Annotated in this window: 49 protein-coding genes and 2 tRNA genes (2 of these 51 only partly in view); 18 read left to right on the forward strand and 33 right to left on the reverse strand. The window is 46.9% G+C overall.

Annotation, left to right across the window (positions count from 1 at the left end):
• A protein-coding gene (locus B3850_RS04320; RefSeq protein ID WP_286911430.1) for an efflux RND transporter periplasmic adaptor subunit crosses the window boundary here: on the reverse strand, positions 1-422 show its beginning. It extends 799 nt beyond the left edge of the window; only the first 422 of its 1,221 coding nucleotides appear in the window; it begins with the start codon at positions 420-422; its stop codon lies beyond the left edge, outside the window.
• 140 nt (positions 423-562) lie between these two features.
• Positions 563-2,530 carry a monovalent cation:proton antiporter family protein gene (locus B3850_RS04325; RefSeq protein ID WP_273267636.1) on the reverse strand — a complete coding sequence of 656 codons (1,968 nt, stop codon included), beginning with the start codon at positions 2,528-2,530 and terminating at the stop codon, positions 563-565.
• A 158-nt stretch (positions 2,531-2,688) separates the two neighbouring features.
• Between B3850_RS04325 and B3850_RS04330 the strand changes: the two genes are divergently transcribed.
• Positions 2,689-3,588, forward strand: coding sequence for a GGDEF domain-containing protein (locus B3850_RS04330; protein ID WP_273267634.1), 900 nt, complete (start codon positions 2,689-2,691; stop codon positions 3,586-3,588).
• Here B3850_RS04330 and tilS read toward each other — a convergent pair.
• From tilS to dnaQ, 9 genes are all read right to left on the reverse strand, one after another.
• Entirely contained in the window at positions 3,585-4,922 is a 1,338-nt protein-coding gene (tilS, locus tag B3850_RS04335) for a tRNA lysidine(34) synthetase TilS (protein WP_339612197.1), read from the reverse strand. The two genes, B3850_RS04330 and tilS, sit on opposite strands and share 4 nt — an antisense overlap.
• A gap of 5 nt (positions 4,923-4,927) precedes the next feature.
• Entirely contained in the window at positions 4,928-5,884 is a 957-nt protein-coding gene (accA, locus tag B3850_RS04340) for an acetyl-CoA carboxylase carboxyl transferase subunit alpha (protein WP_286911431.1), read from the reverse strand.
• Positions 5,885-5,899: 15 nt separating this feature from the next.
• A complete protein-coding gene (gene dnaE / locus B3850_RS04345) occupies positions 5,900-9,376 on the reverse strand; it encodes a DNA polymerase III subunit alpha (RefSeq protein ID WP_286911433.1) in 3,477 nt (1,158 codons plus the stop codon).
• A gap of 76 nt (positions 9,377-9,452) precedes the next feature.
• Positions 9,453-10,748: an NAD(P)/FAD-dependent oxidoreductase gene (locus tag B3850_RS04350; RefSeq protein WP_286911434.1), complete on the reverse strand. Its 1,296-nt coding sequence runs from the start codon at positions 10,746-10,748 to the stop codon at positions 9,453-9,455.
• 92 nt (positions 10,749-10,840) lie between these two features.
• Positions 10,841-13,018 carry a M3 family metallopeptidase gene (locus B3850_RS04355; protein ID WP_286911435.1) on the reverse strand — a complete coding sequence of 726 codons (2,178 nt, stop codon included), beginning with the start codon at positions 13,016-13,018 and terminating at the stop codon, positions 10,841-10,843.
• Positions 13,019-13,249: 231 nt separating this feature from the next.
• Positions 13,250-13,326: transfer RNA gene (locus B3850_RS04360), tRNA-Asp, on the reverse strand.
• A gap of 25 nt (positions 13,327-13,351) precedes the next feature.
• Positions 13,352-13,428 (reverse strand) — tRNA-Asp (locus B3850_RS04365).
• A 134-nt stretch (positions 13,429-13,562) separates the two neighbouring features.
• Positions 13,563-14,867 (reverse strand): TIGR03503 family protein, encoded by a 1,305-nt coding sequence (locus B3850_RS04370; RefSeq protein WP_286875668.1) that lies wholly within the window; start codon positions 14,865-14,867, stop codon positions 13,563-13,565.
• Positions 14,852-15,559 (reverse strand): DNA polymerase III subunit epsilon, encoded by a 708-nt coding sequence (dnaQ, locus tag B3850_RS04375; RefSeq protein WP_286911436.1) that lies wholly within the window; start codon positions 15,557-15,559, stop codon positions 14,852-14,854. The genes B3850_RS04370 and dnaQ overlap by 16 nt, the downstream gene beginning before the upstream one ends.
• A gap of 51 nt (positions 15,560-15,610) precedes the next feature.
• Here dnaQ and rnhA point away from each other — a divergent pair, with 51 nt between their 5' ends.
• Positions 15,611-16,084, forward strand: a complete 474-nt coding sequence (gene rnhA / locus B3850_RS04380; RefSeq protein ID WP_286875664.1) for a ribonuclease HI — start codon at positions 15,611-15,613, stop codon at positions 16,082-16,084.
• A gap of 5 nt (positions 16,085-16,089) precedes the next feature.
• Here rnhA and B3850_RS04385 read toward each other — a convergent pair whose 3' ends face one another.
• Both B3850_RS04385 and B3850_RS04390 read right to left on the reverse strand, forming a co-directional pair.
• Positions 16,090-16,479: a rhodanese-like domain-containing protein gene (locus B3850_RS04385; protein WP_058578834.1), complete on the reverse strand. Its 390-nt coding sequence runs from the start codon at positions 16,477-16,479 to the stop codon at positions 16,090-16,092.
• A gap of 3 nt (positions 16,480-16,482) precedes the next feature.
• Positions 16,483-17,235: a class I SAM-dependent methyltransferase gene (locus B3850_RS04390; protein ID WP_286875662.1), complete on the reverse strand. Its 753-nt coding sequence runs from the start codon at positions 17,233-17,235 to the stop codon at positions 16,483-16,485.
• 74 nt (positions 17,236-17,309) lie between these two features.
• Between B3850_RS04390 and gloB the strand changes: the two genes are divergently transcribed.
• From gloB to B3850_RS04405, 3 genes are read left to right on the forward strand one after another with little or no spacing between them, the layout of a single operon-like run.
• On the forward strand, positions 17,310-18,071 hold the full coding sequence (gene gloB / locus B3850_RS04395) for a hydroxyacylglutathione hydrolase (RefSeq protein ID WP_286875660.1): 762 nt from the start codon (positions 17,310-17,312) through the stop codon (positions 18,069-18,071).
• 47 nt (positions 18,072-18,118) lie between these two features.
• Positions 18,119-19,753, forward strand: coding sequence for a lytic transglycosylase (locus B3850_RS04400; protein ID WP_058578831.1), 1,635 nt, complete (start codon positions 18,119-18,121; stop codon positions 19,751-19,753).
• A gap of 8 nt (positions 19,754-19,761) precedes the next feature.
• Positions 19,762-20,268: a hypothetical protein gene (locus B3850_RS04405; protein ID WP_058578830.1), complete on the forward strand. Its 507-nt coding sequence runs from the start codon at positions 19,762-19,764 to the stop codon at positions 20,266-20,268.
• Here B3850_RS04405 and ligA read toward each other — a convergent pair.
• Genes ligA through smc form a run of 3 tightly spaced genes read right to left on the reverse strand, consistent with a single transcriptional unit; the run spans position 20,265 to position 26,730 of the window.
• Complete coding sequence (gene ligA, locus B3850_RS04410; protein ID WP_286911437.1) at positions 20,265-22,277, reverse strand: NAD-dependent DNA ligase LigA; 2,013 nt, start codon at positions 22,275-22,277, stop codon at positions 20,265-20,267. The genes B3850_RS04405 and ligA overlap by 4 nt on opposite strands.
• An 11-nt stretch (positions 22,278-22,288) precedes the next feature.
• Positions 22,289-23,251: a cell division protein ZipA gene (gene zipA, locus B3850_RS04415; RefSeq protein ID WP_058578828.1), complete on the reverse strand. Its 963-nt coding sequence runs from the start codon at positions 23,249-23,251 to the stop codon at positions 22,289-22,291.
• 26 nt (positions 23,252-23,277) lie between these two features.
• Positions 23,278-26,730 carry a chromosome segregation protein SMC gene (gene smc, locus B3850_RS04420; RefSeq protein ID WP_286911438.1) on the reverse strand — a complete coding sequence of 1,151 codons (3,453 nt, stop codon included), beginning with the start codon at positions 26,728-26,730 and terminating at the stop codon, positions 23,278-23,280.
• Between the two features lie 142 nt (positions 26,731-26,872).
• Here smc and cysZ point away from each other — a divergent pair, with 142 nt between their 5' ends.
• Complete coding sequence (gene cysZ / locus B3850_RS04425; RefSeq protein ID WP_286872870.1) at positions 26,873-27,619, forward strand: sulfate transporter CysZ; 747 nt, start codon at positions 26,873-26,875, stop codon at positions 27,617-27,619.
• 29 nt (positions 27,620-27,648) lie between these two features.
• Here the strand turns inward: cysZ and rmuC are convergent, their stop codons facing one another.
• Together rmuC and B3850_RS04435 are read right to left on the reverse strand one after the other, a co-directional pair.
• Positions 27,649-28,956, reverse strand: coding sequence for a DNA recombination protein RmuC (gene rmuC / locus B3850_RS04430; protein WP_126751594.1), 1,308 nt, complete (start codon positions 28,954-28,956; stop codon positions 27,649-27,651).
• Positions 28,956-30,479, reverse strand: coding sequence for a fumarate hydratase (locus B3850_RS04435; protein ID WP_286872874.1), 1,524 nt, complete (start codon positions 30,477-30,479; stop codon positions 28,956-28,958). Before B3850_RS04435 ends, rmuC begins: the two co-directional genes overlap by 1 nt.
• Positions 30,480-30,657: 178 nt before the next feature.
• Here B3850_RS04435 and pabB point away from each other — a divergent pair, with 178 nt between their 5' ends.
• The 3 genes from pabB (at position 30,658) to B3850_RS04450 (ending at position 34,118) form a co-directional block, all read left to right on the forward strand.
• Positions 30,658-32,040 carry an aminodeoxychorismate synthase component I gene (gene pabB / locus B3850_RS04440; protein WP_286872876.1) on the forward strand — a complete coding sequence of 461 codons (1,383 nt, stop codon included), beginning with the start codon at positions 30,658-30,660 and terminating at the stop codon, positions 32,038-32,040.
• Positions 32,037-32,651 (forward strand): CoA pyrophosphatase, encoded by a 615-nt coding sequence (locus tag B3850_RS04445; protein ID WP_286872878.1) that lies wholly within the window; start codon positions 32,037-32,039, stop codon positions 32,649-32,651. The genes pabB and B3850_RS04445 overlap by 4 nt, the downstream gene beginning before the upstream one ends.
• Positions 32,652-32,744: 93 nt before the next feature.
• Entirely contained in the window at positions 32,745-34,118 is a 1,374-nt protein-coding gene (locus tag B3850_RS04450; RefSeq protein ID WP_053952485.1) for an L-serine ammonia-lyase, read from the forward strand.
• A 16-nt stretch (positions 34,119-34,134) separates the two neighbouring features.
• On the opposite strand, the gene cysB is transcribed toward B3850_RS04450, so the two are convergent.
• The gene (gene cysB / locus B3850_RS04455; RefSeq protein ID WP_286872887.1) at positions 34,135-35,109 is read right to left on the reverse strand and encodes an HTH-type transcriptional regulator CysB; all 975 of its coding nucleotides are present in this window, start codon (positions 35,107-35,109) and stop codon (positions 34,135-34,137) included.
• A gap of 117 nt (positions 35,110-35,226) precedes the next feature.
• Between cysB and B3850_RS04460 the strand changes: the two genes are divergently transcribed.
• Genes B3850_RS04460 through yciH form a run of 3 tightly spaced genes read left to right on the forward strand, consistent with a single transcriptional unit; the run spans position 35,227 to position 37,035 of the window.
• Positions 35,227-35,910, forward strand: a complete 684-nt coding sequence (locus B3850_RS04460) for a sensor histidine kinase (RefSeq protein WP_058578821.1) — start codon at positions 35,227-35,229, stop codon at positions 35,908-35,910.
• A 27-nt stretch (positions 35,911-35,937) separates the two neighbouring features.
• Complete coding sequence (locus tag B3850_RS04465; protein ID WP_273267589.1) at positions 35,938-36,696, forward strand: hypothetical protein; 759 nt, start codon at positions 35,938-35,940, stop codon at positions 36,694-36,696.
• A gap of 3 nt (positions 36,697-36,699) precedes the next feature.
• Positions 36,700-37,035, forward strand: coding sequence for a stress response translation initiation inhibitor YciH (yciH, locus tag B3850_RS04470; RefSeq protein WP_058578819.1), 336 nt, complete (start codon positions 36,700-36,702; stop codon positions 37,033-37,035).
• On the opposite strand, the gene B3850_RS04475 is transcribed toward yciH, so the two are convergent.
• Together B3850_RS04475 and B3850_RS04480 are read right to left on the reverse strand one after the other, a co-directional pair.
• A complete protein-coding gene (locus tag B3850_RS04475; RefSeq protein ID WP_286872893.1) occupies positions 37,016-38,686 on the reverse strand; it encodes a PP2C family protein-serine/threonine phosphatase in 1,671 nt (556 codons plus the stop codon). The two genes, yciH and B3850_RS04475, sit on opposite strands and share 20 nt — an antisense overlap.
• Positions 38,686-38,991 carry an STAS domain-containing protein gene (locus B3850_RS04480; protein ID WP_058578817.1) on the reverse strand — a complete coding sequence of 102 codons (306 nt, stop codon included), beginning with the start codon at positions 38,989-38,991 and terminating at the stop codon, positions 38,686-38,688. Before B3850_RS04480 ends, B3850_RS04475 begins: the two co-directional genes overlap by 1 nt.
• Before the next feature lie 101 nt (positions 38,992-39,092).
• On the opposite strand from B3850_RS04480, the gene B3850_RS04485 reads away from it, so the two are divergent.
• Positions 39,093-39,890: a response regulator gene (locus tag B3850_RS04485; RefSeq protein ID WP_273267582.1), complete on the forward strand. Its 798-nt coding sequence runs from the start codon at positions 39,093-39,095 to the stop codon at positions 39,888-39,890.
• Between the two features lie 69 nt (positions 39,891-39,959).
• Here B3850_RS04485 and B3850_RS04490 read toward each other — a convergent pair whose 3' ends face one another.
• Entirely contained in the window at positions 39,960-41,261 is a 1,302-nt protein-coding gene (locus tag B3850_RS04490; RefSeq protein WP_286872897.1) for an amidohydrolase family protein, read from the reverse strand.
• Positions 41,261-44,347 carry an amidohydrolase family protein gene (locus B3850_RS04495; protein WP_286911439.1) on the reverse strand — a complete coding sequence of 1,029 codons (3,087 nt, stop codon included), beginning with the start codon at positions 44,345-44,347 and terminating at the stop codon, positions 41,261-41,263. Before B3850_RS04495 ends, B3850_RS04490 begins: the two co-directional genes overlap by 1 nt.
• Before the next feature lie 139 nt (positions 44,348-44,486).
• On the opposite strand from B3850_RS04495, the gene B3850_RS04500 reads away from it, so the two are divergent.
• The gene (locus B3850_RS04500; protein WP_286872903.1) at positions 44,487-44,951 is read left to right on the forward strand and encodes a c-type cytochrome; all 465 of its coding nucleotides are present in this window, start codon (positions 44,487-44,489) and stop codon (positions 44,949-44,951) included.
• A 2-nt stretch (positions 44,952-44,953) separates the two neighbouring features.
• On the opposite strand, the gene B3850_RS04505 is transcribed toward B3850_RS04500, so the two are convergent.
• Positions 44,954-45,598, reverse strand: a complete 645-nt coding sequence (locus tag B3850_RS04505; protein WP_286872905.1) for a cytochrome b/b6 domain-containing protein — start codon at positions 45,596-45,598, stop codon at positions 44,954-44,956.
• 78 nt (positions 45,599-45,676) lie between these two features.
• Between B3850_RS04505 and B3850_RS04510 the strand changes: the two genes are divergently transcribed.
• The gene (locus B3850_RS04510) at positions 45,677-46,039 is read left to right on the forward strand and encodes a response regulator (protein ID WP_286872908.1); all 363 of its coding nucleotides are present in this window, start codon (positions 45,677-45,679) and stop codon (positions 46,037-46,039) included.
• On the opposite strand, the gene tyrA is transcribed toward B3850_RS04510, so the two are convergent.
• The 7 genes from tyrA to ffh form a co-directional block, all read right to left on the reverse strand.
• Entirely contained in the window at positions 46,036-47,178 is a 1,143-nt protein-coding gene (gene tyrA, locus B3850_RS04515; RefSeq protein WP_286872911.1) for a bifunctional chorismate mutase/prephenate dehydrogenase, read from the reverse strand. The genes B3850_RS04510 and tyrA overlap by 4 nt on opposite strands.
• A gap of 10 nt (positions 47,179-47,188) precedes the next feature.
• Entirely contained in the window at positions 47,189-47,782 is a 594-nt protein-coding gene (locus tag B3850_RS04520; RefSeq protein ID WP_058578809.1) for a DNA-J related domain-containing protein, read from the reverse strand.
• A gap of 72 nt (positions 47,783-47,854) precedes the next feature.
• Complete coding sequence (gene rplS, locus B3850_RS04525; protein WP_053952500.1) at positions 47,855-48,214, reverse strand: 50S ribosomal protein L19; 360 nt, start codon at positions 48,212-48,214, stop codon at positions 47,855-47,857.
• 37 nt (positions 48,215-48,251) lie between these two features.
• Complete coding sequence (gene trmD / locus B3850_RS04530) at positions 48,252-48,995, reverse strand: tRNA (guanosine(37)-N1)-methyltransferase TrmD (protein ID WP_286911441.1); 744 nt, start codon at positions 48,993-48,995, stop codon at positions 48,252-48,254.
• Between the two features lie 11 nt (positions 48,996-49,006).
• Entirely contained in the window at positions 49,007-49,531 is a 525-nt protein-coding gene (gene rimM, locus B3850_RS04535; RefSeq protein WP_053952641.1) for a ribosome maturation factor RimM, read from the reverse strand.
• Positions 49,532-49,557: 26 nt separating this feature from the next.
• On the reverse strand, positions 49,558-49,806 hold the full coding sequence (gene rpsP, locus B3850_RS04540) for a 30S ribosomal protein S16 (protein WP_053952501.1): 249 nt from the start codon (positions 49,804-49,806) through the stop codon (positions 49,558-49,560).
• A 119-nt stretch (positions 49,807-49,925) separates the two neighbouring features.
• Complete coding sequence (ffh, locus tag B3850_RS04545) at positions 49,926-51,290, reverse strand: signal recognition particle protein (RefSeq protein ID WP_058578808.1); 1,365 nt, start codon at positions 51,288-51,290, stop codon at positions 49,926-49,928.
• A gap of 161 nt (positions 51,291-51,451) precedes the next feature.
• Here ffh and B3850_RS04550 point away from each other — a divergent pair, with 161 nt between their 5' ends.
• Together B3850_RS04550 and B3850_RS04555 are read left to right on the forward strand one after the other, a co-directional pair.
• Positions 51,452-52,246: a cytochrome C assembly family protein gene (locus B3850_RS04550; RefSeq protein ID WP_286872935.1), complete on the forward strand. Its 795-nt coding sequence runs from the start codon at positions 51,452-51,454 to the stop codon at positions 52,244-52,246.
• Between the two features lie 68 nt (positions 52,247-52,314).
• A complete protein-coding gene (locus B3850_RS04555) occupies positions 52,315-53,613 on the forward strand; it encodes an HlyC/CorC family transporter (protein WP_058578807.1) in 1,299 nt (432 codons plus the stop codon).
• Here B3850_RS04555 and B3850_RS04560 read toward each other — a convergent pair.
• Both B3850_RS04560 and gshA read right to left on the reverse strand, forming a co-directional pair.
• Entirely contained in the window at positions 53,610-54,248 is a 639-nt protein-coding gene (locus B3850_RS04560) for a hypothetical protein (protein ID WP_053952505.1), read from the reverse strand. The genes B3850_RS04555 and B3850_RS04560 overlap by 4 nt on opposite strands.
• Before the next feature lie 133 nt (positions 54,249-54,381).
• A complete protein-coding gene (gshA, locus tag B3850_RS04565) occupies positions 54,382-55,983 on the reverse strand; it encodes a glutamate--cysteine ligase (protein WP_286872924.1) in 1,602 nt (533 codons plus the stop codon).
• 167 nt (positions 55,984-56,150) lie between these two features.
• Between gshA and B3850_RS04570 the strand changes: the two genes are divergently transcribed.
• A protein-coding gene (locus B3850_RS04570) for a response regulator (protein ID WP_286911442.1) crosses the window boundary here: on the forward strand, positions 56,151-57,671 show its 5' portion. It continues 1,086 nt past the right edge of the window; the window shows 1,521 of its 2,607 coding nt (coding positions 1-1,521); the start codon lies at positions 56,151-56,153; the stop codon falls past the right edge of the window.

A 57,671-nucleotide genomic window follows, 5' to 3' on the forward strand; every position in this document is an offset into this window, starting at 1 on the left:
AACTGAGACCATTCTTCTTCCGCCACCCGAGCCCGGGCTTTTTCTTCTTCCAACGCAGCTTGTGCTTGCAGCAACTGAGCGCGAGCTTGTTGAACGGCAACCTTGTAATCGGATGGGTCAATTTGCAGTAATGTCTCACCTTTTTTGAAAAAGCCACCGGCATTATATTTATCTGCAACATCAACAATTTGCCCACTGACTTCCGCCAGCAATGTCGTTGAGTATTTAGGGGTGGCGGAGCCTTGCGAGTCGACCAAGAAGGTCATGTCGCGGGCTTTTACTTCTTTAACTTCCACCATTACGGCAGGCTTTTGCTGCTGTTTCTTTTCAGGGGGCTTAGCAGCCATACTCGCTAACACAGCTAGCAGAATAGCCACAAGAATAATGAGAGGTGGTATAAAAGCGCGTTTTTTCAGTTTCATCACAGTTCGCTCAGCTTTAGTTAATTTTAAAATTTCTTATAGCGTTATTATCCGCCTAACAAATGTAAATTGTTAGACCTTAACTGTTGCGAACTGTGATTTTTCCCTAATAAGTTGTAACGGACTATTACAAAACCCGGTTATCCCTCCAATAACCAGCGTTCCGCCGCCTCTACATAGCGCGGCTTACCAACTAACAGGACCACATCTTGCGGTTCAAATTCGGTGGCATCATCAGGATTTGGATATTCTTCGTCTTCTCGGCGTATTGCTTTAAGCTGAACGTTATGTTGCTCCCAATCAAGCGAAGCCACGGTTTTTCCGTTCGCCCATGCGCCTTCCGGTAAAGTCACAGCACGCAAAAATTCCAGTTTATCGACCATTTCTGGGCCCATGTCAGTTTCTGAGCCCTGGAAAAACCCATGCATTTCACCATAGTGGTTACGACGCTCTTTATCCAGACGTGCCAAAATACGGCGAATAGGAATGCCGCTGTGGCTTAATACATGAGATATCAACATCAAACTCGCTTCAAGTGTGTCGGGTACCACCTGAGAAGCGCCGGCGTTTTGCAAAGCATTTAAGTTTTGGTCGTCTCTACTGCGCACAATGACATAGGCATTCGGGTTTAATAGCCGCAGCTCTTTTAAAACTTCCACCGCACGCGCATCGTCCGCAAAGCTGATAATAACCAAATCAACTTTTTCAGCACCAACCGCACGTAATATATCTTTTCGGGCGCTGTCACCAAAATAAACACGCGCACCGCCGGCCACCGCTTCCTGAACACGTAAAGGGTCGTTATCAACCGCAATGTGCGTAATCCCCTCAGCGTCCAGGAAGCGACTAATCGTCTGCCCGGTGCGCCCAAAGCCACAAATTAACACTTGGTTTTCAAGGCCATCGCCTTGCGGGGTGCGCTGGCTTTCAATTTGCTCAATGGGGTCGGGCGTGCGAATAATAGCGTCGACCAAAGGTTTCAATCGGTGAATAATGATAGGTGTTATCGCCATACTGAAAACACCAATACCTATCATGCTGGTGACAATTTCCGGAGACAGCAAATTATGGTTATTTGCCAAAGCTACAATAACAAAGCCGAACTCCCCCATTTGGAAGAGCGATATTGCACTGCCCCAAGCGTCAGTGTCGCGCTCGCCCATAAGCCTTGCGACAGAGCTGATAATGGCTATTTTAACAATCGACATGACCAACACTGCGAGTAAAATCCAGTGCAGATTGTTTACAAACCCCGTTAATTGCAGCTGCATACCTATGGTGGTGAAAAACAGCCCCATTAAAATGTCACGGAACGGACGAATATCAGCTTCCAACTGATGCTTATATTGGCTTTCACCCAGCATCATTCCGGCTAAAAACGCTCCAAGCGCCATAGACAGACCGAATAAATGCGTCATACCACCGGCAACCAGCGCAACCAGCAGCGTTGCCAACACAAAAAGCTCGTCGGTTCTTTGCTTGGCGATTTCTTTAAACAGATAAGGTAATACCCACTTACCAACAGCCATCAGTACAGCAATAACCGCGGTGCCTTTAGCCAACGCAATTAGTAAGGTGTATCCAATACTGCCGGAATCTGAAGCTAACAACGGAATAATAATCAGTAAGGGGACAACAGCAATATCCTGGAATAGTAGAATGGCTACTGTCATTTGGCCTCGACGGGTGGCCGTTTGCGCGCTTTCTTTCAACTGCTTAATAACCACGGCAGTTGACGACAACGCCAAAGCTCCGGCAATAGCCAGCGAAGCCGCCCACTCACCCAGCCACAAAAAACCGATGAGCATGAAGACAAGCAACGAACCAATAACTTGCGCAGCGCCTAGACCAAATACCCAACGCCGCATTGCCATCATTTTAGGTAACGAAAACTCCAGGCCAAGTGAGAACAGCAGGAAAACAATACCCAGCTCAGCAACCAAGTGGTAATCATCAGGATCTTTAATCCACTCCATAACCTCCGGTCCGGCAATAATACCGGCGACAAGGTAAGCCAGTATGGCTGGTAGCTTTATGCGCCGAAATAACCATACAAGCACGACCGCTATAGCAAGCAGCATCAGTAGACTGGAAAATGTTCCGTTCATTCGGTCCCTCGTTTTCTAAATATGGCTGTCAAAATATTAACACTCTTTTGTTTCAGAAAAATTGATTTTATAAATCATTGTTTTAAATAACTTTTAATTTTTTGGCTTGAATTTTGCTTACTTCAAAACAGACAAAATTCATTGGAATCGAAAAGCACATGTTAGGTAAAGCTGTAATTAGAGATCGCTTAAACTCTGCTATCAACAAAACTCAGGCGTTGGTCAGCCAACTCACCTCGAGTGAGGACATCAAAGCGAACTCGTCATCATTGACAGAAAAATTACAAACAACGCTGGATATTACGTCTTTACTGTCAATATACAGTCATGCCGTATTAGAGCGCCTGCCTGTAAAAGCCATGCAGTTTGTCTCCGATGACCAAGTCATTAACCTACACGGCCAATATGACGAAAGCCATTTTGAATATGCTGTCATGCTTTATGCCGATGACCAATACCTGGGTCAAATGCTTTATCAGTTCAAACAACCTGCATCTTACGCGGTTAAGCTTCGCCTGGAACAAATGCATAAGCAGCTAACCTTTCCTCTGCGTAATGCGATGACCTATTCAAAAGTGCGGCAAGCCGCAGTAAAAGATCATCTAACTGGTGTTGGTAACCGTTCTCTGCTCGATGAAACTTTGGCACACATAACCGCCAAGCTTAAGCGTGACCCTCAAAAAGATGTCAGTATCGTACTTATCGATATGGACAACTTTAAGCAGGTTAATGATAACTTCGGTCACCAACTTGGCGACGAAGTCTTACAACAATTTGCGCAGCTCATAAAACATCAGCTTCGAGACACTGACCGTGTGTTCCGTTACGGCGGTGATGAGTTTGTGTTGGTATTGGAAGATACGCCCAAAAGCCAGGTAAATGATATTGTTGAACGTTTGGAAAAAGCGATTAGTCACGACTCAAAGTTAATGTCTTTGAATGTTGCTTTTAGTTCAGGCTCTTTGCAGATGGAAAGCTTTCACACAGCCGATGATGTCCTTGATGAAGTCGATAAACGCTTATACGAGGCTAAATCGCTGCGCTCTATAGCTAACTAAGAGTTGCTAAGCCATTCTAAAGTGGTTTGCCAGCTTGGACTTACTGTGGGTACATTATGACTTTCGGGCGCTGGAGTTAACCAGCCGGTAACAGGGGTCCAAACGTCATGCTCGTTGACCTGCAAAACAGGTACGCGTTGTCTTAACCAAGGCGCTAAGCCGCATTCTTTAAACCAGTCTGTCAGTTTTTTTCGTCCTTCTCTGCCGGGTTGGCCGAATTTACCTTTTGGGTGAGTTAAGCTCACTGTAAGAATCTCTGATTTTGCTAATACACTATCCGGAACGTGCAGGATCCCCCACTGGCCGAAGTGCGTTATTGGCTCCGAGATCGCCACGTCAGAGAACAGCTCAGGAACACCGTCATCAACCCAGAGCGCGCTTTTAAAATAACGAACCGAATAGCCCTGGCAATTAATTGCCAGCTGCGTATCTAACCGAACATTCAAGCTTTGCCGGCGAATTTGTTCAAGCTGCCCGTAACTTGGCAAACTTTTGCCTAATTGCTGAAGCCAGGTACGCAATAGTGCTCGTTGCATTGCCGCCGATGTATTTTTAAGTAACGACAACGGGAAACAATCTGAACTTTGTGTCTGCTGTGCGGCATGCAACTTTTCCAAAAGGAGTTCATCCATGACGTCCTGTTGTTCCGCACAAAGTCTGGCAGAGCGTATAACACTCATACCAAAGTGTGGCCAGCGGCTTTCCAGAGTTGGAATAACCTCGTGTCGTAAGAAATTACGCTCTATTGTCGTATCGTAGTTGGTGTCGTCTTCTATCCAGGTAAGCTGGTGGTGCGCTGCGTACTCTAAAATTTCGTCCTTACTGGTTGTCAGTAACGGTCGACAGAGTGTGCGCTCGCCCTCCCAGGGCTGAATCTCGGCCATAGACGCCAAGCCTTTAGGACCACTGCCTCGCTTTAACTGCAACAAGAATGTTTCTATTTGATCATTCTTATGCTGACCTACCAGCAGCACGGCGTTTGGCTCTGTCAGCTCAGCCAGTCTTTTATAGCGAAGTTCGCGACCAATAGCTTCCTTGCTCACGCGAGTTTTCATCGGCACTTCAAGGGGCTCGAAAATGGTATCAATGCCATAAGCTTTTACCGCTTCATGAATAGTGTCAGACCACTGGCCTGAGTCGGGATGAAAGCTATGGTCCAGATGAATAGCTAAATATCGGTACTGTGGGTTGTCGCGCCGAAAGCGCATCAATAAGTCGAGGATAGTCTGTGAGTCAGCCCCGCCACCTAAAGCAGCAACAAGTTGCTGCCCTGGCTGCAGAGAGAGTTTATTAATAGCTGCTAAGAAACGCTCATAAAGCGCATCAGTCATCATTATACTTAGCAGTACCCAAACGACATCAGCTTTTTGTAACGCTGATCTAAGCGTTCAGACTTACTTAGCCCTTCCAGAGACTTAACGTCTGACAGAAGCTGTTTCTTCAAGCGAACCGCCATTTCTTCAGCATGACGGTGCGCTCCACCTAACGGCTCTGGAACAATAGCATCTATAAGTCCGAGCTCTTTACTGCGCTGCGCCGTAACGCCCATAGCTTCTGCCGCCAAAGGTGCTTTACTGGCACTTTTCCACAAAATGGATGCGCAACCTTCCGGTGAAATAACTGAGTAAGTGCTGTATTGCAACATATTTACTTTGTCGCCAACACCAATAGCTAAAGCGCCACCCGATCCACCTTCACCAATAACAGTGCAAATAATGGGAACATTCAGTCGCGACATAACTTTTAAGTTACGGGCAATAGCCTCGCTCTGGCCACGCTCTTCAGCACCAATACCTGGGTAGGCTCCTGGCGTATCAATAAAGGTAATAATCGGTAAATTGAAACGCTCAGCGGTTTCCATTAAACGCAGCGCTTTACGATAGCCTTCAGGTTTTGGCATACCAAAGTTACGACGGATTTTCTCTTTGGTTTCACGGCCCTTTTGCTGACCAATGACCATAACAGGTATGCCATCAAGACGAGCCATACCACCGACAATAGCTTCGTCATTTGCAAAAGTTCGGTCGCCCGCAAGCTCATCAAACTCGGTAAAAATCATCCGAATGTAGTCCAGTGTGTACGGACGCAGGGGATGGCGAGCAAGTTGCGCAACCTGCCAGGCACCTAAATCAGAAAAGATTTTCTCGGTGAGTTCCTGACTCTTCTTGGTTAAACGCTGAACTTCTTCTTCAATATTAATATCAAGCTCGCCGCGCTTGCCGACTGACTTTAACTCTTCAATCTGCGCTTCGAGCTCTGCTATTGGCTGTTCAAAATCCAGAAAATTAAGGCTCATTCGCTGTCATTTCCTTTAAAATTCGAGTGAAACCTGCTGATTTCCCAGCAAGTTCTGTAATTCGTCTATTAATTCATCCGATGGCGTGACATACCAATTCGCTTCCACTGACAATTCCGCTCTCGCGTAAGACGAGTTATAACGAAGCTTTATTGGACAGGTTCCTTTTGCGTAAGGCTCTAGCACTGTTTCCAGCTTACCTGCCACACCATTTTCAAGTGCATCTTCCGTCAGCGTAATCGACAAACTACGCAAATAACTCTCACGCGCTTGCTCGATAGCCATCACTTCTCTAGCGGTCATTGTATTGCTATTACTAAAGTTATCAAATCTGACCTCACCTTTTACCCACAAAATTCGGTCTTTTTCGAGCAATTCTTGATAACTTTCGTATTCATTGCTGAATAATCGTACATCCATGCGCGCCGTTTTGTCATCTAAGGTCACTATAGCAAAACGCTGACCTCGTTTGTTTGTCAGTACACGAATATCTATAACGAGTCCTGCAATGGCAACGCTTTGATCTTTCGGTGTCGGACCGACATTAGACAGAGTATTTGACACATAGTGTTTCAACTCACTTCTAAAGCGGTTAATTGGATGGCCTGTCAGGTAAAGTCCAAGGGTTTCCCGCTCGCCTTCCAGCCACACTGCTTCTGGCCATTGGCGTACCTGCACAAACTCCTGCTCGACCGCTTCAGGCTCGGTAGTCAGCACACCAAACATATCTGACTGACCAATTTGCTCTGCCTGCAAGTGCTGCTCTGCCTGGCGAATGGCTTTTTCCAGCGTCGCCATAAGCGCCGCTCGGTGAGGACCTAAATTGTCCATAGCGCCCGCCCGAATTAAGCGCTCCAGCACCCGTTTATTCATTTTCTTCAAGTTCACTCGACAACAGAAGTCGAACAAGTCTTTGAACGGACCGCCTTCATTTCTGGCCTGAATGATTGACTCAATGGGAGCTTCCCCAACGCCTTTAATAGCGCCAATGCCGTAAACCACCCGTTGCTGTTCGTCGACCGTGAACTTATATTCGCCCTTGTTGACGTCTGGCGGCAGTAACTCAAGCCCCATTCGCTCACATTCGTCAGCCAGCGTGACAATTTTGTCGGTATTGTCCATATCCGCTGACATAACCGCAGCCATAAACTCAGCCGGATAGTGCGTTTTCATCCACAACGTTTGGTAAGAGACTAACGCATAAGCAGCAGAGTGCGATTTGTTAAACCCGTAGCCTGCGAACTTCTCCACCAAGTCGAAGATTTTCATCGCCAACTCTGGGTCAATATTGTTCTTGGCCGCACCCTCACGGAATATCTCTCGCTGTTTCGCCATTTCCTCGGGCTTTTTCTTACCCATAGCTCGACGTAAAAGGTCAGCGCCGCCGAGTGTATACCCGGCTAAAACCTGAGCAATTTGCATGACCTGCTCTTGGTACAAAATGACACCGTACGTCGGCTCAAGAATAGGCTGAAGGCTGTCATGCTGATACTTAACATCGGGGTAAGAGATTTCTTCACGGCCATGCTTACGGTCAATGAAGTTATCGACCATGCCCGACTGCAAAGGGCCCGGTCGGAACAAAGCAACCAATGCGATAATATCTTCAAAAGAATCCGGCAGCAGCTTCTTAATCAGCTCTTTCATACCGCGAGATTCCAGCTGGAAAACGGCTGTTGTTTCGGCTTTTTTCAGTAGTTTGAAACACGCCGGGTCGGTCAAATCAATGGCCGTTATATCGATAAGCTCTTCACCCGCTTTTTCTTTGCGAACGTTCACCATATCGACAGCCCACTGAATAATGGTCAGTGTTCTTAAGCCTAGGAAGTCAAACTTAACCAAACCAGCCGACTCGACATCGTTTTTATCAAACTGAGTGACCGGGTTTTTGCCTTCATCATCGCAATACAACGGAGAAAAGTCAGTGATAGTCGTTGGCGAAATAACCACACCACCGGCGTGTTTACCGGCATTACGGGTAACACCCTCTAAAATCCGCGCCATATCAATAATGGCTTTAACCTCACCGTCCTGGTCGTACGCTTCACCAAGCTGAGGCTCTATCTCAAACGCTTTTTCCAGTGTCATTCCCGGATCGCCGGGCACTAACTTTGATATGCGATCGACAAAACCGTAAGGATGTCCCAGAACACGCCCTACGTCTCGAATTGCTGCCTTTGCGGCCATAGTACCGAAGGTAATAATTTGCGAAACCGCTTCGCGGCCGTACAAATCGGCAACGTGGTCAATAACCTCATCGCGGCGATCCATACAAAAATCGACGTCAAAGTCAGGCATGGAAACCCGTTCAGGGTTTAGGAATCGTTCGAAAAGCAGGTCAAATTCCAGCGGGTCCAGGTCGGTAATTTTCAATGCATAAGCAACTAATGAGCCAGCACCAGAGCCCCGTCCGGGACCAACGGGTATGCCGTTGTCTTTACTCCACTGAATAAATTCCATGACGATAAGGAAGTAGCCAGGAAAGCCCATACCATTAATGACGTTAAGCTCTTCTTTCAGACGCTCGTCATATTCAGGTCGTTTAGCGGCCCGTTCTTCCGGGTCGGGAAATAAAAACTCAAGTCGGTCTTCAAGCCCTTCTTCAGACACCTTAACCAGATAGTCTTCAGTGGTCATATCGCCTGTCGGGAATTTCGGCAGGAAGTATTCACCCAGGCGAACCGTCACATTACAACGCTTTGCAATTTCAACAGTGTTCTCAAGTGCCTCGGGAATGTCAGAGAATAGCTCTGCCATTTCTTCCGGCGTTCTTAAATATTGTTGCGGCGAATACTTTTTCGGACGACGGCGGTCTTCTAACTGATACCCGTCATGAATAGCGACTCGAATTTCGTGCGCGTCAAAGTTTTCTTCTTTTAAAAAGACCACTTCGTTTGTTGCCACCACCGGCAACTGCGTCTCGCCCGCAAGCTTCACCGCTTTATGGAGGTAGTCTTCCTCTTTTGGTCGGCCTGTTCTAATCAGCTCAAGGTAAAAACGGTCGGGGAAATATTCTTGATAGAAGTCCAGTGCGGCGTCGAGCTCTTTGTCGTTATTCTTAAGTAAAGCATGACCAATGTCGCCTTCCCGAGCGCCCGAGAGCAGAATAACGCCCTGGTTATGCTCTTTTAGCCAGTCTTTATCGATAACCGGTTTGTCTGCAATGTGTCCTCTGAGGTACGCTTTAGACATCAACTGCGTAATTTGTTGATACCCTTCGTTATCCATTGCCAGCGCCGTCAGACGAAAAATTTCACCCTCCGGATAACTGTGTTGCACCCACAGGTCACAACCTATAATAGGTTTTAACCCCAGCTTATGAGCCGTACCGTAGTAGCGAACCAAGCCACAAAAGTTCATTTGATCAGTCATAGCCAGTGCGGGCATTCCGGCGTCAGCTACGGCTTCACAAATAGGGCCGACTTTGGCTAAGCCATCGACCATGGAGAAGTCGCTATGAATGCGTAAATGGATAAAATTTGGTGCTGTCATTTCGCCGTTTCAGTTTACGTTTTTATTCTAATATCAGACGCCATATTGTGCCTGATGCGACTACTGAAGTATATCGTCAATGCAACTTCAAACGCGGTTTCACCGCATGATTTAACTTGTCTACCAGCAATATCAAAAACATTTTCCACCAGCCGTGCAGTGCGCGCTGGTGCATACGATAAAGACTCGCATAAGCCCAGCGCGCCAGCGTGCCTTCAATCGACATCGACACACTTTTACTCTGCATTAAATTACCAACAGCAGAAAAGCGGCTCAGTGAAACCAGTGATCCCCGGTCTTTATAGCGAAACGGCTTAGGCTCACGCCCACCGTACTCTCGTAAGATATTTTTGTATAAGCACTCAGCCATTTGGTGGGCTGATTGAGCGCGTGGCGGTACCCAGCGTTCGTCATCAATTTGGCAGGCAGCACAGTCGCCAATTGCGTATATGGCGCTATCCGATAGCGACTGAAGGTATTCGTTTACCTCAATTTGATTATTCTTTCTGGTGTTAAGGCTCCAAGACTGAGTAATATCCGGTGCTCGGACACCCGCTGCCCAAACCATCATATCGGCTCTTATTGGCTCACCTTCAGATAAGCAAAGCTCGTTTTTTGTTACTTCTTTTACCGGGTTGTTCAAAATGACCTCCACACCCAGCTTACGAAGTTTTTTCAGAACCGAATTTGATAATCGCTCTGGCAATGCGGGTAGCAGCCGTTCACCGGCTTCAATTAAACGAACTTTAAAATGGTTTTTATCCAGATGTTTAAGACCATAAATAGACAGGAGTGAGACCGAATGAATAAGCTCGGCGGCCAATTCAACGCCCGTTGCGCCGCCCCCCACAATCGCCAGAGACAGCTCTGCATCTTTTCCATCTTCTAAAGCCTGATTCACTCTCAAGAACTCATCTAATAATTCGCTGTGGAAGACATCAGCTTGTTTTAATGAGTCCAAAAAATAACAGTTATCTTTTACACCCGGCGTACCAAAGTCTGCAGTAACACTGCCAACGGCTAAAATTAAACGATCATAAGGTACATTCCTTGAGTTCAAAATTTCTTCGCCGTCACTATTGTTTATTGCCGCCAGAGTGACTGTTTTCGCTTGCTTATCAACGTGTTCCAGGGTTCCAATAAGAAACCTGAAACCTTCGCGCGCACTTTGCCCCCGATAATCAACTTCGGCAAGTCGCGAATCCAACGCCCCTGACGCGACTTCATGAAGTAATGGCTTCCAAAGATGCGTTGTGTTGCGGTCTATCAGAGTAATTTGAGCCTTGCCTTTACGACCCAATTTGCGACCTAACTGCGTTGCTAACTCAAGTCCCCCTGCACCACCTCCAACTATCACGATACGCTCTTTCATTGCTTGCCTCGCCTTGTAGATACAAAAAAGCCACTGACGATGATAACGCCAGTGGCTTTTTATAGCGACTATTCAATCGTAATTATGGCAGATTAATCAATGCTTGGATCTGTCAAACCGCGACGTTCCAACAGTGCTTCAACCGTTGGCTCTTGACCACGCCAGTCGATGTACTGCTGCATTGGGTCTTTGCTGTTCCCCTGAGACAAAATCTCTTTTCGGAATGCTTGACCATTTTCCAGCGTTAAACCACCGTTATTGTTCATGTGTTTGAACGCATCGGCTGCTAGTACTTCACTCCACATGTAAGCATAGTAGCCAGCAGAGTAACCGCCTGCGAAAACGTGTGCAAAGTAAGTTGAGCGATAACGAGGCGGAACCGCTTCTACTAATACACCATTACGCTCGAGAGCCTCTTTTTCAAACGCTTGCACGTCCTTAATTTCAGTACCTGGCTCAACCGTATGGTACTCGAGGTCAAGTAGCGCAGCCGCAACATATTCTAAGGTGTCAAAACCTTGGTTAAAGTTACGCGCCGCCAATACTTTATCCAGCAGTTCCTGTGGAATTTGCTCGCCGGTTTCATAGTGCTTCGCAAAGTTGTTAATCACTTTTTCATTCAACATCCAGTCTTCCTGGAAAGTTGATGGAAACTCTACGTAGTCACGAGAAACAGACGTACCTGCCAATGAAGGATATGTGACATCAGAGAACATCCCATGAAGTGCATGTCCCATTTCGTGGAACATAGTCGATACTTCATCAAAGCTCAGGAACGTAGGTTCGCCCTCAGGAGCTTTGGTAATGTTCATGTTGTTTAGAATAACAGGCTTTTGGTTCATCAGCTCAGACTGAGTACGGAATGAACTCATCCAGGCGCCACCGCGCTTGCTGTCACGAGCGAAGTAGTCGGCATAGAAAAGACCTAAGCTGCTACCGTCAACATCAAACACTTCATAAACTTTGACATCTTCCTGATACACAGGGATGTCGTTACGTTCTTCAAACGTAATACCAAATAGTTCACCCATCGCATAGAAAACACCGTCTTCTAATACACGATTAAACTCGAAGTATTTTTTCACTTCATCAGAATCGAGTGAATACTTCTCAGCACGCACTTTCTCAGCGTAGTAGAACCAGTCCCAAGGCTTCAGTTCGAAATCTTTACCGTCGGCTTCAATCGCAGCCTGAATTTCCGCCGCTTCACGCTCTACATTTGAAACTACCGCAGGCACTAAGTCGCGCAGCATTTTCTTCGCCGCATCAGGGTTACCTGCCATGTTCGTTTCCAGAACGTAATCGCCCCACGAGTTGTAACCCAACAGTTGAGCTTTATCTGCTCTTAACTTGACCAACTGCTTAACCAGAGGGTTTTGGTTTGTCTCGGTGTCACCTGTACCACGGTTCGCCGATGCTTCCCAAACTTGTTGACGAAGCTCGCGATTTTCCAGCTCAGCTAAAATGGATTGACGTGTTGTATTGGTCAAAACAATTGCGTACTGACCTTCTTTCCCACGGCTTTTAGCCGCATTCGCTAAACCTTCAATACGGCTGTCGCTAAGTCCTGCAAGCTTTTCTTTATCTTCAACAAACACAACGGTTTCTTGAGTAAGAGACATTAAGCCATCGCGGAATTCGTTAGTCAGGCTTGAAAGCTGCTCGTTGATTTCACGAATTTGCGCTTTTTCTTCATCGTTAAGCTGTGCGCCTGCGCGGATGAACTCTTTATAAGTTTCTTCCAGTAAACGCTTTGCTTCGCTGTCTAAATCCAAATCATTACGTTGTTCATACAATGTTTTAATGCGCGCGAACAAATCGGCATTTAAACGAATGTTGTCACTGTGAGCAGCCATTTTAGGCGCCAGCTCAGCCTGTAATTCACGAATTTGATCGTTTGAATGAGACGAAGACAGGTTATAGAAAACCGAGCTGACACGACCAAGAATTGCACCTGATTTTTCCATTGCAACAATGGTGTTTTCAAAGGTTGGTTCTTCAGCGTTAGTGGCAATGGCTTCAATTTCTTCCATGTGCTCTTTCATGCCGCGCTCAAAAGCAGGCTTGAAGTGTTTAAACTCAATTGCATCAAAGTCAGGCGCTTGATAAAGCAACGGGCTGGCTTCGAAGAATGGGTTCATTGCAGTCGCTTCCTGGCTGCTTTCAGCTTGTGCAGAACCGTTTTCAGTATTTGATGGCTTGCTCGCATCGCTGCAAGCGCCGAGTGATACCGCTGCACCAATTGCGACGGCTAATAATGTTTTACGCATGGATTTCTCCCACTGTTTTCTTGTCATTGTGATTTTAGTGCCATTACTCTAGCCCTGTATGAGCGCTTGCTCAAGGGGTAAGCGTCAAAAAGCCTATTCTAAGAGGTGGAAAGCGGATGGTAGAAAACGGAAACACAGAAAACTGCTACGACAAAACAGTTACCGGAAAACTAGAAGTATAGCTATGTAAGAAATTATGCTGACATTGCACAGGTTTGCACTTAAGAAAAATGGCGGAGTGGACGGGACTCGAACCCGCGACCTCCGGCGTGACAGGCCGGCATTCTAACCAACTGAACTACCACTCCGCAAATTTCTTGGGGATGTACTAAATGGCGGAGTGGACGGGACTCGAACCCGCGACCTCCGGCGTGACAGGCCGGCATTCTAACCAACTGAACTACCACTCCGCATCAGTACTGCGTTGAAGTATGTCCCTCAACGCGGCGTGCATATTACGAGTGAGGGACAAATGAGTCAACACTTTTTTTTAAGATTTTTTCTGTTTGTCTGATTTGTATTCAGTTTTGCGCTTTTTTGACCACTAAGCGTCATTTTTATCAGTTTTCTTCTTTCTGAACTTAAACCACCACAGCCCAAAAAGCGCGATAGCAATTATCACTACATTCACTATGACAATGATAAATAAGTTCATCATAGCCTGTTTTTCCTTCGCTTCACGCTCTTGCCGTTTAATTTCCCGCTGACGCTCTGCTTCAATACGTCTCTGCTCAGCTATTTCGGCCGCTGTTGGTTCGGGCGGTGGTGGCTCTGTGGCAATAAAACTAAAATCATCAAGCCTTGCTTCAAATTCACGCCCGTCCAACGTCGTCGCAAAAATATCAATATCAATTAAGTGTTTCCCGAAAGCCAAGTTCGCAATGGGCACCTGATAAGGAAATTCATCAACCTGGCTAAAGGTAAATTTGCGCACTTCGCCATTAGGAAATTGCGTTTCACCATTAACCACTAAGCTTTTTGGATCTATTTCTTCATCATTAACGGTGACTTTCAACTGGTGATCGTTTTCTACCGCTTCAGACTCAATCACCTCAAAATTTATCGGCAGTGGCTTTACCACCAAAGGGCCAAACTCAAAGACTCGCTCATAAAGCGGCGTAGTCATTTCATAGGTTGCCATCCACTCACCAGGTTCAACATCTAAGTTGAAAAAGCCAGTAAATACGCCGTCTCCAACATGCTCGTCATGACCTCGCCCATTATCCAGAAACTGCGCAACTCGTACCGGTGTTGCACCAAAGTTATCAAAATCAGCATTATTGGTGCTTATAAAAAGCACGTCGAGCGTCACTGTTTGCCGAAAGCGTGCCGTTTCTACAATTTCTTTACCGTTATATAGTCGCCCCTCGACCTTCAGCTCTTCATTTTGATAAAGCGGCTCCGGCAACGGCTCGGCCTCGAAACGAATATCGGAAACAACCAATGCTTTGTTTTCTTCGTCGATGCGCCCTGCCGCTTGCCAGGGACCAGGCTGCGGATTTTTAATGCGAATAATGTCGAAGTTTGGATCAGTATACCAAGTTACTTGGTCGGTAGGATAACGACTGTCATACCACTTGCTGCCGTCAGGCTTAATCAATATTAAGGGCTTACTGCCGGGCTCCCGGAAAAATAGCAGGGTAATTTCATCAACATTTTCATCAATTCGAAAGCGCTGACCGTCGATAGGAAGTTTATTGCTCATATCGCCTTCAATCAGCGACATCGCTTTTTTAAGAGCCTCCTCTTTGTCTGACGCGCCAGATGTTTGCTGAACCGCTGTCACCGAGCAGCTAAACAAAAACAGAACCAGTGCAGCCCAACCAAACTGAGTTACGAATCTAGCCACAAACAGCGTCCACCCTCTTCTTTAACTTTATCAAGCCGTTGTTGATGCAATACTTCTTCATCGGCTGATGCACGCAAAACCTTTAATGGAGGACGATTTTCAATAGCCCGATGCTGAATTTCACCGGCCACACCAGAAGCTGACTTTTTGTTTTCTGACAAATTAAGGGCTCTTTGCCCGCCAGTCATCATTAAGTAAACGTCAGCCAGTATTTCCGCATCGAGTAGAGCCCCGTGCAGCTCACGCGAGGAGTTGTCGACATCATAAGCACGACATAAAGCGTCCAGGTTGTTTTTCTGGCCCGGGCGCATTTCCCGGGCGAGCTGCAAAGTATCCAATACCGTACTGAAGTCGCTGGTCAGGCCCGGGAAAGGCTTAATTCTCGAAAACTCAGCGTCCATATGCCCGACGTCAAACGGTGCATTGTGAATAACCAGCTGAGCGCCTTTAATAAACTCAATAAAGTCGTCACAAACCTGAGCAAACACCGGTTTATCAATTAAGAAATCGTTGGTAATACCATGAATTTTTATGGCTTCTTCTTCCACCACTCGCTCAGGGTTAATGTATACATGGAAATGATTCCCCGTGAGCTTTCGGTCAATAAGCTCAACACAGCCTATTTCGATAATTCTGTGCCCTTTCTGAGGGTCTATACCCGTGGTTTCCGTATCTAAAACGACCTGACGCATTTAAAATTCCTGATATACTGGCTGAAATCATTCAATATAGTACCAATTAACATGCCCAACTCAAAAACTGTTCACATTTATACTGACGGCTCATGTCTTGGCAACCCGGGGCCCGGCGGTTACGGCATTGTTATGGAATATGGCTCCCATCATAAGGAAATGAGCCAGGGTTATAAGTTAACGACCAATAATCGCATGGAAATGATAGCCACTATTGTAGCCTTAAAAGCACTGAAACGCTCTTGCGATATTGTTTTGTCGACTGACAGCCAGTACGTCAAACAAGGCATTGAACAGTGGATGGCCAAGTGGCGCAAAAACGGTTGGAAAACAGCGGCAAAGAAACCGGTTAAAAACCAGGATCTCTGGGTTCAGTTAGACGAGCAAGTTCGAAACCATAAAATAAAATGGCAATGGGTAAAGGGCCATTCAGGGCACCCTCAAAACGAACGTTGTGATGAGCTGGCCCGCGACGCTGCCAGTCGCGAGCCCTTACTCGAAGATACAGGGTTTAAACCTGAATAGGTGAGTTACTCACCCGCCACGACTGGACGTTTCTCTTCTTGCCATGCGGTCATGCCGCCGTCAACGCTATAAACGTTATTAAAGCCCATGCGCTCAAGGCTCTCAGCAGCTAACGCTGAGCGCCCACCCGTTTTACAGATAAGATACAGGGGCTTTTCCGATATACGCTCTAATGCGTCATCATACCCAGCAACATCAGGGTGTTGGTTCAGTTGCATTTCCAAAACCCCACGTGGCATATTCACAGCTTCACGAATGTGTCCCTGACTGTATTCAGCAGGTTCGCGAACATCAATCACTCTGGCACCCTGTTCTATCGCTTTTTGAAGCTCTTCTGTATTCGCTTCCTTTACGTTGGCTTTCGCTTTCCCACATAATTCTTTTGCTGTAATCATATTTTACCTCTTTAGCTTATCTAATTTAAAACTGTCCGATGTCATGGCAGTAGCGGGCTGCTGCCCTGATAAACGCACTTTTCTGCGTGTCGATACCGTATTAATTCGACCAATCAATGTTTGTTTGGTTGCGACCAGTACATAAGCCGCATTAAACACCCTGACTTTTTCACACAGCGAGCTGGACCAATCCAACCCCTGGAACTCCGCTTTATGCAATAAATGAGGAACGAAGTATTCACTGTATTTTACGTCGAACCCCAAAAGCGCCAGCCAGTCTTTCATTCTTGCTATTGAAAAATAACGTCCACACCAGGGAAATGGTTTTGCATGACGCACAAAAAAGCCACTGGCTACCGCCGGACTGACCGGGTTAAAACCCATTAGAACCAATACCCCGTCATCGTCCAATACTCTCGTGTACTCTCTTAAAAGTTGGTGGGGATGTTGGTGAAATTCAAGGGTAAAGGGGCTAATTAACGTGTCGACACTGTCGGTTTTTATTGGCAGCTCGGTCAATATGCCTAACATGTCAGCCTGCCCTGATGGCGCCACTGAAACCCTGTCTATATGCTCTTGTTGCTGAAGTTCTGCCCCCAAATTGCCGACAATGACCTGACAACCTGGCTTCATCTTGCGCTCATAACGGTGCATAACCTCACGGGTTTGCGACTTAATGAACTCTCCGCAGGCCAGACTGCTCCACTGTGTAGGTGTCTTTAACGGAACCTTAGAATATGCCGGTTTAATAAACACTGCGTCATCCTGTATTATGGGAGCATTCTGTCACTATCGCTAACTCATCATAGCTTAGCGTTATCGAGGTTTCTATGCGAGTTCACCCTATTTGTGCGTTTGACGACAATTACATTTGGGCTATTGAGACAAACACAAGCGATGGCGTCATTATCGTCGACCCCGGCGAAGCCACTCCGGTTTTTGAATGGCTGAAAGAAAACAATAAAACCATTACCGCTATTTTCGTCACGCACCATCATTATGATCATACTGGCGGTATCGCTGACTTGACTAAAAAATACTCATGTCCGGTTATTGGTCCGCACAACCCAGAGATAAAAACAATTACCCAGGCGGTTCAAGAAGGTGAGCGTTTTTCAATGGCTGGCGTTGACTGGGAAGTGATAGAAACTCCGGGGCACACACTTGATCACATTAGTTTTTACACGCCCGGCTTTCTATTTTGTGGAGACACGCTATTTTCCGGCGGTTGTGGGCGTATGTTTGAGGGAACGCCTGAGCAATTTAGTCAGTCGTTACTTAAGCTTCGTCAGCTTCCGGGGGATACTCGGGTCTTTTGCGCACATGAATACACACAGGCTAACTTAGCTTTCGCCCAAAAAGTGGAACCTAGCAACCCGATACTGAAAAGTTATGCCGAAAAGGTCAAAATGCTACGCGAACAAAATGAAATTACTCTACCGAGTACGTTAAACCTTGAATTAGCGATAAACCCATTCTTACGGTTTGATCAGAAAAGTGTGATGAAAGCGGCTTCGGAACATGCCGGAAGTGTAAAAAATGCCCCTGAGGACGTTTTTTACACTATTAGACAGTGGAAAGATAACGGCTGATTCTTTAAACTTCACCAAGTTTTAACATATTCAGGGTTTTAAAATTCATGGTTATAACAAGAAGCCGCACAACTTGGCTAAAATTAAGTGTACTGACAAGCGCTATCGCTCTTTCAGGATGCCAAAGCACTGGCCTTTTCTTTGCTGAGAAAAAGCAAGAAACTAACCATGAAAAAACCTCTTTAGAGCTGATACCGGTTCCTGAAGAAACGATTGTTACTGCAGAAGCGACAACAAAAAAGGAGCCCGAGCCGGTTCAGTTGACACCGCAGGAACAAGACGACCTATGGCAGCGTATTCGTCAACAATTGGTGTTTGACGTGCCGAATGTGCAACGAGTCCAAAGTCAACGAAACTGGTACGCCAGTCATCCTGAATATTTAGACCGGGTTGCTAAACGTGCAGAGCCTTATTTACATCTTATCGTTGAAGAATTAGAGCGCCGTGAAATGCCTATTGATCTGGCGCTGTTGCCTATTGTCGAAAGTGCGTTTGACCCGTTCGCCTATTCTCATGGCAGTGCATCCGGTGTTTGGCAATTTATTCCGGGCACAGCCCGTCAATATGGTTTAGATATTAACTGGTGGTACGACGGTCGACGGGACGTATTTGCCGCGACCCATGCTGCGCTGGACTATTTAGAAGCCCTCTACCGTTATTTCGACGGCAACTGGATGCATGCTTTGGCTGCTTATAACTCAGGTGAGGGGCGCGTTGGCAATGCAATTCGAAGAAACAAGCGTGCCGGCAAGCCAACCGACTTCTGGAACCTGGACTTACCGCGTGAAACTCGCGCTTATGTTCCTAAATTATTAGCCTTGGCTGATATTTTGGCTAATAGCGAAAAATACGGTATTACCTGGTACCCTATTGAAAATCAGCCAATGCTGGAAGTAGTAGAAGCTCCAGCGCAAATCGACTTAGCCCTCGCGGCCGATATGGCTGATTTGTCATTGGAAGAACTGCACCAATTTAACTCGGGCTATAACCGCTGGGCCACAGCACCTGACGGCCCTCACCGCTTTTTGTTACCGGCTGAAAATGCAGAGCGGTTCAGCCTGGCATTGCAAGAGACCGAGCCTAAAGACTGGCTTTCCTGGACACGCCACAAGGTGAAGTCAGGAGAAAGCCTGCTAACGATATCAAAAAAATACAATACTTCTGTCGATGTCATTCAACAGCTTAACGACATTAGCAGCCATATTATTCGCGCCGGTGAGCACTTACTGGTTCCTGTTGCCACCTTAGGCCTTGAAAATTACACCTTGTCGCAAGATCAGCGCCGTGAAAACCGTCAAGATCAAAAACGCGACGGCAAACGTATTGATTATATTGTTCAGTCGGGTGACACTCTCTGGGATATCAGTCGTGCTTATGACGTCAACCTAAGAGATCTAGCTCGCTGGAATTCAATGGCGCCCGGAGACTACTTAAGACCTGGGCAAGAGCTTGTTGTTTGGACTGAAGCTGAGGCCTCTTCCGTCGTACGCAGTAGTGTTAACAGCATTATTCGAACGGTTAATTACCGCGTACGTTCAGGAGACTCTCTTGCAAGGATAGCTAATAAGTTTAACGTGACCATTCGCCAAATTGAGCAATGGAATAATATTCAACGCAACCGTTACCTGCAGCCTGGACAGATGCTGAGACTGAAAGTAGATGTAACCGAGGTGAGTAGTTGAGGCCCGTTATGAAGATTTTGAAATACGCTATTACTTGTATTGCTTTGTTATTCAGTACCCAGAGTTTGGCTGACTGGGAAGCCAAAGGCGAAGGTAAAGTTATTTACCCTTCAGGTAGGACTGAACCTCTTAACTTCGGGTTTGAGTATAAAAAAGTCTATGACACGGTGATATTCACCGCGGGCAAGTCGCAAATGCGCACTTCTGAAATGCCGCCTAATTACATTCTCAATATGTTTGTGAATGACAAAGGTCAGGTCTATGTTGCCGAGTTTGCAGAAGGCTTTTTTAAAGGCTTCGAACTGGCCATTGGTGAGCACAACATCGTTGTTGAGCATCGCCGGGAATTTGATGACGAAGAGCCGTTGAAGCACTTGCGCGTCAGAATTAACGACAGAAGCTATTTGTTAGATAGCACACACCCAACCATTAAGTTCGAGTTCGATGAAGAAAAAGGCATAGCTGATATTAGCGGCTCAGGCCTTTTAAAAGACCTGAGCACACGCGGCCGCTAAGCGCCCAAAAGCTCTTTTAATTCGTCTTCAGACAGTATCGAAAGCCCGAGGGATTGGGCTTTCGTCAGTTTTGAGCCAGCACTTTCTCCGGCAATTAACGCCGTCGTTTTCTTAGACACACTGCCACTGACTTTTGCTCCTAACGCTTCTAACGCCTGTTTGGCTTCGTCACGAGTCATTGTCGACAAAGTACCGGTAATCACGTAAGTATTTCCAGCTAAACGATCGCTTTGTATGTCGCCTGCCTCTTCGCCTTCCGGCCAATGGACAAACTCACGTAGCTCTTTCACCACGTTTTCGTTATGCGATTCACGGAAAAAACGCACAATGTGTTCAGCCACGACCGTGCCAACATCAGGAACTTCCTGCAATTGTTCACTGCTGGCGGACTGAACGGCGTCAAAGGTTTTAAAATGTCTGGCCAGGGCTTTTGCTGTGGCTTCTCCGACCTCTCTAATGCCTAACGCATAAAGAAAACGTGCAAGCGTGGTTTCCTGAGTTGCAGCTATTGCGCTTTTTAAGTTTTCAGCAGACTTAGCGGCCATTCTTGGCAGTGTGGCCAGCTCGGCTTTACTTAAACGATATAGGTCAGCAGGTGATTTTACCCAATCTTTTTCAACCAGAACATCAACCAACTTGTCGCCTAAACCATCAATATCCATGGCTTTACGCGAGGCAAAGTGTTTTATCGCCTCTTTACGCTGAGCTGCGCAGTAGAGTCCTCCGCTACAACGAGCCACGGCCTCCCCCTCAATGCGCTCAACGTCAGAGTCACAAACCGGGCAGCGTGTTGGAAAAGCTATTTCCTGTGTATTGTCAGGCCGTTTTTCTTTCAAAACGCTGACAACCTGAGGAATAACGTCCCCGGCGCGGCGAATGCTTACCGTATCACCAATGCGCACGCCCAAACGCTCAATTTCATCGGCGTTATGCAAAGTCGCGTTCGATACGGTTACTCCCCCAACGCTGACAGGCTTTAGCCGGGCAACCGGAGTAATAGCTCCGGTACGTCCTACCTGAAAGTCGACGCCAGTAATAGTCGTCAGTTGCTCTTGTGCCGGGAACTTACGGGCAATAGCCCAACGCGGCGCTCTGGCAACAAAGCCAAGTTCTTCCTGAAGAGCTATGGTATCAACCTTAAAGACAACACCATCAATGTCGTAATTCAGCGAGTCTCTGCGCTCAAGAATTTTTTCATAATAACTGTCACAACCTTCAACAGAGTCTACCCGTTCAATTTCACTATTAACGGGAAGCCCCCATTCGGCTAGCTGCTGCAGACGTTCATAATGGCTGTCGGGCAATACCGTATGCTCAGACACTAACCCCAGGCTATAAGCGTAAAAATGCAATGGACGCTTTGCCGTTATTCGGGAGTCCAGTTGACGCAAACTCCCGGCAGCGGCATTTCTTGGGTTAGCGAAAACCTTTTCGCCCTGTTGACGAGCCTTTTCATTAAAGCGGTCAAAGGCGCCGATTGGCATCACCACTTCGCCTCTCACTTCCAGTCGGTCAGGGACATCGCCTTTTAACTTGAGGGGAATGTTGCGTATGGTTTTGACGTTTTCAGTAATATCCTCACCACTTTCGCCGTCACCTCGAGTGGCACCGCGTACCAGCACTCCCGACTCATACAATAAACTGACGGCCGCACCATCAAGCTTGGGCTCACAGCAGAACGTGACCTGAGTCCCCTCATCCAGCTTTTGCCCAATACGCTTAGAAAACGCTGCGAATTCTTCCGCAGAAAACGCATTATCCAACGACAACATAGGTACTTCATGTTTTACCGTGTTGAATTTAGCTAACGGCTTACCACCCACTTTAGCCGTTGGTGAGGTTTTGCTTTTTAGGTCTGGATTTTGCTTTTCCAGCGTCTGCAATTCACGAAATAGTTTGTCGTACTCAGCATCAGGAACCGACGGCTCATCATTTTCGTAATATTCTTTGTTGTAGCGATTCAGTAATTGTTCCAGCTCTTGCATTCGCTGGGCAGTAGATTGACTCATAACACCTAATTCTATGCTGAATGTTGACGTTCAAACTCACGGATAGTTTGTCGTGCTTCGTGAATAGACTGACGGGTTAGTAATTGTCGCTGACCATCTAAAACCTGCCCTTGAGGTATTTCAGTCGCCAGCTTTTTGGCTGCATTAAGCATCATATTAAAGGCCTGCTGGCCGTCGAACTTCATCGGCAAGGCCATAAAAAACGCAACGCCTTCTGTTTCAAAGTTTTCCAGGTTGTCGAGATCAAAGGTTCCCGGATTAAACATATTGGCAACACTAAAAATTAACTCGCCGGTACCCGCCGTATTTTCATAACGGTGAAAGATACCTAAGTCGCCAAACTTACAGCCGAGTTCGGTCATCATTTGTAACAATAATGCGCCCTGCACTGAGCCTTTTACATGCAATGCAATAACTTCCTCTGGCTCGCCAATGTCTGTCTCCCCCTGTTCTTCGGGCTCTTCAGGTTGCTCAGTTGACGCTTCAGGCTGTTTCAGTGGTTTCTCGTCTGAAGGCTCTAACGCCAACTCAGATTGCTCTACTTCCTCATTTTTATCCACACGCATAGAAGGTAGCGGCGTATCGACTTCGTCGTCGACGTCCAGGTCCATAGCCATTTGCTCGGCCGCAGAAAGAGGCTGACTCGGTTTCTCCTGAGCTTTTTCTTGAAGCTTTTCTTCACGCATTGACGGCTTCGGCTCAGCACTAGGGTCTCTGGTACTCGTGTCTTCATCGTCAGTTGGCACCGAGTCCGTGGTATCCGGTGCTTCAGACGAAGCCTGACGAACCACCCTGACTTCCCCTATACCATCATCATCAAAGCCACTATTTTGTTTCTGGCGCTTTTCAGCAACACGCTGTTCTTGCTGCCGTTGCTGCTGGTTCCCTTTACGAATTTTCCATAATCCGTGCGCGATAATACCGGCAATGGCCAGTACCCCTAAAATTCCGAGCGTCAATTGTAAATTGCCCATGTGCTCTATCAACCTTTTTATTATTGTCAGGCTTCCGTCATAGCGACGGCTTGCTCTACATCAACGGCAACCAGGCGCGACACACCTGCTTCCTGCATTGTCACCCCGGCAAGGTGTGACGCCATTTCCATAGCCACTTTGTTGTGACTGATATAAATAAACTGTACCGATTCTGACATTTCACTCACTAAGCGGCAAAAGCGGCCTACGTTCGCATCATCGAGTGGCGCATCAACCTCATCTAACAAGCAAAATGGTGCTGGATTCAACCGGAAAATGGCAAACACCAATGATAATGCGGTCAATGCTTTTTCTCCACCACTTAGCAGGTGAATCGTACTATTCTTTTTACCCGGTGGCCTTGCCATAATAGTGACGCCTGTTTCCAGCAAGTCGTCGTCAGTGAGTTCTAAACTGGCACTACCGCCGCCAAACACTTTTGGAAACAATACCTGTAAGTCACTGTTCACCGCATCAAAAGTCGTTTTAAAACGATGCCGGGTTTCTTTATCTATTTTTCGTATGGCCGTTTCCAGCGTTTCTAAAGACGATGATAGGTCATCCACTTGCTGATCCAGATACTGTTTACGCTCTCTTTGCGCTTCAGCTTCTTCAATCGCCGCCAGGTTAATGGCTCCCAGGCGCTTAATTTTGTTCTGCACGTTCTCCAGGTTAGTCTGCCACGGCTGCTCCTCTGCTTCCTGTGGCAACTCCTGCAGTAAGGTCTTCAAGGTCATGCCGGTTTCTGCCAGTCCCTCAAGCACACCCTGGCTGCGCTCTTGCAACTTGGCCTTCTCAATCTCAGTGCTTTGCAGTGCTTCTTTGGCTTGCGCAATACGCATTTGAACAGCCGACTGACCTTGATTAAGCTCTGACAATTCATGTTCTAACTCAGACAGTTGCGCACGCTGCTCCTGCAAAATGGCTTCCTGCTCCTGACGCTGGTCAAGAAGCTCTGTCAGTCGCTCTTCCAATTCCTGCTTATTTTCTTCGCCGTCAGAGCTTTGTTGCGTGGTCTTTTCATCCACCAACTGCTGGTAACGCTGTTCACTGCGTTGTAAGACCGTGTCGAGCTGCTGTACCTGAACAGTAATGTTTTGTTGCTGCATAGACAGCTGCTGTTGTTTAGACTTTAGTGCCTGCAGCTGCTCTTTCTTGTCGCTGGCCAGCCGTTCTAACTCATCACCTGAGTCGTCATTCGCCCCGTCACTCTCCAATAACCGTTCGTTCAGCTCTTCTCTTTGTAATGCAGCTTCCTCAATACGCTCATTAAGCTCTTCTGCTTTTTGCTCAAGCTCTGATTGTTGCTCGCTAAGCCTCTCCAGTTGTTGCGTATACTGTTGTTGCTGTTGCTTAGCCCAGTTTAACTGCTGCTCCGCTTTATTTGTGTCATTCTGCGCGGCCTGTTGCTGCTCTTGCTCGCGCTCAAGTTCCTGCTCAATCTCTTTCTGAGAAGCGCGTGCATGTTCCAATTTTTCTGTCGCTGTTTCTAGCGAGTTTTCTAACTCTTCTTGCTCACGTTTCAGGCTGTCACACTGACTCTGCAACTGCAGTTGGCTGGTGTTGCTATCAATTCGCGATGACATAAACCCGTTAGGCCAGTGCCAGTTACCCTGTTTTGACACAGCAAACTCAGCCTCACCGCCTAATACCTGCTTTTGTGCTTGCTCATCACTGTCAGCCACAGCACAGAGTTGCAGCGGCGGCCAATATCTTAATGCGCCAGAGACTTTGCTCGCCAAAGTACCCGATTTAGGCTCTCCGGCGCTTGGCCATATCAGTTTCAGACCTGCTACCGACTCAGTTCGCTCAGGTGCGCTTTCAAGAACCGCGGCATCCAGCCACTCATACAAAAACTGCTCAACAGCCAATTCCCAGCCAGGCTCTGCTTTCAGAACGTCACGGACTCTTGGGGTATTTGGATAATGCGTTTCAAGCCATTCATCCGCGCTGTCATCGCCTGACTGATGCTTGATGAGTAACTGCTCAATGGCTTGCAGGTTCGCCTGTACTTTATTCTGTTCTAATTCAACACTGCGCTTCGCTTCCTGTGCCTGCTCAACCTGCTCGCGACTGTCCGCTAACCGTTGCTTTGTTGTTTGAAGTCGCTCAATAGCGCTGTTTAATCGCTCACTAGCCTCATCAAATTCGCGTTGCAGGCTGTCTGACGATACTTCACTAAGCTGCTTTTTAACGTCCTGTTGCTGGTCGTTAACTTGCTCTAACTGTTGCTCAGTGTAATCACGGCTTTGCTGAAGCTGTTGTTCTTTCAGCTGCGCCTGCTGATGCTGTTGTTCAATATCACGAACTTTTTGCTGCTGTGAGCGTTGTTGCTGTTGCCAGCTTCGGTAGTTTTCATCAGCCTGTTGCGCTTGCTCAGACACCTCTTCAACCTGTTCGGCTAGCTCTTCAAGCTGCGGTTCAAGCATCATTTCCTGCTCAGCCAACTGCTCTTTTTGCAGCTTATCTTCATCAAGTTGCGACTCAAGTTGTGTCAGTTCGCTTTGAATTCGCTGCAAACGCTCTTCACGCTGCGCTTTAATTTCATGCTGATGCTTTAGAGTTTGCTCAATACGAGTCACTTCATTACCCAAGGTGAACATTTTCTCTTGCGATTGTTCAACTTGAGAGCGTAACTCTTCAGCCCTTTCTTTCAGCTCTATAGCTCCACGTTCGTCGCCGCTTTGCTGCGCCTGCCACTTTTCAAGTTCGGCCTGCTGCTCAGAGTATTGGGCATCAAGTTGCTGCCGCTGGTTATCTAATTTTAACCAACGCAATGCCTGCAGTTCGCCTTTCAACTGGCGCTCTTGTTTTTTCAGTTCTTTATATCGAATTGCCGCAGCCGCCTGACGCTCTAGCTTATCCAGCTGCTGACCCAGTTCTTCACGCACATCACTCAGACGCTCTAAGTTTTCGCGCGTGTGATTCATCCGGTTTTCTGTTTCACGGCGACGCTCTTTGTATTTAGAAATACCCGCCGCTTCTTCAATAAACACCCGCAACTCTTGAGGTTTTGACTCAATTAAGCGGGAGATCATACCTTGTTCAATAATGGCGTAGCTTCGGGGGCCGAGGCCGGTCCCGAGGAATAAATCAGTAATATCGCGGCGTCGGCAACGACTGCCGTTCAGAAAATAGTTCGACTGGCCGTCCCGGGTAACTAAGCGTTTGACGGAGATTTCGTTAAACGCGGCATACTCACCCTGAATACGCCCTGCGCTATTATCAAATACCAGTTCAACACTGGCTTGAGACACAGGCTTACGGGCGTTAGAACCATTAAAAATCACGTCAGTCATGGCATCGCCGCGAAGGTTTTTCGCTGAGCTTTCACCCAGAACCCAGCGCACAGCGTCGATGACATTCGACTTGCCACAGCCGTTCGGACCCACTACGCAGGTCATTTGATCGGGAAAAGGAACTTTGGTCGGGTCAACAAATGATTTGAAGCCCACAAGTTTGATGTGTTTCAGTCGCATTCGGCTGTTTTTATAGTTATTACTGACGTTATTTATAATCCAAAGACTCTAGCAGATCCCGTAGTCATTTGTAACAATTTCAACCACACATAAGGGTGGTTTTGCCCTATTATGAGCAACAAAAGTGACAGCAGGAGTTCGCATGCACAAACCGATCTACAGTGAGTCGGGAATATCCTATATAGGAAGGGGTTTACAGCTCATCCGCACCAAAGGGCTACGCCGCTACGTTATTGTCCCTATTTTGGCCAACCTGATTCTCTTCACCATTGCCTTCAGCTGGCTGTACGGCGAAGCCGACTACTGGCTTAATAAATTCATGGCTTGGCTACCCGACTTTTTCCAATGGTTGGAATTTATCTTATGGCCACTGGTGGTCATTGTGATGGTCGCCTTTTTCTCCTTTATTTTTACCAGCATCATGAACTTTTTCGCCGCACCTTTTAATGGCTTACTGGCGGAAAAAGTCGAGCGTTATGAAAGTGGCGAAGCTTTAGGGGATGAGGGGTTTATGGGACTCCTTAAGGACATACCCCGAGCGGTTGGCCGCGAATTTCAAAAACTCATGTATTACCTGCCACGGGCCATTGGCTTTTTCTTGCTGTCTTTAATTATCCCGGTATTTGGGCAAATTCTCTGGTACGTTTTTGTTTGCTGGATGATGTCTATTCAGTATTTGGATTATCCGTTCGATAATCACAAAATTTCATTTAAGCGTATGCGCTCTGAGTTGGGGTTACAGCGGGGTCGGACTTTCTCGTTTGGCTTGGGAATCACTTTATTAACAATGATTCCTTTTGTGAACCTAATTATTATGCCGCTAGCTGTATCGGGTGCGACAGCATTGTGGGTCGACCATTACCGTCGCAGTGCATTAGAGCAGCCCTAAAGGACTTAGAAGACGACTGAGCGCATTGCTCAGTCGTCGCTTTCAGAGTCATTTTCTAAGTAGTCTGAACTTAACCGTTTATTCGTTTGTACACCCATCTGGCGGAACTTGTCGACTCGACCAATAAGGTTTCCGCGACCGGTACTCAGCTTTTTCATCGCCTCCTGATAACGGTTATCCAGCGTTTGTAAGCCGTTACCAATTTTCTCCAGATCTTCTACAAACCCGACAAACTTGTCGTACAAGCGCGCAGCGTCGGTGGCAATTTTCTCAGCGTTTTGATTCTGATATTCATACTGCCAGATATTGTGAACCGTACGTAGTGCAACCAGCAAGTTAGTTGGGCTCACCAGCATAATCTGATTGTCCAGCGCCAGCCGGATGAGCTCTGGGTCACGATCAACCGCCAATAGAAATGCCGGTTCAATTGGAATAAACATCAACACATAATCGAGCGTTCGCAAGCCTTCCAATTGGTGGTAGCTCTTTTTCCCAAGCTGTTTTATGTGTTGTTTAAGTGACTGAACGTGTTCATTTAATGCTCGTTCGCGCTCAAGGTCATCGTCGGAGTTAAAGTAACGCTCATAAGCGGACAAACTGACTTTCGAGTCGATAACCACGTCTTTTTTATTGGGCAAATGCACAATAACATCTGGTTTGAATGACTTACCGTCTTCATCGCGGTGGTGTGCCTGGGTTTGATACTCATGCCCTTCACGCAGCCCCGACTGTTCGAGAATACGTTCTAGTACAACCTCGCCCCAGTTACCCTGCTGCTTGGTATCGCCTTTCAATGCTTTAGTCAGCGCCTCAGCTTCAGAGGCCATACGACGGTTTAAGTCTTTCAGTGACAACAGCTCGTTTTTAAGCGCTGAACGCTCTTTTGTTTCGTCGGTATACTGCTGAGTAATTTGCTTTTTAAATGCATCGATTTGTTGCTTAAAGGGCTCTAATGTTGCCTGCAAAGACTGCTGATGATGTTGCTGCAACCCTTTCGACTTTTCTTCAAAAATGCGGTTAGCCAGGTTCTCAAATTGTTGCGTCAGGCGCTCCTCGCTGGCTTTTAACAAGTTCAGCTTTTCTTCTGCGGTTTTTTGCTCGTGATCAGCGCGGGCCAACGTCTCGCGCAGACGACTGTCTTTTTCATAGACTTCGTGCTGCAATTCATCGATACGCTCGCGAAGAATTTCTGCATCTTGCTCCAGTGCCGTATTTTGTTGCTCTGCCTGTAAACGCAAACGGCGCTGCTGTTGCCAAAGCAACAACAACGCCGTAATAACGGTCACAACCGGCACACCTATTATTGCCATCCATTGCCACAGTGCCAGCGACATCATTAAGCCCCCAGTTTTTCGTTCAAGTCAGCAATTTTCGCTTTCCAAATAGCAGGACCTTGAGTATGTGCATTTTGACCGTCGCTATCGACAGCGACAGTGACTGGCATGTCTTCCACTTCAAACTCATAAATGGCTTCCATACCCAAATCTTCAAACGCAACGACTCTGGCTTTCTTGATCGCTTTAGCAACCAGATACGCAGCACCGCCCACAGCCATCAGATAGACAGCTTTGTGTTTACGAATACTCTCGACGGCTTCTGGGCCGCGTTCGGCTTTACCCACCATGCCGATAATGCCGGCTTCTTCCAGCATCTGGTCGGTAAATTTGTCCATACGTGTCGAGGTTGTCGGGCCAGCAGGGCCTACCACTTCATCACCCACCGGGTCGACAGGTCCCACGTAATAAATAAAGCGGTTATTAAAGTCGACCGGAAGCTCTTCGCCGTTATCCAGCATGCCTTTAATGCGCTTGTGAGCCGCGTCTCGACCGGTTAACAACTTACCGGACAAGAGCACTGTTTCACCCATTTTCCAGTCTTGAATATCTTCTTTCGTCACTTCATCCAGGTTCACACGACGAGCGTCGTCACCCAGCTCAAAAGTGACATCGGGCCAATCTTCCAGCTTCGGTGGCGCTAAGTCTGCGGCACCACTGCCGTCTAACGTAAAGTGAACGTGACGAGTCGCCGCACAGTTTGGAATTAAGGTCACAGGTTTAGAAGCGGCGTGTGTCGGTAGTGATTTAATCTTCACATCCAGCACCGTTGTTAAACCACCTAAACCCTGCGCGCCAATACCTAATGCGTTAACACGGTTGAAAATTTCTAAGCGTAATTCTTCTTCCGCGTTTTGCGGGCCACGCTCAATCAGTTCATGGATGTCCACAGACTCCATCAACGACTCTTTCGCCAGTACGGCTGACTTCTCAGCGGTACCACCAACACCAATACCCAGCATACCCGGTGGACACCAACCAGCGCCCATCTTCGGCAGAGTTTCTACAACCCAGTCAGCAATCGAGTCACTAGGGTTTAGCATAGCCATTTTCGACTTGTTCTCAGAGCCACCGCCTTTTGCGGCAATCATGACTTCAATTTCGTCGCCCGGCACCATATCGATGTGAACAACAGCAGGAGTGTTATCACCCGTGTTTTTACGCGCACCTGCCGGGTCTGCGACAATTGAAGCTCGTAATGGATTATCCGGATTGTTGTAAGCTCGGCGAGTTCCTTCGTCTACCATTTGTTGAACTGTCAGGTCGGTCTTATCCCATTGCACACCCATACCAACCTTCACAAAGCAGGTGACAATACCGGTGTCCTGACAAATTGGACGGTGGCCTTGCGCCGACATACGCGAGTTCGTCAACACCTGAGCAATGGCATTCTTTGCTGCTTCGCTCTCTTCACGTTGATACGCCTCGTCCAGCGCTTTAATGAAGTCTAATGGGTGATAATACGAAATGTACTGCAGTGAATCAGCAATACTGTCAATAAAATCCGCCTGACGAATGGTGGTCATGGCTCTACCTCTTCATTTTTATATCGAACGATTCCGATATGGGTTCTGATAAACGTGGCGCTATAATAGCGTTTTCACCAACAACTGACCAGTGTAACTAACCGAGTCAGTGTCACTGTGATAGAATAAATCTTATCCTTAATTCGTTTCTGTTATTAAGTAAATCAAAGGGCTAAGTGTGAGCATTTTTCCTGACTTGTGTGCCGTAAAACTGGAAACCACCCTATCAGCGCTTGAGCTATTTGAGCGCTGCCAAAGCGAAGCTTATGCACTTTTTCTTGACTCAGCCGCGACAACTCACGAAGACGCTCATTATGACTTTATATTCAGAGCGCCTGAATGCGTCATCCGCAGTAAAAACGAGCAACTCACTGTCTCCGCCAATAGCATAGCCCAACTCCCGAAAGCCCCAACTCACGCTGCCCAGATGTTCGATTACGCTGAGCAATTAATGGCGCTGACAGGCCATTATAACGGCCCCGAACACTTGCCTTTCCAGGGCGGTTTTGCCGGCGCAGTGGGGTACGATTTCGGCCGTTGTCTGGAAGTCATTCCTGAGTTTAACCGTGACGAATACAACTCCAGTGATGCAGTACTTGCGTACTATTGCGAAGCGGTTATTTTTGATAAAAAGCGCAACGAAGTTTGGCTGGTCGCTCCTGAACAGGCACTTAAAACGCAGAAAGCTTATTGGGAGCAGTCTCCGCAGTCAGACTCAAACACTTCTTTCAAGCTGGCCAGCGCCTGGCGAAGCAATATGTCAGAGGCAGAGTACCATACTAAATTTAATGCGGTACAAGCCTACTTACTTAGCGGTGACGCCTATCAAATTAACTTAGCGCAACGTTATCAGGCGAGTTATCAGGGCTGTGAGTGGGCAGCTTATAAAAAGTTAAGGGCTTCTAATAACGCGCCGTTTTCAGCCTTCATGCGCACCCCTGAAAGCGCCATTCTCAGCGTTTCTCCTGAGCGCTTCCTAAGCACTACTGGTGCGGGAGAGGTGCAAACTAAGCCGATAAAAGGCACCCGGCCACGTTATGAAGACAGCAGCAGGGATTCCGCCAGTAAACAGGCCTTGCTGAATTCAGAGAAAGATCGTGCCGAAAACCTGATGATTGTCGATTTACTGCGTAATGACCTCAGTAAAAACTGCGAGCCCGGTTCGGTAAAAACGCCGAAGCTGTTTGCCATAGAGAGCTTTCCGGCTGTGCATCATTTAGTATCAACCATTACCGGGCAATTAAAAATGGGCGGCTCTGCTTTACGTCTGTTTAAAGGAGCTTTCCCCGGTGGCTCGATTACCGGTGCTCCTAAAATTCGGGCTATGCAAATTATTGAAGAGCTCGAGCCGAATCGCCGCGGCATTTATTGCGGCAGCATAGGCTACTTCTCACAGCACGGCCAAAGCGACTCTAGTATTACCATTCGCACGTTATTAGCAGAAAACGGTCAGCTTTATTGCTGGGCCGGGGGCGGCCTGGTTGCCGACTCTAAAGCCGATGAGGAATACCAGGAAACCAAGGACAAAGTGTCTCGTATTTTGCCGGTGTTAACCTCATGACCATCAAAAACCGCGCCGAGTTTGTTCGACGTTTCAGCCTCACCCCATCACCGTCAGTTGACCGAAAACTCGACGAGCCGTTGCGTAAGCGCCTGCGACCAGCAGCGGTGCTTATTCCTATCATTGAGCGCCCGCATGGGCTGTCATTGATACTGACACGTCGTTCCGCTTCATTAAGAAAACACGCCGGACAAATTAGCTTTCCCGGTGGTCGCTACGACAGAACCGACAGAGACTTGCTAGATACGGCATTAAGAGAAACCGAGGAAGAAATTGGTTTGCCTCGGTCTCAGGTTGAAGTGATTGGCCGTCTACATGACTATCCCGTGCTGTCTTACTTTATGATACGTCCTTATGTGGCCTTTGTGTCGCCTCAGCAGGAGCTTGTTGCCGAAGAGAGTGAAGTCGCCGAGATATTCGAAGTACCTCTGGCGGACATTCTTGATCCGAGCAATCATTACGTTTACCGCATTCGCAAGTTCATTTATGACCGGGTTTATTTTATCCCCTGGCAACACCGCAATATCTGGGGAGCAACCGCAGGAATTTTGCGAGAATTGGCTGAGCAACTTCAACCAGAGCGGAAAACTCACTTTAAGCCACTCAACTGACCAGTTATTTCGCTATAAAGCTTGCCAGCCCCCACACAATTCATGCGACAATACTATAATTAATAGTAACGAACGCGACAGGTAAGGATAAGTATGATCAGCGTTTTTGATATTTACAAAATTGGTATCGGTCCTTCGAGTTCCCACACAGTGGGTCCTATGAAAGCGGCCTTCGATTTCCTGAAAGCCGCTAAAGAAGCTGGCCACTTAACTCAGGCAGATGGTGTCAAAGTAGAGTTGTTTGGCTCTTTAGGGCAAACCGGCAAAGGTCACGGTACCGGCAAAGCGGTTATTTTAGGTTTGGCGGGCGAACTGCCGGAGACAGTAGACACCGACAACGTTGACAACTTCCTTGAACAGACTCGCAAAACCGAGAAACTGGCTTTATTAGGTGAGCACGAAGTCGCATTTCCGGCAGAAGGCGCTATTACGTTCCATCGTCGTAAAACCATGCCAAAGCATGCCAACGCTATGGAGCTTAAGCTCCTCAAAGGCGACGACATTATCTATAGCGACCTATACTACTCTATTGGCGGCGGCTTTATTGTTCGTGACGAAGACTTTGATGAAACCTTAGAAGAAGCCATTGAGCAATCATCTAAACCTATTCCCTATCCGTTCGACAGTGCCGCTGAATTATTAGGTCATTGCAAGGAGCACGGACTGCGCATTAGCTCATTAATGATGGCGAATGAAAAAGTGTTCCGTAGCGAAGATGAGATTCGCGAAGGCTTAATGAAAATTTGGCGCACCATGCAGCAAAGTATCACCAACGGTATTACCACCGAGGGTATTTTACCCGGTGGCTTAAAAGTGCGTCGCAGAGCGTCTTCGTTGTATCAGCGGCTGAAAAAAGAAAAGTCGAGCGATGCCATGCAAGTTATGGACTGGGTCGATTTATTCGCTTTGGCAGTAAACGAAGAAAACGCTGCAGGCGGTCGTATTGTCACCGCGCCAACTAACGGTGCAGCAGGTATCGTTCCGGCGGTCATGAGTTATGCCGATAAGTTCATTGAAACACTGGACGAAGACTCTGCGGTTCGCTTTCTACTAACGTCGGCCGCTATTGGCATCTTGTACAAGAAAAATGCCTCTATTTCCGGCGCTGAAGTCGGTTGTCAGGGTGAAGTGGGTGTTGCCTGCTCCATGGCCGCCGGCGCACTGGCTGAGTTCATGGGCGGAGGCCCTGAAACCGTTGAGAATGCTGCCGAAATTGGTATGGAGCACAACCTTGGCTTAACCTGTGACCCTGTCGGTGGCCTGGTTCAGGTTCCGTGTATTGAGCGTAATGCAATGGGCTCCGTCAAAGCCATTAACGCAGCCCGTCTGGCAATGCGTGGCAACGGCGACCATAAGGTGTCTCTGGATAAGGTCATTAAGACCATGTGGGATACCGGTAACGATATGAAGACTAAGTACAAAGAAACCGCCCGTGGCGGCTTAGCAGTTAATATTATCGAGTGCTAAAAACGAAGCCGGTGCGTCACAGCACCGGCAACTCACACCCTTCAAATAACGCATCAATTTCTTCTTGAGTTTTAAGCTGCGCCGCTTGCTGCACTCGTTCACGTGTCAAGTGTGGGGCAAAGCTCTCAATAAAGTCATACATATAAGTTCTTAAAAATGTTCCGCGACGGAAGCCAATTTTAGTGGTGCTGGCTTCGAATAAGTGACTGGCTGGAATAGCCACTAAGTCACTATCTTCTGTTTTGGTGTACGCCATTGAGGCCAGCACACCAATTCCTAGCTCCATACGCACATAGGTTTTAATAACGTCTGCGTCTGTCGCCGTAAAAACAATTTGCGGCTCTTTACCTGCCTGAGCGAAGGCTCTGTCGAGCTCAGAACGACCAGTAAATCCATGCACATAAGTGACAATTGGATACTGGGCAACATCTTCAATAGAGATATCTTTTAATTGTGCCAGCGGGTGTGACTTAGGCACCACAATTGAGCGATTCCAGTGGTAGCACGGCAGCATGATTAAATCCTGATAAAGATGCAATGCTTCAGTCGCTATCGCGAAGTCGGTACGTCCCTTTGCCGCCGCCTCACTAATTTGCTGCGGAGAGCCCTGATGCATGTGCAACGACACTCGCGGGTACTGACCAATAAACCGCTTAATCACACTGGGCAGCGCATAACGAGCCTGAGTGTGAGTGGTCGCTATCGTTAATTTGCCTTGATCCGGCTGTGTGTGCTCGGCCGCAACCGTTTTTATCGAGTGAACGTTATCGAGTACCTGCTTTGCCACCCTAATAATATCCTGCCCTGCAGGGGTGACATGTGTTAAGTGCTTACCTGTTCGCCCAAAAATCTGAACCCCTAACTCGTCCTCCAGCATTCGTATTTGCTTACTAATACCTGGTTGTGAAGTGAATAAACTCTCTGCTGTCGCAGAAACATTTAAATTATGGTTCATCACTTCAACAATATATTTTAATTGCTGTAATTTCATAGCAGGACATGCCACTCAGTTTGCGAATTGTGATATAAAAAAATAGTATAATAATCTTAATAACTATGACAAATAGAAAAGCTGGTAGGTATAAGCAGCTGGAACCGGAATTCAACTATGACACAGCCCACATTCGACTTTTCTGCGATACTCGCCTCCTCTGCTCACGACATGAAAAATTCGCTTTGCTTGCTTATTCAGCTAATTGAAGAGGTTTCCGAGCAAGTACCACAAGGCAGTGCAACAGAAAACATGGCAAAAGTCCATTACGAAGCGCAACGAATTAACTCAGGGCTTATACAACTGCTGACCTTATACCGAGACCAGCAGGGGGCGTTGCCGCTGAATGTTGACGAACATCATTGGGACGAGGTGCTTGAGGAACTGCTACTTAACAATGAAGTGTACCTTGAGCAACGTGGTATCAGCGTAACAACCGATATCGACGAGTCAGCGGCGGGCTATTTTGACAAAGACCTCATTAGCCACTTACTGAACGACGTTATTATTAATGCTATGCGCTATACCGCCGATAAACTCTTTATTACAGTGACAGTCGACGAGAATAAAGGGTGTCAGATTTCAGTGCACGATAATGGCGATGGTTTTCCAAAAGACATGCTAAAACAAGCGCAAATGCCCATGCAGCAACTGGATATGAAAAAAGGCCGTACCGGTTTAGGGCTTTATTTTGCCCACCTAATCGCTGAAGCCCACCAAAGAAACGATAAAAAAGGTTTTATCGAACTGAAAAATAATGGACACTTAGGTGGTGGTGTTTTTTCTCTGACATTACCTTAAAAATAATAACAACCTAATGAGCGTTATATGATTTACACCATTGTTATAGCACTGATTATACTTTTGATAATACTGGCGATTGTCGTCGGTTCAGTGCAACAACATAAGCAGCGTCAGGAGCTTGAGCGACGCAAAAAACTTGCCCGATACAGAAGCGCTCTGGAGCAGATTGAAGACCTTATTCACATGTCCAGCTTCTTCCCTATTGGTAAGTCGATGTTGGCTGTCCTGAATATGCGTGCCTATGAAGTTCTGCAAAACATGTATGCTGTATCACCGACAAAAGACTTTCAGGCTCGCATTGAAGACTATAAAGAAAGAATGGAAAGGGTTGACCCTAAAGACACTTCCCTAATTAGCGAAGAATTTGAAATTCCGCAAAACAACAAGCAAATTATTGCCATGATCAATGCGCTCAAACGCTTGAAAGCAACGCTAAGAAGCGAGCACGCTCGTGGCCGCGTTGACAGTAATGTGTTTAGTGTAGAAGACCAGCGTTTAAGCAAGTTACAGCTGAAAATTAGTATTGAAACGCTCATCCGTCGCGGTCGTCACGCCTATGAAAGCCATATGTTAGGGTCAGCGCGTCAATACTACGAGAAAGCGTTGCGCACTATCGAAGAGCAGAGCTTTTCTGACGATTACACAACGTCTCGTGAGGAGTCCATTAAAAAAGCTCTGGAACAAATTGCGCAAGAGCTGACCGACGCACATGCTCGTGATCAAGCAAAGAACAAAAAAGAAGACGACCTGGAAGAACTCTTTCAACCGAAAAAGAAATGGTAGTTTATGTCTGACTGGAAAAATCAACTCAGCCAAATGGTGTATTCGACGGATTCAGGCCGCATTGAACCCGAGAAAGAGCCTGAGCAGATACCAGAAAGCGACGGCATTGTACGCCTTAGAAGAGAAACCAAAGGCCGAAAAGGAAAAGGCGTTACTATTGTCACTGGTCTGGCGCTGCCAAAAGACGAACTGAAGGCATTTGCGAAAAAGCTAAAACAACAATGTGGTGTGGGCGGCTCTGTCAAAGACTACGATATTGAACTTCAGGGTGACCAGCGAGACAGTATTGAAAACTATTTAAAAGCGCAAGGCTATAAGGTTAAACGCTCGGGAGGTTAAGGTCATACTCTATATATAGGCACTGCCCTTCGTCCTTCCACTCATAATAACGAGAGAAATTTTTAATCAACTGCATTCCGCGCCCGTGCATTTTTTCTTCATCGAGCACTGGCGAAAATTCGTCTGCCGGATAGCCATTCTCTCCGTTAGAGCGAATACCGAAACAAATCACACTATCAACAGGCTGGTAGTTAACATCAATTGCTACTTCTATGTCTTCAAGACTTTCCAAGCGGCGCTCACGCTCAGAATAGTAACGCTCAAAGCCCTCGTCTTCTTCTTTTATGTCGGAGTTTAGACGCAATAGATTATGCTCTAAAATGTTATTGAACGCTTCAGCTAACAACAAATAAAGCGTCGTTTTATGAGCTTTTATCCCTTCGAGGTGCGACAAAGAGTCCACTAGCCGAGTGACCGGATCTTCCCCTTTGATATTGTGTTCGGTTAAGCTCACTTTTAGTTCAAATGGCAGGTGGATTATTGAGTGATCATCCTGCTTTACCGGTAAACCGGTTGGCACGCAGTTCACAACGACTAATGAAATATCATCGCTTTGTTCTGTTCCCTGCTGAAAGCTTTCAAGAGAACTCACCAAGTCATCGAACTGGTCTTGATGACCAAACTGCTTGAGCTTGTTTTCAAACCCACTTTCTTTCAGTCGGTTACCGTCAGTATTCGCCATTTCAATCACACCATCTGTGTATGCCACCAGCCGTTGTCCACGCTCGATAAAACAATGGCTCAGAGAGCTGTTAAACTCGTCGGGCGGTAAAATTCCCAGTGCGAGATGCTCAGACGGTAAGCGATTGGTTACTTCTCCGTTATTATCAATGAAAAGAGCGTCCGGAATGCCTCCGTTCCAATAGCTGAGGCGGTCGCCCCCTGCTGATAGCTCTGCGACAAATGCTGCACAAAACATGTCGTCAGGTAACAATTTTACCAGGCGCCGATTAAACTCTTTGACCATAGTCGCAACCGACAACCCTCTCTCAGCCAAATCGAAAAACGTCTGCGCAACCGGCAGTGCCCCCGTTGCCGGCGCCAAGCCATGACCGGTAAAGTCACCGACAAAAATATAGTAGTTTCCTAAGGGGCCCCCTTTTGACAGGACCAAGTCACCATTAAATTCGGTTGCCGGCGATAAATAGGTTTGCAGAAACTCGAACCTCAGTTCATTTTCTAACAGTGCGTTGCTTAGCATGTGGCTCACCACATTTTGCTCACGCTCCATGCGGTTCGAGTGATAAGCCAGTACTTCATTCTTTTCTTTCAGCTTAAAGCTCAATTCTCGCACACGTGCGTGAGCATTTAGCTTAGCCTGTAAAACAATAGGCTCTGGCGGCGTACTGATAAAGTCATCGCCGCCCGCATCCAGGCATTCTAAAAGAGTTTTCTGATCATCAAGTGCAGTAATAAACAGCACAGGAAGATGAATTTCACCACTTAACTGTTTTAAGTGTTTTGCGGTTGTAAGGCCGTCCATAACCGGCATCATGACATCAAGCAACACAATGTCAGCACCTTTGTGACTGAAAAGCTCCAGCGCTTGCATACCGTTTTCCGCGCTGCTCACATTGTGTCCAAAACGCTCAATAAGCCCCTTTAGCATAACCCTATTGGCGGCCTGATCATCAACGATGAGTATGTGCATCAGGCAATAGTAAACATCTTATCGAAACGGGAAATATCCAGAATACGACGAACATCCGGCTTGGCATTAATAAGTTGAATGCCTTTAACACTGCTGCCTAAAGACTTACGCATATTCAACAGCATACCCAGCGCTGAACTGTCCAGATACTCGGTCTCTCTCAAATCTATGATCACCGTTGGCTGAGAGTCACCAATATGGCTATAAGCCTGACGAAACTCTTGTACCAAACTGAAATCAAACTTCCCCTGGATGGCAATAATCAGTTGTTTGCCATCATTTGAAAACTCGCGACTGACGCTCATAGGTACCCCTCTTTTTTCATGAGCCTAACACAATTTTATGATTGAGTTTATTGCCTGAATACCCTAATCTTTGCTACATCATAAACTCATTTTGACCGATTATGGCGATAGCCTTCGACGAACTCCGAATTTTGCTCATCGAACCTTCCGATGTACAGCGTAAAGTCATTACTCAACATCTTAATCAGGCAGGTATCCAACATACCCGAGGTGCTTCTACTATAGCGGAAGCCAAAGAAGAAATCCTACGTTGGCAGCCTGATATTGTAACGAGCGCCATGTACTTCGAAGATGGTACGGCGCATGAGCTTATTCAGTTCATTAACCGAAACGATCTTCATGACACCTTGCATTTTATGCTGGTATCCTCTGAACACCGAGCCGACCAGCTCGAACAGTTTAAGCAGGCCGGTATTATCGCTATTTTACCGAAGCCTTTTACTCCAGAGCAATTACAGCGGGCTATCACCGCTACTATGGACTTAATGGAGCCGGAGCCCCTAACTCTGGAGCTCTACGACATAGAAGACCTGCGAGTGCTTATTGTCGATGATAGCTTAACTTCGCGTCATGTATTACGTCGCGTGTTTGAAAACCTGGGCGTTGAAATATTTGTTGAAGCCGAAAACGGTCAACAAGCCATCGATATATTGGAAGAGCATCAGTTCGATTTAATTGTCACCGACTTCAATATGCCGGAAATGAATGGTCGTGAATTAACACAATATATTCGCAACAGTTCAGCACATGCACACACTCCTGTACTGATGGTGACAGCGCGCGCCAATGAACCACAGCTGGCAAACGTAAAACAAAGCGGCGTCGATGCTCTGACCGACAAACCCTTTGAGCCGGCAGCCATACGCGGCTTAATCTCACGTTTACTTGACCAACAGTAACCCATAAAAAGAAGACCCCTGACGCTTTATCACGCCAGGGGCCTTTTTCTATTTAGCCGTTAACTCATTTTAATTAGCCGGTTTTTCCTGATACTTGTTGTAAAGCTCAGTGTGACGGCTTTCTAAGCTCACATTGCGACCATCAATAAACATGTGCGTTAGGCTCTGTCCAATAGGGTCCAGCAAGTCCCCTTCTGAAACTATCAAGGAAGCGCTCTTGCCAACATCAAGCGAACCGAGCTTGTCTGAAACGCCCATAAACTTGGCTGGCTGAAGCGTAATAGCTTCCAGTGCTTTTTGCTGATCCAAGCCAAAGGCAACCGAGTGTCCGGCCGCGAAAGGCAGGTTCCGAACATCCCAATAACCTGGGTAGGAGATAGCAAAGTTAACACCGGCATCCGCCAATTTAGCTGGCGTAGAAAAGTCTTGATCATAACCTTCGTCGTCACGGCCCGGTAACCCGAACGGTGAACCGAAAACAACCGGAACCTCAAGTTCAGCCAGTTTATCAGCAATGCGCCAGGCGTCTCTTGCCCCCATAAGTACCAACTTAAAGCCATACTCACGACTCACATCAATGGCTTGCTCCATTTGGCGTTTGTCGTTGGCGTGCACATACAGAGTTTTGCTACCGTCAAACAGCCCGAGCATTGCTTCCCAGCGCTGATCCATATCGATGTCTCTGTCTGCTTTTTTCGCATCAAAGTAGGCTTTCGCATCAGCAAACACCTTCATCAACTCTTTACGAGCCTCTTCGTTAGCCTTGCGTTGCTCTTCAGGAGAACGGCGCTCCCACCATGTGTTGATAACATAGGTTCGCGGCCAGCTCACATGCACACCCATTTCACCAGAAACCAGTGCGTCTTGATAATTCCAGCCATCAAGGTGCATGAGCGACGACTGCCCCATGATCAATGAGCCTTCCGGAACCACTTGCGCATGGGTAATGCCGTTATAGCGTACCGTAGGAATAACTTCTGAGTCCGCATTAAAAGCGATGTGCCCAGCCACTTCCGGGTGTACCGGACCCACTTCGCGTGCGTCTCGCGTCGCTCGCACCGCTTCAATTTCGTTCAAACCCAAAGTGGTGTCCATCGCGATAACACCCGGATAAACATGCTTACCGGACACGTCTATGACTTGCGCGTTACCAGGAACCTCAAGATCTTTTCCAATGGCTGTAATCTTGCCGTCTTCAAAAACCAAATCAGAGTCGGTTAAAACGCCGTTAGTCACCGTGTGCAAAGTACCACCCTGCAAAACTATAGGTTGTTGCTGTGCATCGCCAGGCATTTCGTCATGAGCAACGGCGGTCGATACGGTCACTGCACCAATCAGCGCAGCACTCAATGTGGATAGTAAAGTCTTCATTAGTGTTGTCCTCCATGCTGATGCGCTTGCGTAGTGAAGTGATCCAGCCAGAAGTCATGCTCGGTATCACAGTGCCAGGTCGGCTGTGCGTCTTTATAACCGTCGGTGTCGCCTTTCAGAGCTTCATCACCGGCTGCTAAGACTTTCTGAATGAGAGCATTCTTCTCTTGTTTTACCGCTTGCTGACGCTGTTTATCTTGTTCGCGGTCAAAGAACTTACGACCATTAATCCAGGTCTGCTCTGCTCGCGCGTAAGCGCTTAACGGATAGTGACTCCAAAGCACAAAGTCAGCATGTTTGCCCTCTTCAATTGACCCAACGTACTTATCAACTTTTAATTGTTTAGCAGGGTTAATAGTGACCATTTTGAACGCTTCATGTGGGTCCATACCACAATAGCGAACCGACTTAGCCGCTTCGGTATTCAGACGACGCTGCAAGTCATTACTGTCCGAGTTAATGCTGGTTAATACACCTCTGTCATGCATTAAGCACGCGTTTTGAGGGATTGCGTCATACACTTCGAATTTGTATGCCCACCAGTCAGCGAACGTTGACCCGCTGGCACCGTGCTCCGCCATTTCGTCTGCGACTTTGTAACCTTCCAGAATATGAGTGAAAGTATCCAGCGTGAAACCATAATCTTCAGCCACTTCCATCAGCATAAGAATTTCAGACGCGACATACGAGTGCGCATGAACAAAGCGCTCGCTGTTTAGAATTTCGATTAACGTCTCTAAACGATAGTCTGGTCTTGGTGGTGCAATCCGGTTCTTCTCAGAACGACTCATGCGGTCATACGCTTGTTTACGCTGCTGGTATTCCAACGCCGCCTGAAAGCCGTCACGAACAATGGTTTCAACGCCTAAGCGAGTCTGAGGGTAACGAACGGTCATGTTGTCGCCCCAGTTACTTTGCTTCACGTTTTCACCTAATGCGAACTTGATAGACTCAGGTGCCGCATCAAACTTCATAATATTAGCATCAGTCCCCCAGCGCAGTTTAATAACCTGCGCCTGGCCGCCAACCGGGTTAGCAGAGCCGTGCAGTAGCTGAGCCATTGTCGTACCACCCGCTAATGAGCGATAAATATGAATATCGTCCGGGTTTACAACGTCACCAATACGAACTTCTGAGGTGATGGCTTCAGAGCCTTCGTTCACACCACCATCAATTGCGATGTGTGAGTGTTCATCGATAATGCCCGGTGTTAAATGCATACCCGCTGCATCAATAACCGTTGCGCCTGACGGTGCGCTTAAGTTTTTACCGACTTCGGCAAATTCGCCATCTCTAACTAATACGTCGGTTTCTTCAAGAATACCGTCATCGCTGGCAGTCCAGACCGTCGCGTTACGAATTAGCACATCTTGTCGCTCCGGCAGGCCATCTAGACCATAGGCAACGTTCGGGAACGTAAGCTGGCTGACATAGTCAACCTGATTGTTGCTATCGCTCTGAGCTTCTTCACTCGTTTCATTAGCGTCGCTAACTTCAGCTGTCAGAGCTTGTGACTCACCTTCTGGAGAAACCGTTTCCAGTGTGAAGTTTTGTTGAGACGCAGGAGTCAGTTTAAAGCGCCATGTGCCCGCTGGCTGGACATCCATGTCGGCCACAAAAGACAGGGTATCTTCCGTGCGCTCTACATTACGAAGAGACTGAGTGTTATCACCAAGCGTCAGTTCGCCGCTTAACTTAGCGCCCGGCTTCAAAGTGAGCGCCACACTCTGACCATTCCAGTCAATGGTGTAGTTACCAGCAAAGTCCACCAATTCTCGAGAAACCAGCTCGTTCTCTTCACCTTGTAACCAAACTGACTGTATTTCACCGTCTTCAAAAATATCGCCTTTCACCATGACAAAGTCGGCCATATAGCCACTGGCTAAGCGTCCCACTTTGTCATCAACACCGGCAATTTTAGCGGCGGTTGTCGTTAATGCAGCAAGCGCTTTCTCTTTACTTAAACCGTGCTTTACGGCTTTACGCAGGTTTGGCCAGAAGTCGCCTGACTTCTCAAGCTCATTCAGGGTCAAGGCAAAATCAACGCCGGCATTCGCTAACATAGCCGGATTTGACGGAGCGCGCTCCCAATGGCGTAACTTAGCTAAATCAACATCAAGATGGGCATCAACACCACTTACATTAGGCGCTGCCGGGAAATTAAGAGGTAAAATTAAATCACTTCCCGTATTTTTTATTGAGTTCAGACGAGCGTACTCATAACCCGAGCCAACATACACACTGGGTACGTTAAACTGATCCAACACGTCATCGGCACGTAGCAAGGTTTTCTCATCAGAAACCTTGAACACGATGCCTTCAGATTCAATATTTTTAAGTGAATCCAACGCAGCATTAAACTCCGCCGGCTGATTATGTGACTGCTTACCGTAAGCATTTTCGTACCAGTTCGCGTCAGACAGGGTTTGTCTGACCAAAGCGATGCTACCCATCAAGGACGACGGGTACTGCTGCTGCGAGGTTCCTTTGTCAAAAGAGCCAAAGTGTTTGGACTCGCTGCGATAAATAACATCGTTGGTAATTTTATCAGCCAGCGAAACTGTCGCTGCCTGCCCCTGAAAAATACCGTCTAGCTTAGCCGTCTGAACGCTGGTAAAACCTTCAGAAACCCACTTTTTGGCATCGTCAGAGTTGGTTTTAAAGACACTGTACCAGTCTTTTTCAGCGTGAATGGCGTCATTTGCCGCGTTTCCACCTTCACGTTCATTGTTATAAATAGGCTTGTCGGTATCGGCTTTCTCGTAAGTCACGTCAATACCATAGCTGGCATAAGGGTCGATAAAGCCCGGGTAAATGGTGTAGCCGGTGCCATCAATAACGCGTGCCCCTGCTGGTGCGCGGTTACCGCTTTCAACGCTTTTTACTTTACCATTTTCAATAACCAGCGTTGCGTTGGTGACGACTTCGCCAGGCTCGGTCACAACCGTGGCATTTTGAATGGCGGTTAAGCTGGGCGTGTTGTCCCGCATACCATTCGTTCGAGAGGTTTGATCAGCGCTCGTCGGTAACGCTAGCACGGAGGTAACCGCTAACGCTGCCGCACTGAGCTTATGCATTGTCTTCATGAATGTGTTCCCCACTATAATGAGCTTTTCTTTTATTATTTCGTATACAAGTTAAAGCGTTTATCATGCTAGAAACAAGCACTAACCGATAAATCGTGTATTATTAACGGTAAGTGCACGATAAAAAGGAGAATATCCAATGAAAAAATCACTATCCGTACTTTTTACAGCGGTTGCTTTAGGCTTATCGACAAGTGCCGTAGCAGACGAGAATGCGTTTAACGACGGCGACAAAGCTGTTGAGTACCGTCAAAAGGCCCTGTCGGTGATGCAACAAAACTTTGCTGCTATGGCAGAAATGGTTAAAGGCGAAGTGGACTATGACGCGCAGGTTTTTACAAACCGTGCAAATGATTTTGAGAAACTAGCTGGCATCCCCTGGAGTGGTTTCGCTGTCGAAGGTGCTATGCCCGGCGATAACAGCGATGCATTAACCGCAATTTGGGACAACTGGGAAGACTTTCAAGAGCGTTCAAATGACTTACAACAATACGCTGCAAAGCTTGCCAGCGCCGCAGAGTCGGGTTCAATGGATAACATTAAACCCGTATTTATGGACACAGCGCAAACCTGCAAAGGTTGCCACGACGAATACAAAGACTAATTTTAAAGCAGTAACATAAACAGCAGCCACACAGCTACCGCCAGCAGCAAACCTTGCCACCCGGGCTTTAATTGCGGGGCCGGTTGTGTGGTCTTTTTGTATCCATGAACCATCGCACCTATTAGCTTCACCCCTTTCAGACGATACATAAGCACAGCAACTATGTGCAGCCCAATAACAATTAAAATCGCATCAAACTGAGTTTTGTGCCAGTCAGTCAGGAGCTCTTGTGCGTCAGAAGAAACCCAGCTTGCCAATGGTCCCGAAAATAAAATTCCATCACTTGAAAACAAGCCTGTCACCGCCTGAGCAACTAACAAACCCAGCATGATAATTACTGCCCATCCGCCGGCTGCGCTGTGCGTTGTTTCCGACTGATACTGGCCGCTAAAAAGCTTTTTCAAATGAGAAGGAATTTGCAAAGGAGAGCGAACGAATGTTTTAAAACGTGCGTTGTCACTGCCGAAGATGCCCCAGGCAACACGCATGACTAAAAGCGATAAAATGGCGATACCAAAGTCTTTGTGCAAATCCATACGGCCGTTATCGGCTGTCCACCACAAGCCCGCAACTAACAGAATAATCAGTAAATGGAAAAGACGTACAAAACTGTCCCAGACTTTTACAGAATTTTCTTTCTGAATCATCGTGTTAACTCCAAAACACTAGGAAAAACCGGTACCAGGTGCTAGGGTATAGTTAATTCAATGAAAAAGGTAGTAGGCATGACGAAAGTTTTAATTGCTGACGATGACTTTATCAGTCTGGAAGTTTTAAAAGCGATGTTCGGCCAATACGACGTCGAGATTCTTACCGCAACAACCGGCCAGGAAGCGCTGGCTCAAGCCAAAGAAATGCCTAACCTAATTTTCCTCGATTACGAAATGCCTGATATGTCTGGTGCTGAGGTTTGTAAAACACTGCGCGGCAACCCAGAATTTGAAAATACGCCGATTATTGCGATTACTAGCCACCAAAGCGCCAGTGAAATGACGGCCTGCAGAGAGGCCGGCATGGATGCCACGCTACATAAGCCGGTATCACCTGAGGCTTTAGAAGAGCTTTTTAAAAAGTACGTGAAGTCTTAACGCTCCTTAAAGCGTTGGTCGTCAGCCAGCTGGACTAAGGCTTCACTTTCCTTCATAAACTGTTGGGAAAAGTCCCCAAAATAGCTCTGAGCTTCTGCATATAACGCAATAAGCTCTTGCTTGTTGCCTTTCTTAAGGGTTTCCAGCAACTCGGAAAATAGATCAAGATAACGACTGATAGACTCGGTGCGTTCACCATGAGACAGCATAATGTCAGCGTAGAGCTCCGGATTCTGCGCAAATAGACGACCTACCATCATCAACTCCATACGGTAAATAGGCGAGCTGACATTCAGTAGGTTATCAATATCGACATTTTCTCTCGCCATATGCAGGCCATACACAAAGGTGCTTAAATGCCTGAAGGCCTGAACCCAGCCCATTGCTTCATCGTGTGAGTCAGCGTCGGTTTGATAAAGGTGTGCTCCCCAGTTCGAGAGTTGATCTATCAACCACTCGTATTTGTCCGGATCTCGACCGGGCGTCACCACAATAAGCTGCTTGGCAAATGTTTTAATCGTAGGGCCAAACATTGGGTGTAACCCCACCACCGGACCTTTATGGGAGCTCATCATTGCGCGAAGAGGACCCGATTTAGTGCTTGTCACGTCGGCTAAAACGCAGTCGCTTGAAAGTTCCGGCAATGCCTTTATCACTGCCTCTGTATTGTTAATAGGAACGCTAATAAGAACTAACTGTAAGCTTTTAAGGGTTTCGGCACTTGGCCAGGCATCGCCTTTATCGATAATAATGGTGTCATAACCGGTTTGTTGAAAAAACTCCGCAAATTTAGCCCCTAATGCGCCTCTGCCACCAACAATCATGACCGGCCTTTGCGGTGCACTCGATGTCTGGCTGGCCTGCCCTGTTTGAGTTTGGTAAGAGTTGCGAATAACCCGGCGTAAGATATCTTCTACAAAGTCTTCTGAAACCCCAAGCTCTCTCGCTTTTTGCTTGCGTGACTGTATCATTTTATTTTCGCGCTCAGGCACATAGAGCGGCTGCCGCAATGCTTTTTTGACGTCTCCGACTTCGGCGGTTAATGCCTCACGCTTCGCCAGTAAGCGGATGAGTTCTTCGTCGGTGCTGTCTATCGACTGTCGTAGCTCGTCTAATTTTTCTTGCGGTGTTTTATTCATGGGCTTCGCTTTAATTAAGGCTGACTAGAATAGCGCGGTACGCTTTTTGGACATTTTGCATCTTGGCAACACTTCCCCCTTTATCGGGGTGGTATTTATGTACCAGGCGACGATACTGTTTTTTCACTTGTTTTTCGGTCAACGGCGGTGTTAATTCCATCACTTCACAAGCTTCGTCGGTCGGCATAAGTTGCTTAGTCGAAAAATCTTGCCCCATTCTTTCCCAAAAGTCATTAAGCATCGACTCGACATCGGTTTCCGAAGTACTGCTTAATTGACTCAAATCTAAATAATACTCCGCCAGAGAGTCATTTTCGGCTAGCATTTCTTCACCCTGGCGCCAGGGCTGACATTCTATATTCAGCGTATGAATGAATAACTCATACTTCTTTTGCAAACGCCAACGCTCTCGTAGTTTGTATAAACTATGGAATAAAATGAAGTGGGTTTGAAATAAGTTCAGTGGGTCGCGCAGCGCCGCCTTATCAAAGAATTGATATGGCTCGGCTTGCAAGGCCTCAATGAGTTGATGCTCTGTCCAGTGATGCTGGGAGTCCAAACATTCAGCCAAAATTTGGATAAGTATTTCAATGTCTTCTTCCATAGCAATTAGGCTAACAAAAAACCCAGCACAAGGCTGGGTTTTTCTTTGCTATTTCGGTTTTTAATCGCGTTCTTAAGAAAGCTTCTCGCGAATACGTGCAGACTTACCTGAACGCTCACGCAAGTAGTAAAGTTTCGCACGACGAACTGCACCGCGACGCTTAACTTTAATGCTATCTACCAATGGGCTGTGCGTTTGGAAAGTACGCTCAACACCTTCACCATTCGATACTTTACGTACCGTAAATGCAGAGTGAAGACCACGGTTACGAATACGGATAACAACGCCTTCGAACGCCTGCAGACGTTCACGGTTGCCTTCCTTAACTTTTACATTTACAACAACAGTGTCACCTGGTGCAAACTCAGGTAAATCTTTTTTCATTTGCTCTTCTTCAAGAGCCTTGATGATATTTTGGCTAACTTTTGCCATTTTTATATCTCCTATCCTAGATAAACTGTCCGCTTTTTTAGCTGGATGACCGTTGTTCGATAAATTCGCTCAACAAGGCTTCCTGCTCGTCAGTCAGAGCTAGGTCTTTAATTAACTCCGGACGTTGCAGCCATGTTCGCCCTAAGGACTGCTGCAACCGCCAGCGACGTATTTTTTCATGGTTACCGCTCAGTAGTACTGAGGGAACCTGCTGCTCGTTATAAACTTCCGGTCTCGTATAATGCGGGCAATCCAGTAATCCGTTCGCAAAAGAGTCTTCTTCTGCTGAGTCCTGGTGACCCAATACGCCAGGTACTAACCGTGAAACTGCATCAATAAGTACCATTGCTGGTAACTCACCACCGCTTAACACGTAGTCCCCAATTGACCATTGTGCATCGACATATTTTTCAATAACGCGCTCGTCAATGCCTTCATAACGGCCAGCAATTAGTATCATCCGATCATTACCAGAGAGCAACTGCACTCCTTTATGATCCAACTTTTGCCCTTGAGGTGACAGATAAATTACTGGGGTGTCCTGACCAAGGTCGCTTTTAGCTGCTTCAATAGCATCAACCAGTGGTTGTACCATCATCAGCATGCCAGGTCCTCCACCGTATGGTCTGTCGTCGACCGTGCGATGGCGATCGTGAGTGAAATCGCGAGGATTCCAGACACTGACCTCAAGCAAACCTTCCTTTATAGCCCTGCCGGTAACACCGAAACCGGTAACCGCAGAAAACATTTCAGGAAATAAGCTAATAACACCAATTTTCAATGGGACTTCCATTAGAAGTCAGATGGCCAGTCAACCTGAATACGCTTCTCTTTCCGGTTTATCTCAGTGATATATTCACTTTGAATAAACGGAATGAGACGCTCAGACTTTCCAAACGCATCGTTGCTATTCGCTTTCACCACCAACACATCATTCGATGCGGTTGGCATTATCTGTTCAACCACCCCCATGTCATAACCTTGAAGGTTCACTACTTGCAGACCAATTAAGTCATGCCAGTAGAACTCGTCGTCGGCTAATTCAGGCAGCTCATCTGCAGTAATGCAGATATCCGCTCCGGTCAGGCGCGCAGCTTGATCACGGTCGGACACACCTTCCAGTCGAGCAATCAGTCCCTTATTGTGGCGACGCCACTCAGCGACTTCGATAGTTTGCTCACCTTTTTGTTTGAGCAGCCAAGGGCTGTATTCAAATATTGATTCAGGATCTTCCGTGAATGATTGCACTTTCAGCCAACCCTTGACGCCATATACCGCACCTAAGCGACCTATAACGATATGTTCTGACTGAGACATCATTAACTATCCTGAACAATTAATGCTTACGCCGCAGCGCTTGCATCTTTAACTAATTTAGCAACGCGCTCAGATAATTGTGCGCCTTTGCCTACCCAGTGCTCAATGCGGTCAACATCAACACGAAGTTTCTCTTCCTGACCACGAGCCTGTGGGTTAAAAAATCCTACTTTCTCGATGAAACGACCGTCGCGTGAACGGCGACTGTCAGCAACTACCATTTGGTAGAAGGGGCGCTTTTTCGCACCGCCACGTTGTAAACGAATGGTTACCATTGCGTTCCTCAATATAACTGTTGTTTAAATGTAAAAAATAGCAAAGCCCTCCGACTGAGTCGGAAGGCTCGGCAATTCTACTGATTTTTCGTTGAAATGCAAGCTTGACGCGCTTTTTCCTAACGGCCTGGAAACATTCCCGGAGGGAGTTTGCCGCCCATACCACGCATCATTTTTTGAAGGCCGCCGCCTTTCATTTTTTTCATCATTTTTTGCATCTGCATAAACTGCTTCAGCAACTTATTCACGTCCTGCACTTGTGTGCCTGAACCCGTTGCTATACGGCGTTTACGAGAACCTTTAATGACGTCTGGGTGGCGTCGTTCCTGAGGGGTCATTGAATTAATAATAGCTTCCATACGGACGGTCATCTTATCATCCATCTGACCTTTAATTTGGTCGGTCATCTTTCCCATGCCGGGCATTTTATCCATCAGCCCCATCATCCCGCCCATTTCACGCATTTGCACAAGTTGGTCACGGAAGTCCTCCAATGAGAACTGGCCTTTTTTCATGACTTTCTTGGCAACTTTCTCGGCTTTTTCTTTGTCGACTTTTTGTTCGACTTCTTCTATCAGTGACAGTACGTCACCCATACCAAGAATACGTGACGCGACACGGTCTGGGTGGAAGGCTTCCAGGGCATCGGTTTTCTCGCCAACCCCGAGGAACTTAATAGGCTTACCGGTAATGTGACGAATTGACAACGCAGCACCACCGCGTGCATCACCGTCGGTTTTCGTCAAAATAACACCGGTTAACGGCAGAGCGTCACTGAATGCTTTAGCTGTGTTTGCCGCATCCTGACCGGTCATGGCATCAACAACAAACAGCGTTTCAATAGGGTTAATGCTTGAATGCAGCTGCTGAATTTCGGCCATCATATCTTCGTCGACGGCAAGACGACCGGCAGTATCCACTAGGACGACATCAACAAATTGCTTACGCGCTGCAGCTATGGCTGCATTTGCAATATCCACCGGTTTTTGTTCAGTAGATGATGGGAAAAACTCGACACCAACCTGCTCAGCAATAGTTTCCAACTGCTTAATGGCCGCCGGACGATAAACGTCGGCACTGACCACCATCACTTTCTTTTTCTGGCGCTCTGTCAGGAACTTAGCAAGTTTACCGACACTGGTGGTTTTACCCGCACCTTGCAAACCCGCCATTAAGATAACAGCTGGTGGCTGTGTATTTAACTGCAAAGGCGCATTGGCTTCGCCCATTGCCGCTTCCAGCTCTGACTGGACAATTTTCACGAACACCTGACCCGGTGTCAGGCTTTTATTGACCTCCGTACCAACTGCTCGCTCTTTGACCTTAGCAATAAAGTCTTTAACCACGGGCAACGCAACATCGGCCTCAAGTAACGCCATACGCACTTCGCGTAACGTTTCCTTTATATTATCTTCTGTTAGCCGACCCCGGCCACCGATAGAACGCATGGTCTGCGATAAGCGTTCTGATAGATTCTCAAACATATCGGTCGTCTCTTCTAATTCTGGAATTCTGGCGTAGAAAGTTAATGGGGGCAGTATATCTGAATTGCAAGAAAGTTTCGCCCCCGAAGTATTGGGTTTACCCGTTTGACAACGTATACTCAACATCAAGAACAACAAACATCAGGGAACGTGAGCGCGTGATGCTCTTTATATTGCTGCTAATTAGTGTCGTAGGTTATACGGCAAGTGCTTTCATTATTTTACAGACGGTATTTAATGGCAAAGCGCATAAACCAGCGTTACAGATTATTCCCGCAGGCATTGCCATTATTGCGCATGGCTGGCTTATCGTTCAACAGCTCGCCCTCGATGACTTCGACCACATTAATTTATCGTCAAGCTTGAGTATTGTTGCCCTGTTTGTAACTATTACTTCATTTGTTCGATTCCAGCGTTTTAATAATCTTTTTCTGAAACCGGTCATTTATCTGTTTTCAGCATTAACCTGCATTTTGCTAGTCTTCACTCCGGTTCACCTGGGAGCCGACATTAGCTCGAAACACGCGCTGTTTATTCATATTGCTCTGTCATTAATTGCGTACGGCATTCTGGCTTTAGCAACTTTATATGCAATACAAACCAGTTATCTAAGCCGCATTTTAAAGCAGCGCAAAAATCATTCTCTACTCAGCAAACTGCCACCACTAATGACCATTGAAACAAACTTCTTTAACTTGTTGGCGTTAGGAACCATTGCTCTATTTGTCGCTTTAGGCAGTGGCTTTTTGTTTCTGGAAGATATGTTTGCTCAGAACCAGGCGCATAAAACAATTTTAACCAGCCTGGCGGCAGTTATTTATCTGATAGCACTTATTCTGCACCGGATTTCCGGCTTGCGCGGACGCATTATCGTATTGCTGACGCTTATAGCCAGCACACTTCTGACACTCGGGTATTTTGGCAGCCGTTTTGTTAAAGACTTCCTTTTGGGCTAATCAACCCTTGACTTCATGGCTCAGCACTCTAAATTGTCACATTCTAAGTTAACGTAAGGAAATAACCGTTGGACGAGATATCGACGAGCTTGTTGCTCGTTATTTTAGCCGTACTGATATTTTTATCCGCTTACTTTTCAGGCTCTGAAACCGGGATGATGTCGATTAACCGATATCGCCTAAGACATCTGGTGCAAAGCAATCACCGTGGAGCTAAGCGTGTCCAGCATTTATTAGACCGCCCTGACAGGCTTATCGGCCTTATTCTCATTGGCAACAATCTGGTCAACATTGGCGCGTCAGCCATAGCCACCATCATTTGCTTACGTTGGTTCGGTGACGCCGGTATTGTCATAGCAACCTTCGGGTTAACCTTAATCATTTTGATCTTTTCGGAAGTCACCCCGAAAACCATCGCGGCTTTGCATCCAGAGCGGGTTTCCTTTCCAAGCTCATTGATTCTCTTGCCTTTGCTTAAAGTCATGTACCCTGTTGTTATTGGCGTCAATGCAATTACTAACACTTTTATGCGCATTCTGGGCGTCAACCCCAAACAGTCGCAAATGGCCGATGCGTTGAGTTCGGAAGAGTTACGAACAGTGGTTAACGAAGCCGGCAATTTAATTCCGTCGTCTCACCAGGAAATGCTGGTCAGCATACTCGACTTAGAAAAAGTGACGGTCGAAGATGTCATGATTCCGCGAAATGAAATTATCGGTATTGATATTAACGACGAGTGGAAGTCCATAGTTAAGCAGCTGTCTAACGGTCAGCACACTCGAGTTTTGTTGTACCGCAACGAAATTGATGACGTTGTCGGTTTCCTGCATGCTCGCGATGTCATGCGGTTAATGACAAAGAATCAGTTTAATGCCGATAAGTCCATTTTGGTCAGGGCGGCGCGAGATATTTATTTTATTCCAGAAGGCACACCACTGAATGTTCAGCTATTAAAGTTTCAGCGCAGTAAAGAACGTATAGGGCTGGTGGTCGATGAGTACGGTGACATCCAGGGGCTAGTAACACTGGAAGACATACTGGAAGAAATTGTTGGAGACTTCACGACAACCATGGCACCAGCACCGAGCGAATCGGTTACTCAGGAAAGTGACGGAGTCTATGTCGTTGACGGCTCTGCCAACCTACGCGAGTTGAATAAAGAAATGGACTGGGACTTCCCAATTGACGGTCCTAAGACACTTAGTGGTCTTATTATAGAACAGTTTGGTGATATTCCTGACTCACGCTTATGCTTACGCCTTGGTGGTTACCCGGTTGAGCTGGTAGAAGTCGGAGATACGATGATAAAACAAGCTCGGGTTCTGCCGGCACTTTATAAAGCACCGACAGAAACCAATAACGACTAACCAAAGAAGAGGCGCCACAACCACCCTTTTTGTAAGTCCTCTTCACAGGTTTTCAATTGCGTCGCGTAAGTTAACGAGCGACGCTTAACGATTCTAGACACACGCACCAACCACGGTTTTTTCAGGTAGGTTTTACGTTGGTAGCCTCCCCACCCTTCGTGATAATTCAGATACTGTCCGTAAGCATCCCATTTAGATACGCCGTTAACTTGATAGGTTTTATAAATAAACCAACCCATAAAATCGATAGCATCTTCGAATGAGGAGCGACTCGCCCAGCTATTTCCGGTCTCACGCTGGTAGTCTTCCCAAGTCATGGTTTTGGCTTGCGAATAGCCATACGCAGAACTAACTCTTCCCCAGGGGATAAAACCTAATAAATAATCTCTTGGCGGCAGTGCATCGTGTTTAAAGGAGCTTTCCTGATACATCATTGCCATGGGGACATGAATCGGCACGCCCCAGCGTTCACGAGCGTCTTCCGCCGCATCGTACCAGTCACGGTGCTCTTCAAAAATCGCACAAATATTTTCAGGGTTCTCAGGTGGAGGTGTGGCACAGCCACTTAACAGAATAGCGAAAGCCGCTGCTGATAAGGTTGTTCGGTGTATAGGTTTAAAAAAAATCGTTTTCATTGAACTTTCTTCAAATAGGCCACTCTGAGTATATGAACACATTGAGAGTTAACGTATTTGTTCATCCCCTGAACGTTTTATTTGACGCAGCCAACATTGGCTGCGTTTTTTTATGCATTCGAGCCTAGCGTAGTTATCCAGGCTGTTTTGCGTTTTCAAAATAATTGGCTAAAAACGTATCGAAATCGACGGTATTGTCTTGCTCGTAACGATCACTAAACGCTTTTTCAGACGCTTGCGCCCACTCGCTAAAGTCACTTTTATCGTAAAACTCTAACGCAGAGTCTGTCATTTCCTGTCTGTACTTTTTAGCCAACAGCATACCGATACGGCTGTTGTCCCAATTCTCCGACTGCAACTGATGCATAATTTGCCCGGACAATGTGCGCTCTGGATTCAGCACCCATTCATACAAGTCCGCCAAATCATTTTGATAATCCTTTGTATCGGCTGAATTGTCCAGCGTCTTCGCTAGTACAGAAAGGTCGGCAAACAACTCTTCCAGCCAGTCGGCCATAAGCCGATCAATACCGTTTTGCGCTAAGCTTAAGCGCGGGTTACGCCCTTCCATAACAACTTTGGTAAAGTTTTTATCCGCTTGCTGCTGCTGTTCCCAAGTCATTTCTTCACTCGGCTGCAACAGACAGTACAACAATAACAAATCGAGAAAGCGCATTTGCTGAGCGGTAATACCAACATCACTGTATGGGTTAACATCGAGTGCGCGTATTTCAATATACTCAACCCCACCACGCTCGAGTGCCTGGCTAGGAGTTTCACCATCCTGAGCAATCTGCTTAGGGCGAATCGGTGAGTAAAATTCGTTCTCAATCTGCAGAATATTATCGTTTAGTTGACGGTAGTCGTCGTCGACTTTTACACCAATTTTCGAAAATTGCTGAGACTGCGTAGTTATTGCCTTGCGCAAACCCGCTACATACTCTTCCAGAGAGTTATAAGTAATTTGTAATGTGGCTTGCTCTTTATTGGTATAACCCAAGTCGCTCATACGCAACGACGTACCGTACGGCAAAAACACCGTCCCTTTTCCTACGGTGTCAAAGTCCCACTTTTTCAGCAGCTCTTCGTTGTTTGTTTGTGTAAAAAACGACTTGCAAAGTGCCGGCGAGGCACCAAAAAGATAAGGAATAACCCAGGCAATACGTTTAAAGTTTCGAATTAACCCGAAGTACCTTTTACTGCGATAAGCACTATCGTTTACTTCGCCGTCCACCTGCGCCAACTGTTCCCACATGTCATCAGACACAGAGAAGTTGTAGTGCACACCGGCAATTACCTGCATCGTTGCACCATAGCGATAGGTCAACCCACGACGATAAAGGCTTTTCATTCGTCCGGAATGAGAGTCACCGTATTTCGCTATACGGATATCTTTGTCTGACCCCAAATAGCACGGCATACTCATTGGCCACAGTAGCTCTTCACCAATGGCGTTATAAGTCACTCGGTGAATATCTCTAAGCTGCTTTAACGTAGTATTTATATCCGTCGCAACAGGCGTAATAAACTCTAAAAGGTTCTCAGAGTAGTCTGTCGTGATAGTCGGGTGAGTCAACGTACGACCCAATTCACTGGGATGGTCGGTTGTTGCTAAAGTGCCATTTTCATTTATTCGCAAGGCCTCGCGCTCGATACCGCGTTTTATTCCCTGCCAAACATCTGGCTTATCACTTTGCTTAAGCGTTTCTACAACTGATTGAAATGTGGCTTGCAAAAGACTACTCCATTGACCAAAACGGATTATTTTCTGTTGCTAAGCTTACTGGTAATTACTTTAAACGTCCATGATAGAGACACTAATTTTCCTGATATTGCTTGGCGATTCGCCGCCGACATGGCAGACTAACGCACGTATACAACCCCTTTCGGTTACGGACTACCATGAGCTCATTCTGGACGTTTTTACAGCTAATTTTCGTTGTTCTGCAGGTATCGAGCCTCGTGCTCTACGCTCTACTCCCCTCTCCATGGAGCGACACCGTTCTGGTCGCAATGATAACGTTCAGCTTAATTATTGGTATTGCCATTTGGTGGTGGTCGCGCCGCAACGCGTTAACGGCGCCCTTCCGTCAGCCGTTTTTATCGTCAGATTCAATGCAGCTTTTTGAACAAGTGTTTAACGACTTGCCGACGCGCGTTTACTGGCGTGACTCGGAACTCAAATTATTAGGCGGTAACGAAGCCTTCGCCAAAGATTTAGGTCTTAATCCGGAAGAAGTAACCGGGAAGTCTGACAATGATATCCCGGTGCTCGCGAACAACCTTATTTTACGAGAGAAAGATCAAACAACCTTCGCAACGCAAAAGCCGTCTACTAACGACGAGCTAGAACTGTCTCTTGCGCAAGGCAGTCGTTGGGTTGAGCACTCCAGCGTTCCTCTGCACGATGACGACGGCAATATTATTGGTATTTTAGGCAGCTATTACGACATTTCCGGCATTAAGTCAGTTGCCGAGGAAATGGAGAAAGCAAAAGAAACTGCGGAAAATGCTAACCGCTCTAAGGGCGAGTTTCTCGCTAATATGAGTCATGAAATTCGTACGCCAATCAATGCCATTGTCGGTATGGCTAACCTGTGCCTCAAGACAGAGTTAAACCAAAAACAAAAACGCTATATAAAAGTTATCGACTCCTCTTCGCAGGCGTTATTAGGTGTTATTAACGATATTCTCGACTTTTCAAAAATTGATGCCGGCAAGCTTACTGTTGAAGAAATTCCGTTTGATTTACAGGATGTTCTTACATCATTAGCTGACATGTTTGCGTATCGCGCCTACGACAAAGATCTCGAGTTTATTATCAATTTGCCGGCTAATATCCCCACCAAGCTAATTGGTGACCCGTTACGCTTAAATCAGGTTCTTGTTAACTTAATTAGTAACGCCATCAAATTCACTGAAGACGGCGAGATTAATGTTGCGGTGAACTTATTAGACAGCTCTGATGAAGACGTTCTACTGCGTATTTCCGTTACCGATACCGGCATTGGCATGGACGAAGAACAACGCGCGAACCTCTTCAAAGAGTTTACTCAAGCCGACACATCAACCACGCGAAAATACGGCGGCACTGGCCTGGGGCTGGCTATATCTCGTCGGTTAATTCTCTTAATGGGAGGGGATATTGGCGTAACCAGTGCGGTCGAGCAAGGCTCTACATTCTATATAGAAATAAAGTTGCCCGTTCAACGAGAGCAGGACAATACGCATCACGAGTATTTATTGAAGCATTTAACCGGCAAACGCATTTTGGCGGTCGATGACAACCTCAGTACCCGTGAAATGCTTTATGAAATGCTTAGAAGCTATCAGGTCGATGTCAAAGTGTGCCGTACGGCCGAGCAAGCCCTTAAAGTGTTTGACGAGTCCGTTCATGAGGGAACCCCTTACGAGTTACTGTTA

It is taken from the genome of Idiomarina sp. UBA4520 (assembly GCF_002388365.1).
GTDB lineage: Bacteria > Pseudomonadota > Gammaproteobacteria > Enterobacterales > Alteromonadaceae > Idiomarina > Idiomarina zobellii.

Bases quoted from the DNA above. Each gene is read 5' to 3' on its own strand.
- B3850_RS04325 (WP_273267636.1), bottom strand. From the start codon at position 2,530: ATGAACGGAACATTTTCCAGTCTACTGATGCTGCTTGCTATAGCGGTC.
- B3850_RS04330 (WP_273267634.1), top strand. From the start codon at position 2,689: ATGTTAGGTAAAGCTGTAATTAGAGATCGCTTAAACTCTGCTATCAAC.
- tilS (WP_339612197.1), bottom strand. From the start codon at position 4,922: ATGATGACTGATGCGCTTTATGAGCGTTTCTTAGCAGCTATTAATAAA.
- accA (WP_286911431.1), bottom strand. From the start codon at position 5,884: ATGAGCCTTAATTTTCTGGATTTTGAACAGCCAATAGCAGAGCTCGAA.
- dnaE (WP_286911433.1), bottom strand. From the start codon at position 9,376: ATGACAGCACCAAATTTTATCCATTTACGCATTCATAGCGACTTCTCC.
- B3850_RS04350 (WP_286911434.1), bottom strand. From the start codon at position 10,748: ATGAAAGAGCGTATCGTGATAGTTGGAGGTGGTGCAGGGGGACTTGAG.
- B3850_RS04355 (WP_286911435.1), bottom strand. From the start codon at position 13,018: ATGCGTAAAACATTATTAGCCGTCGCAATTGGTGCAGCGGTATCACTC.
- dnaQ (WP_286911436.1), bottom strand. From the start codon at position 15,559: ATGCGTCAGGTCGTTTTAGATACGGAAACCACGGGTATAGACCCTCAG.
- rnhA (WP_286875664.1), top strand. From the start codon at position 15,611: ATGCCCAACTCAAAAACTGTTCACATTTATACTGACGGCTCATGTCTT.
- B3850_RS04385 (WP_058578834.1), bottom strand. From the start codon at position 16,479: ATGATTACAGCAAAAGAATTATGTGGGAAAGCGAAAGCCAACGTAAAG.
- gloB (WP_286875660.1), top strand. From the start codon at position 17,310: ATGCGAGTTCACCCTATTTGTGCGTTTGACGACAATTACATTTGGGCT.
- B3850_RS04400 (WP_058578831.1), top strand. From the start codon at position 18,119: ATGGTTATAACAAGAAGCCGCACAACTTGGCTAAAATTAAGTGTACTG.
- B3850_RS04405 (WP_058578830.1), top strand. From the start codon at position 19,762: ATGAAGATTTTGAAATACGCTATTACTTGTATTGCTTTGTTATTCAGT.
- ligA (WP_286911437.1), bottom strand. From the start codon at position 22,277: ATGAGTCAATCTACTGCCCAGCGAATGCAAGAGCTGGAACAATTACTG.
- zipA (WP_058578828.1), bottom strand. From the start codon at position 23,251: ATGGGCAATTTACAATTGACGCTCGGAATTTTAGGGGTACTGGCCATT.
- smc (WP_286911438.1), bottom strand. From the start codon at position 26,730: ATGCGACTGAAACACATCAAACTTGTGGGCTTCAAATCATTTGTTGAC.
- cysZ (WP_286872870.1), top strand. From the start codon at position 26,873: ATGCACAAACCGATCTACAGTGAGTCGGGAATATCCTATATAGGAAGG.
- rmuC (WP_126751594.1), bottom strand. From the start codon at position 28,956: ATGATGTCGCTGGCACTGTGGCAATGGATGGCAATAATAGGTGTGCCG.
- B3850_RS04435 (WP_286872874.1), bottom strand. From the start codon at position 30,479: ATGACCACCATTCGTCAGGCGGATTTTATTGACAGTATTGCTGATTCA.
- B3850_RS04445 (WP_286872878.1), top strand. From the start codon at position 32,037: ATGACCATCAAAAACCGCGCCGAGTTTGTTCGACGTTTCAGCCTCACC.
- B3850_RS04450 (WP_053952485.1), top strand. From the start codon at position 32,745: ATGATCAGCGTTTTTGATATTTACAAAATTGGTATCGGTCCTTCGAGT.
- cysB (WP_286872887.1), bottom strand. From the start codon at position 35,109: ATGAAATTACAGCAATTAAAATATATTGTTGAAGTGATGAACCATAAT.
- B3850_RS04460 (WP_058578821.1), top strand. From the start codon at position 35,227: ATGACACAGCCCACATTCGACTTTTCTGCGATACTCGCCTCCTCTGCT.
- B3850_RS04465 (WP_273267589.1), top strand. From the start codon at position 35,938: ATGATTTACACCATTGTTATAGCACTGATTATACTTTTGATAATACTG.
- yciH (WP_058578819.1), top strand. From the start codon at position 36,700: ATGTCTGACTGGAAAAATCAACTCAGCCAAATGGTGTATTCGACGGAT.
- B3850_RS04475 (WP_286872893.1), bottom strand. From the start codon at position 38,686: ATGCACATACTCATCGTTGATGATCAGGCCGCCAATAGGGTTATGCTA.
- B3850_RS04480 (WP_058578817.1), bottom strand. From the start codon at position 38,991: ATGAGCGTCAGTCGCGAGTTTTCAAATGATGGCAAACAACTGATTATT.
- B3850_RS04485 (WP_273267582.1), top strand. From the start codon at position 39,093: ATGGCGATAGCCTTCGACGAACTCCGAATTTTGCTCATCGAACCTTCC.
- B3850_RS04490 (WP_286872897.1), bottom strand. From the start codon at position 41,261: ATGAAGACTTTACTATCCACATTGAGTGCTGCGCTGATTGGTGCAGTG.
- B3850_RS04495 (WP_286911439.1), bottom strand. From the start codon at position 44,347: ATGAAGACAATGCATAAGCTCAGTGCGGCAGCGTTAGCGGTTACCTCC.
- B3850_RS04500 (WP_286872903.1), top strand. From the start codon at position 44,487: ATGAAAAAATCACTATCCGTACTTTTTACAGCGGTTGCTTTAGGCTTA.
- B3850_RS04505 (WP_286872905.1), bottom strand. From the start codon at position 45,598: ATGATTCAGAAAGAAAATTCTGTAAAAGTCTGGGACAGTTTTGTACGT.
- B3850_RS04510 (WP_286872908.1), top strand. From the start codon at position 45,677: ATGACGAAAGTTTTAATTGCTGACGATGACTTTATCAGTCTGGAAGTT.
- tyrA (WP_286872911.1), bottom strand. From the start codon at position 47,178: ATGAATAAAACACCGCAAGAAAAATTAGACGAGCTACGACAGTCGATA.
- B3850_RS04520 (WP_058578809.1), bottom strand. From the start codon at position 47,782: ATGGAAGAAGACATTGAAATACTTATCCAAATTTTGGCTGAATGTTTG.
- rplS (WP_053952500.1), bottom strand. From the start codon at position 48,214: ATGGCAAAAGTTAGCCAAAATATCATCAAGGCTCTTGAAGAAGAGCAA.
- rimM (WP_053952641.1), bottom strand. From the start codon at position 49,531: ATGTCTCAGTCAGAACATATCGTTATAGGTCGCTTAGGTGCGGTATAT.
- rpsP (WP_053952501.1), bottom strand. From the start codon at position 49,806: ATGGTAACCATTCGTTTACAACGTGGCGGTGCGAAAAAGCGCCCCTTC.
- ffh (WP_058578808.1), bottom strand. From the start codon at position 51,290: ATGTTTGAGAATCTATCAGAACGCTTATCGCAGACCATGCGTTCTATC.
- B3850_RS04550 (WP_286872935.1), top strand. From the start codon at position 51,452: ATGCTCTTTATATTGCTGCTAATTAGTGTCGTAGGTTATACGGCAAGT.
- B3850_RS04560 (WP_053952505.1), bottom strand. From the start codon at position 54,248: ATGAAAACGATTTTTTTTAAACCTATACACCGAACAACCTTATCAGCA.